This is a genomic window from Ruegeria sp. CK3 (assembly GCF_056536565.1).
Genome location: NZ_JBQFPV010000007.1, coordinates 115343 through 172637, shown reverse-complemented (window position 1 = coordinate 172637; position 57295 = coordinate 115343). Strand labels below are relative to the sequence as shown.

Below are 57295 nucleotides of genomic sequence, written 5' to 3'. Positions count from 1 at the left end.
ATCTCCTCCAGCCGTGTGCCCGCCAGATAGGTATAGGGTGAAATTGTCGCAAAATAGTAGTCAATCTGGGTCATCTGCACTTTCTCCGCTGCGTTGTCTTTGCGGAACGGTAAGGCCATGCTAAGCGGTGTCAACATCACGAATCTGTCACATTGCCAACGCTGCCCGGGGACTTCAGCCGATGCCGACACTCCACGAACCCAAGCTGATTGCTGGGAACGCTAACCTTCCGCTTGCCGAAACCATATCACGCCGCATGAGCCTGTATCGCGGCGTTGATCAGGGTCTAGTCGATGCCCGCGTCGAGCGCTTCAACGACGGTGAGATCTTCGTCGAGGTGTTCGAGAACGTCCGTGGCGAGGATATGTTCATAATCCAGCCGACCTCGAACCCGGCGAATGACAACCTGATGGAACTGCTGATCATCGCCGACGCGCTGCGCCGCTCGTCCGCGCAGCGCATCACCGCCGTGATCCCTTACTTTGGCTACGCCCGTCAGGACCGCCGCACCAAGGCCCGCACACCGATCTCGGCAAAGCTGGTCGCCAACATGCTGACCGGCGCAGGGATCGAGCGGGTTCTGACGATGGACCTTCACGCGGCCCAGATTCAGGGCTTTTTCGACATCCCGGTGGACAACCTCTACGCCTCACCGATTTTTGCCTTGGATGTGAAAAACCAGTTCAAAGACAATATGGACGAGATCATGGTGGTCTCGCCCGACGTTGGCGGCGTGGCCCGCGCGCGCGAACTGGCCAAGCGGATCGAAGCCCCACTGTCGATCGTCGACAAACGCCGCGAAAAGGCCGGTGAAGTGGCCGAGATGACCGTAATCGGCGATGTTAAAGACAAGATCTGCCTGATCGTCGATGACATGTGCGACACTGCCGGCACCCTGTGCAAAGCGGCGCAGGTGCTGCTGGACAACGGCGCGAAAGAGGTCCACTCCTACATCACTCACGGCGTCATGAGCGGACCCGCGGTTGAACGTGTGACGAATTCGGTGATGAAATCTCTGGTTCTGACCGACACGATCCAGCCGACAGATGCGATCCTGAAAGCCAAAAACATCCGCATCGTGCCGACCGCGCCGATCTTTACCCAGGCCATCCTGAACATTTGGAACGGTACCAGCGTCTCGTCCCTGTTCGAGGACAAGACCCTGACCCCGATCTACGAATCCATGTACCAGATGGACTGATCTTACGGGGCGGCTTGCGATAGCCGCCCTTTTCTTTTCAGCGGCGGCGGATTAGGACGCCCCTGCCCTATCTCTACCAACACATAGCGGGACAGCGTTCTCATGACTGACACCAAACGCGTCGTTCTTTCCAGCGACCACGCCGCCATCGACCTGCGCCAAGCCCTTGCAGCGCATATCGCCCAAGCCGGGTGGGAGGTCGTCGATATCGGCCCCACCACGCCTGAAAGCACGCATTACCCTCTGCACGGCAAGGCTGCGGCTGAACGTGTGGCCTCGGGCGATTGCAATCTGGGTATTCTGCTGTGTGGCACAGGCCAGGGGATCATGATGGCTGCCAATAAGGTTCCGGGTATCCGCTGTGGCGTCTGCTCGGATACGTTCTCGGCCCGGATGATCCGCCAGCACAATAACGCCAACATGCTGTCCATCGGTGCGCGCGTCATTGGCGAGGGTCAGGCCCTCGATATCGTTGACGCGTTTCTGACGGCCGAGTTCGAAGGCGGCCGCCATGCGACACGCGTGGACATGATTGAAGACTGATCAAAGCATTGGCCCGCATGATCTGCGGGCCATAGCACCGGCCTTATGAGATGTCCCAATCATCCTCGTGGGCAACCTCGCCAATCGCCGTCCACGACGCGCGGATGCGCGCGATCTTCGTATCGGACCATGTTCGAAACACGGCCGTGAATCCTTCGTCCGTGATCTCTTCGGTCTGAACCTCGGCGCGCAGGGCCGAGGATGTATCCACATCCCACAAAGATACTCCGATCTGGATCACCGGGGCTGATCGGAACGGCTGGCTGAATTTCACCGGGGAACGACGCTCACGCGGACCATTGCCCGTCCACATGTCGCCGCCGTTGGAAAAGTCCGAGAATAGAACAGTCTCGCCTTGGTCAATACCTATGGGATGGGTGCGAAAAATCTTCATGTTTTTATGTCTTTAACTCGTAATTACCGGAACTTATTCCACAGTTATCTCACAATCACGACAAAAAAACGGCCCCGCGAAAGCGAGGCCGTTCAATTATTCTGCAATGAACCTGTTACAGGCTCATATGCGTTCCAAGGGCTTCCATATCGGCCAGCAGCTTGGCGGCTTCGTCGACGATGGACTGATCATCGCCTTCCTTGGCCGCATCATGCGAGGCACGCGCGTCGGCGATCAGGTCATCAAGATGCGACCGGGTAACTTCGGCAACCGGAATGGCCTTTTCGGCCAGAACCGACAGGCCATCACCGTTGATCTGAGCAAACCCACCGGTCACCAGATATTCGCTGGTGCCTTCGGGTGCGTCGACCTTCAGGATGCCCGGGCGCAGCGTGGTGATCGTGGGGGCATGATCGGGCATGGCCGTCATGTCCCCGTCCGCGCCGGGAAGCTGGACCGCGGTGGCCGCGAGCGAAGCAAGGCTCCGCTCGGGGCTGACGAGGTCGAATTGCATCGTGTTTGCCATCAGGGATACTCCTTAGGCGGCTTCTGCGGCCATCTTCTCCGCTTTGGCGATCACTTCGTCGATGCCGCCAACCATCAGGAAGGCCGCTTCGGGCAGGTGATCGTATTCGCCAGCCACAACAGCTTTGAACGATGCTATGGTCACGTCCAGAGGAACCTGAACGCCCGGCGAACCGGTAAAGACTTCGGCAACGTCGAACGGCTGCGACAGGAAGCGCTCGATCTTACGGGCACGGGCAACGGTCAGTTTGTCTTCCTCTGACAGTTCGTCCATGCCGAGGATGGCGATGATGTCCTGCAGCGACTTGTAGCGCTGGAGGATCTGTTGAACGTCGGTCGCAACCGCGTAGTGCTCTTCTCCAACGATGGCCGGGTCCAGCAGACGCGACGACGAGTCGAGCGGGTCAACAGCCGGGTAGATACCCTTTTCCGAGATCGCACGGTTAAGAACGGTGGTCGCATCCAAGTGAGCAAACGAGGTGGCCGGCGCGGGGTCGGTCAAGTCGTCCGCAGGTACGTAGATCGCCTGCACCGAGGTGATCGAGCCCGACTTGGTCGAGGTGATGCGTTCTTGCAGAGCACCCATGTCGGTCGCCAGTGTCGGCTGGTAGCCCACCGCCGAAGGAATACGACCCAGCAGAGCCGAAACCTCGGAGCCCGCTTGCGTGAAGCGGAAGATGTTGTCGACGAAGAACAGAACGTCGGTACCGGACTGGTCGCGGAACTGCTCGGCCAGGGTCAGACCTGTCAGAGCAACACGTGCACGCGCACCCGGAGGTTCGTTCATCTGACCGTAAACCAGCGCAACCTGCGACTCCGACAGGTTGTCAGGCTTAATAACGTTCGATTCGATCATCTCGTGGTAAAGGTCGTTCCCTTCACGGGTCCGTTCACCAACACCCGCGAACACCGAGAAACCCGAGTGCACTTTTGCGATGTTGTTGATCAGTTCCATGATCAGAACGGTTTTACCAACTCCGGCGCCGCCGAACAGGCCGATCTTACCGCCTTTGGCGTAGGGGGCCAGCAGGTCAACAACCTTGATGCCGGTGACCAGGATTTCCGACTCGGTCGACTGTTCGTCGAACTCGGGTGCGGGCTGGTGGATTGCGCGGGCTTCAGTTGCTTCAACCGGGCCTTTTTCGTCGATCGGCTCGCCAACAACGTTCAGGATGCGGCCCAGAGTTGCGTTACCAACCGGAACCGAGATCGGTGCGCCAGTGTCGGTTACAACTTCGCCGCGGACCAGACCTTCGGTCGCGTCCATCGCGATGGTACGGACGGTGTTTTCACCCAGGTGCTGAGCAACTTCCAACACCAGGCGCTTGCCGTTGTTGGTGGTTTCCAGCGCGTTCAGAATTTCAGGCAGTTGATCTTCGAACTGCACGTCGACGACGGCCCCGATGATCTGTGTGACTTTGCCTTTTGCATTCGCCATGTTTCGTCTCCGGTTTTCTTACAGCGCTTCGGCGCCGGAAATAATTTCAATCAGCTCGTTGGTGATCACGGCCTGACGTGAGCGGTTGAACTGGATCGTCAGCTTGTCGATCATCTCACCCGCGTTGCGTGTCGCGTTGTCCATCGCGGACATCCGTGCACCCTGTTCAGACGCTCCGTTTTCGAGCAGAGCCGAGAAGATCGCGGTTGCAACCCCCTTGGGCAGCAGGTCAGCCAGAATGGCCTCTTCGCTGGGCTCGTAGTCGAAGATTGCACCGCTGTCGTCACCTGCCGCTTCGTCTTCGAACGAGGCGGGGATAACCTGCTGTGCCGTCGGGATCTGGGTCACAACGTTGACGAACTTCGAATAGAAGATCGTGGCAACATCGAACTCACCCGCATCGAAGCGAGACAGGACGTCCTTCGCGATGTCTTGCGCATTGGTGTAGCCAATACGTTTGACTTCGCTCAGGTCGACATGACCTACGAACAAATCGCCCAGATCGCGCTTGAGCGCGTCGCGGCCTTTTTTGCCAACGGTCAGAACTTTGACCGTTTTGCCTTTGCCGCGCAGCTCTTCAGCTTTGGCGCGGGCCAGCTTGGCGATGTTCGCGTTGAAGCCGCCACACAGGCCGCGTTCAGCTGTCATCACAACCAGCAGATGGACATCATCACTGCCCGTACCACGGAGCAGTTTAGGGGCGCTGTCGCTGCCCCCGACCGAAGCCGCCAGCCCCGCCATCACGGCATTGAACCGCTCGGCATAGGGGCGCGAGGCTTCAGCAGATTCCTGGGCGCGGCGCAGTTTTGCAGCCGCGACCATCTGCATGGCCTTGGTGATCTTGCGGGTCGATTTGACCGACTCGATCCTGTTTTTAAGGTCCTTCAGACTAGGCATCGGAACCTCCTCTTATGCGAAGGTCGCGGCAAATTCGTCGATCGCTGCCTTGATCTTGTCGGACGCTTCACCTTTGATCTTCGGATCTTCGTCGGTGAGCCATGTCAGCAGGTCAGCGTGCTTACCGCGCAGGTGCGCCAGCAGACCGGCCTCATAGCGGCCAACATCCGATACGTCGATCTTGTCGAGGTAACCGTTGGTACCGGCGAAGATGACGCAGACGATTTCCGCGTTGGTCAGCGGCGAGTACTGCGGCTGTTTCATAAGCTCGGTCAGACGGGCACCACGGTTCAGCAGCTGCTGAGTTGCGGCGTCGAGGTCCGAACCAAACTGCGCAAACGCAGCCATTTCGCGGTACTGAGCCAGTTCCAGTTTCACCGGACCAGCAACCGATTTCATCGCGTTGGTCTGAGCCGAGGAGCCCACACGCGAAACCGACAGACCGGTGTTCACAGCAGGACGGATACCTTGGTAGAACAGCTCGGTTTCCAGGAAGATCTGACCGTCGGTGATCGAGATCACGTTGGTCGGAATAAACGCCGAAACGTCACCACCCTGGGTTTCGATAACCGGAAGAGCGGTCAGCGAGCCTGCACCGAAATCTTCGTTCAGCTTCGCCGAACGCTCCAGCAGACGGGAGTGGAGGTAGAAAACGTCACCCGGATAGGCTTCACGGCCCGGCGGGCGGCGCAGCAGCAGGGACATCTGACGATAGGACACAGCCTGCTTGGACAGGTCATCATAGATGATCAGCGCGTGGCGGCCATTGTCGCGGAAGTATTCCGCCATCGCGGTCGCGGCGTAGGGCGCCAGGAACTGCATCGGTGCCGGGTCAGACGCGGTCGCGGCAACAACGATCGAGTATTCAATCGCGCCGGACTCTTCCAGTTTCTTCACCAGCTGCGCAACGGTCGAGCGCTTCTGACCGACCGCAACGTAAACGCAGTACAGTTTCTTCGACTCGTCGTCGCCTGCTGCGTCGTTGTAAACTTTTTGGTTCAGAATGGTGTCCAGAGCAACGGCAGTTTTACCGGTCTGACGGTCACCAATGATCAACTCACGCTGGCCACGGCCGATCGGGATCATCGCGTCAACTGATTTCAGGCCGGTTGCCATCGGCTCGTGCACCGATTTACGCGGGATGATGCCGGGGGCTTTAACGTCTGCAACGCCACGCTTGGTTGCGTTGATCGGGCCTTTGCCGTCCAGCGGGTTGCCCAGACCGTCTACAACCCGGCCCAGCAGCTCGTCACCGATCGGAACGTCCACGATCGAGTTGGTGCGCTTGACGGTGTCACCTTCTTTGATGTCACGGTCAGAACCGAAGATAACGACACCAACGTTGTCGCTTTCCAGGTTCAGCGCCATGCCCATGATGCCACCGGGGAACTCGACCATCTCACCGGCTTGCACGTTGTCCAGGCCGTATACACGGGCAATCCCGTCACCGACGCTCAGCACGCGGCCGATCTCGGCCACTTCGGCTTCCTGACCAAAATTCTTGATCTGGTCCTTCAGGATTGCAGAAATCTCTGCAGCTTGGATTCCCATTTATCCGACCTCTTTCATTGCATTCTGTAGGGAGTTCAGCTTCGAACGGATCGAGCTATCGATCATTTTCGAGCCCACTTTAACGACAAGACCGCCGATGAGGCTTTCATCCACGGTCGCATTGATAGTCACGGTCTTGCCCACACGCTCGGACAGCGTCTTGGACAGTTTTTCCATTTGCGTCTTGGTCAGCGCCTTGGCCGAGGCGACATCGGCGGTTACTTCGCCGCGCTCTTCGGCGAGCATGTCGCGCAGGACCTGCACCAACTGCGGCACCACAAACAGGCGACGCTTCTGCGCCATCAGACCCAGCGTATTGCGCAGGATGGCGCTCAGGCCCATCTTGTCTGCAACAGCGGCAATGGCACCCTCCTGTTCGGCGCGGGAAACCAGCGGAGATGCGATCAGGTCGCGCAGATCTGCGCTTTCGCCCAGTGCAGCTGCAAGATCATTGATGCCGGATTCCAGACCTGCAAGGTCTTTGTTCTCTTTTGCGATCTCGAAAATCGCGGTGGCATAGCGCTCGGCGATGCCTGTGGAAATCGAAGCTGGTTCGGACACGTCCACCCTTCCGATACTTAGGCCCCGAAAACCGCGCGCGCAGCCAACCCGGGGGCGTGAAGATACCCCGTCCTTAAAGGGCGGGGATCAAAATCACCGGGGATGTATCAGAGGTGCTTCCACCAAGCAATACGCGATAGCGGTAACTGAATTATCCACAAATCTTTAGTTTTCATAAGCTTAACTCAAGTGCGACCGTTTGGACCCCTTGGCGCAGTTGAAAAATGTTACTGATTTGCAGGTTTTTGCGATTCCTGTGACCTTTTTCCCGCATTTTTTCCCGATGACTGCGCGGAATCGTCACGCCGGCTTCAGCAAACCGTCCAGCGCTTTGATCGGACGTTTCACCTTGTCTTTGGTGACCGTACCGCTTGGCGGGCGGATCAGCTTGCTGACCTCAACCATCAGCACGCCTCCGGCCATTACGGTGGGAATGCGCTGGCCGGTTTTTTCGATCAGGCTACCCGATTTTAGCCAAAACCGCCGGAACGAGGGCGGAAGATACAGCGCGGAACAGTGGTTTTCAGGCACGAAATGATGGCTGCGCAGGAGGTTCTCGAGTTGCGTGGCCGAATATGGGTGACCAAATCCGAACGGTGTCCGGTCGGACCGCGACCACAGCCCCGCCCGGTTCGGCACTACAAAAAGCGCTCTGCCCCCCGGCCCCAACACGCGCCAGCATTCCTCAAGCACCTTGCTGGGCTGTTCCGAGGTTTCAAGCCCATGCATCACCACCAGCTTGTCCACGTGGCCCGTCTCAATCGGCCAAAGCGTCTCTTCGGTCAGGACCGAGACATTGGGCATCCCGGCAGGCCAGGGCATCACCCCCTGAGGACCCGGCATCAATCCGACAACCCGCCGCGCGTCGGCGAGGTAGGGCCGCAGAAGAGGGACCGCAAAGCCAAATCCGGCCACCGTCTGGCCCTTCGCCTCGGGCCAGAGGTCGATCAGCCGACCACGAATCGCAGCCTGCGCCGCACGGCCCAGCGTGCTGCGATAGTAGAAATTCCTCAGATCCTGCACATCAAGATGCATTGCGGACACCCGGTCAATCGGCTTAGCTGAGGCGCAGTCTAGCAACGAAAGGGCAAAAGGCCATGCCTCTTGAGATCGTAACCATCCCATGTCTCAGCGATAATTACGCGTTTCTTGCGCATGATGCCGAAAGCGGAGCGACCGCGCTGATCGACGCACCCGAAGCCGGGCCCATCCTGGCCGAGTTGGAGGCGCGCGGCTGGACCCTCAGCCATGTCTTGCTAACTCACCACCACTGGGATCATGTAGACGGACTGCCCGGAATTCTTGAAAAACACCCAGCCAAGGTGATCGGAGCCGCCGCCGATGCACACCGCCTGCCCCAGCTCGACCAACAAGTCAGCGATGGCGATAGCTTTGAGTTTGCGGGCGAGCCAGTTCAGGTGATGGATGTCTCGGGGCACACTTTAGGCCACGTCGCCTATTACATGCCGCAAAGTGCCGCTGTCTTCACTGCGGATAGCCTGATGGCGCTGGGATGCGGGCGCTTATTCGAAGGCACGCCAGAGCAGATGTGGCGTTCGCTTAGCAAACTTGCGGCGCTGCCGGACAACACGCTCGTATGTTCGGGCCACGAGTACACCCAGTCTAACGCCAAATTCGCCGTAACCGTCGACCCAACCAACACGGCGCTACAACAGCGCGTCGTCGATATCGACCGCGCGCGCGCCGCAGGGCAGCCCACGGTGCCCTCGAAACTGGGTCTGGAAAAGGCAACCAACCCGTTCCTTCGCGCCGAAGATCCGGCGATTCTGGCCCATTTGGGCATGGAAGGCGCAGACCCGGTCGCTGTTTTTGCCGAGATCAGGGGTAGAAAAGACAATTTCTGATGCCTATTTGACCATCCTCACGGCCACTCTCACAACAAATGTGACTGTCAAGTGAAAGAAAACCCTTGAAGCCGGGCGTCGATCAACCAAACTCTAATAGTATGAGGACATGGTTGGGATGGGGATCCGGCCGCAAGCCTGCCCCCTTCTGACCCAAGACAGAGGAGCACCCGCGTGCCTTCATTCTCGAGCACTTTGGAACAAGCAATTCACGCAGCTCTGGCAGCGGCGAATGAACGGCGACATGAGTTTGCTACGTTAGAGCATCTACTACTGGCGCTATTGGAAGAGCCTGACGCAATCCGGGTCATGAAAGCCTGCAGCGTCGATCTGGACGAATTGCGCAGCACATTGGTCGAATTCATTGATGAGGATCTTTCGAACCTCGTCACCGATATCGACGGGTCCGAGGCCGTGCCAACGGCAGCATTCCAGCGCGTCATTCAGCGCGCGGCCATTCATGTGCAAAGCTCGGGCCGGACTGAGGTCACAGGTGCCAACGTACTGGTCGCCATCTTCGCCGAACGCGAAAGCAACGCCGCTTATTTCCTGCAGGAACAGGACATGACCCGGTATGACGCGGTCAATTTCATCGCGCACGGCGTCGCGAAAGACCCGGCCTATGGCGAAAGCCGCTCGGTCTCGGGCGCGGATCAGGTCGAGGATGAGGTGCAAGCCACCGCGAGCGACGAAGATCAAAAAGAAAGCGCCTTGGGCAAATATTGCGTCGATCTGAACGCCAAGTCGCGCGCAGGCGATGTGGACCCGCTGATCGGTCGCGCCGATGAGGTCGAGCGCTGCATTCAGGTGCTATGCCGCCGGCGCAAGAATAACCCATTGCTGGTGGGCGACCCGGGTGTAGGCAAGACGGCGATTGCCGAAGGCTTGGCGCATAAGATCGTAGCCGGTGAAGCCCCGGATGTACTGTCGAACACCACCATTTACTCTCTCGACATGGGCGCGCTGCTGGCCGGAACCCGCTATCGCGGCGATTTCGAAGAGCGTCTCAAAGCGGTTGTGACCGAGTTGGAAGATCACCCAGATGCGGTGCTGTTCATCGACGAAATCCACACCGTGATCGGTGCCGGGGCGACCTCGGGCGGGGCCATGGACGCGTCCAACCTGCTGAAGCCAGCGCTTCAGGGGGGCAAGCTGCGCACCATGGGCTCGACCACTTACAAGGAGTTCCGTCAGCATTTCGAAAAAGACCGCGCGCTCAGCCGCCGGTTCCAGAAGATCGACGTGAACGAGCCTTCTGTTGAAGACAGCGTGAAGATCCTGCGCGGTCTGAAGCCCTATTTCGAAGAACATCACGCCATCAAATACACCGCGGATGCGATCAAAACAGCTGTGGAACTGTCGGCGCGCTATATCAACGACCGCAAATTGCCCGACAAGGCGATCGACGTCATCGACGAAGCCGGTGCCGCGCAGCATTTGCTGGCCGAAAGCAAGCGTCGCAAGACAATCGGTGTGAAGGAGATTGAGGCCGTCGTCGCCAAGATCGCCCGTATCCCGCCGAAGAACGTCACCAAGGACGATGCGGTGGTTCTGAAAGACCTCGAAGCCTCGCTCAAGCGGGTGGTCTTCGGGCAGGATGACGCCATTGTGGCCTTGGCCAGCGCAATCAAGCTCGCGCGTGCCGGCCTGCGGGAGCCTGAAAAGCCCATCGGCAACTACCTGTTCGCCGGTCCAACCGGTGTGGGTAAGACCGAGGTGGCGAAACAGCTGGCCGACAATCTGGGCGTGGAACTGTTGCGCTTTGACATGTCGGAATACATGGAGAAACACGCAGTCAGCCGTTTGATCGGTGCGCCTCCGGGCTACGTTGGCTTTGACCAGGGCGGTCTGCTGACCGATGGCGTCGACCAGCATCCTCACTGCGTCTTACTGCTTGATGAGATCGAAAAAGCGCACCCGGATGTGTTCAACATTCTGCTGCAGGTCATGGATCATGGCGAGCTGACCGATCACAACGGCCGCACGGTGAACTTCCGCAACGTGGTCCTGATCATGACCTCGAACGCAGGCGCGCAGGAACAGGCAAAGGCCGCGATCGGCTTTGGCCGCGATCGTCGCGAGGGCGAAGACACCGCCGCGATCGAGCGGACGTTTACGCCGGAATTCCGCAACCGTCTGGACGCGGTGATCTCGTTCGCGCCGCTGCCGAAAGAGGTCATCCTGCAGGTGGTCGAGAAGTTCGTTCTGCAGCTTGAGGTGCAACTGCTGGATCGCGGCGTGACCATCGACCTGACGCCCAAAGCCGCCGCATGGCTGGCCGACAAGGGTTATGACGACAAGATGGGCGCGCGTCCTCTGGGCCGCGTGATCCAAGAACACATCAAGAAGCCTCTGGCCGAAGAGTTGCTGTTTGGCAAACTCGCCAAGGGCGGTGTTGTTCGCGTGTCGGTCAAGAAAGGCGACCTGCACTTGGATATCCTCGGCCCCGATCAGCCGCGCATTCCGGGCAACAAGCCTCCGCTTTTAACGGCGGACTGATCTAAGGTCATTGAAAAAGAAAAACCCGCCAGTGTTTGGCGGGTTTTTTCATGTCCAAAGCTTTACGGTAAATGTCCGGTTCTCACTGCCCGGTCTGGATTCGGCGCGCTGGAGCGGTATGGGTGACGGCCCATTTGCCCCGAACCGCCCAATAACCAGATAGCAGGTCGGACGCATAACGCGGGCCTAGCTGACCTTGAAACAAGGCCGACAGCAAGGCGATGCTCAGATCGCGGGCTTTGCGCAACCTCCCCGCTTTGGCCGGCTTAAAGTACTCGAAATCAATGAACCTGATCTGCTGCCCATCCCAGCACATATCGCGAAAGGCGGGTCGGCCATGGGCAAGATCTGACGCATGAAGCCGCGCTAAGGCCCGGCCTGCGGCGCGACAGGCTGTTTGTTTTTTGAAAAGTTCACAGGAAAGATCCCCACAAAACCGGGTCAGGCTGAGACCCGCATCCTCGACGGCGATGAAATCGGAACCCTCGGCCAAGATGCGCGGCACTGGGACTCCTTTGTTCCACAAATCGCGATGCGACGTCCGGTCCCTTGCAAACGCCGCCTGAGGGCAGCCTTTGACCAGCCAGAGATGGGGTGCAAAGCGCTCAACCCGTTTGAGCCAGAACCTGTCTCCACTTGCGGTTCGGCACAACACCACCCGTCGGTATGATGCTCGTAAAGCCGTTTCAACCGTATTGTACAGGTCTGCTGCCCTTTGGGTCACGCGTCTCTCCTCTCAACCTATGACAGTAATCTAGGTTTGAGGCGCGTGTGTTTCATCGGTAGCAGGCGGCAAATCCGGATGGCAAAGGCGGTTTTTCGCCACGCGCGGGGTTTAGCGCTCGGTCAGTTTCAACTCAATCCGTCGGTTCTGTGCTCGCGCCTCGGGTGTGTCTGCCGGGTTGACAGGCTGGAACTCTCCGAACCCGTTGGCGGCCAAGCGATTGGGTGGAATGCCCAGCGCTTCGACCATATAGCGCACGACGGAGAGCGCTCGCCCCTGGCTCAGTTCCCAATTGTCGCGGTATCGACCCGAGCCAGCCAAGGGCACATTGTCGGTGTGGCCATCCACCCGGATCACCCAGTTCAGACCTTCAGGGATTTCGGCGGCAACTGTGCGGAGGATCTCAGCGACTTTGGCGACCTCCTGCCGGCCTTCCAGCGACAATACTGCAGAACCAGTGGCAAAAAGCACCTCAGAGGAGAACACGAACCGGTCGCCTTCGATCCGCACGCCATCCTGATCGCCCAGAACGTCACGGAGGCGGCCAAAGAATTCCGACCGGTAGCGTTGCAAATCCTCGGCCTGCGCCGTCAGTTCCTCATTCTGTCCTGCCAGCGCTTCGGCCTCAGCCTCTAGGCGTTGACGCTCAGCCTCTTCCAGCAGGCGGCGGCGGCGTTCCTCGGATGCGGCGCGGGCTAGAGCCGCGTTCAGGTCCTGCCCCAAGGATTGAATTTGAATTTCAGCGGCCGTATTGCGGTCCTCGTAGTCGTCCAGCAGCGCCTGCAGCGATCCCAATTGTCCGCGCAATGCTGCGATCTGCTGGTTCAACAAAGCGGCCTCTCGCTGCGCCTTTTCTGACACCGCTTGTTCCGCCGAAAGCGTCTCGCGGGCCACGGCCAGCAAGGCATCGCGCTGTTCGGCCAGGGAACGCTGGGATGCTGCATCTTCTTGTGCCTCGGCCTGCGCTGCCAGAGCGGCCTCCAACTGGGCCTCCAGCTCTTCCGCGTTCAACTCACCAAACTGTCGTTCCAGTTCTGCACGGGCTGCATTCGCGGCGGCCAATAGGGTCAGGGTTTCCTCAGCCTCTTTGCGCTGCGCCTCTAGCGCAAGGGTCATGGCGGTCAGTTCCGCATCGGCGTTCTGAAGGCGATCCCTCAGAGCTTCGGCAGCGGCGGCCTCTGCCAGCCTGCCAGCCTCTTCTGCACTTAGCTGATCTTCGAGTTGAGCAATCTGCGCGGCGCGTTCTTCGCCGCTTTGTTCCAGATCGGCGACCAAAGCCTCCAAAGCCTCACGGCGGGCTGCAGCAAGGCGGGCGGCTTCGGCTTGCGCGTCGATTTCTTCGCGGCTTTGCGCCAAGGCCTGATTCAGACTGTCGCGCTCGCCCAAAAGATCCGCCCGTTGCGTCTCAAGTGCCGCAATCGCGTCTTGCGCCCGCGCCTGGTCAGCCAACAGCGCCGCAACCTGAGCCTCAAATCCGGTAATCTGGCTTTGCGCCTCAGCCAGACTATCTTCCGTTTCGGTCAGTGTGGCATTCAAGGCCCCCAACCGCGCTTGCAGGCGGCTATTCTCACGCTCTTCCAACCCTAAAGCACCAGCCAGTGCGGCAACCTCATCCGCAAGGGTCGTCAGCTCATCCTCCTGACCCGAGATCGTTTCACGCAGCACGAATTGGATGACCATGAAGATAGTCAGCACGAAGGTCAAAACCATCAACAGACCCGTCATCGCATCGACAAAACCGGGCCAGACCGAGCCCTGGAACCGTTGACCGGTGCGGCGGGAGAGGGCCATGGGTTATTCCCCCTCGTGCGTGGTTCGAACCGCGCCGCGTGGCAGGGTCAGAGCCTTCACTAGCAGTTCGATATCCTTGCGGAATTCGTTCATGCTGTCCTGACGACCGGCGGAGATCTCTTCGAGGATGCGCAGCAACTGAACATCCATCGACCGCAGGCGCATCCGGCTTTCTGCATCGATGCCCTCGCCCGCCCCGTGTTCGCGCATGTGATCCAGCAAGGCGTCCTGACCCAAGGCAACACGCTCCAGCGCGGCGGTAACGCCTTCATTATCCGCCTGACGCTGGTTCATTTGTCCGATGACAGTGACCAATTGACCAAGCTTGTTGGACACGTCGGCCCGCTCTTCCTCCTGCGCCGAGAACAGATCCTGTAGCGCGTTCATCTGATCGGACATGGCGTCAAGAACAGGCGCCAGAACCGCGACCTCAGCCCCGCCATCTTCGCCCGAGGCAAATCCGACCCGGGTGATTCCCGACAGCCATTCCTCAAGCTCGCGGTAGAAACGGTTTTGTCCGTGACCGGCGAAGACCTCCAAAAGGCCCACGATCAATGACCCGGCGAGGCCCAGCAAGGATGATCCGAACGCAACACCCATCCCCTGCAGCTGCGCCTCAAGGCCCGTCATCAAACGGTTGAAGACGGCCAGCCCCTCTTCCCCTTCCTGCGGGTTCAGGCTGCGAATGGTGTCGACAATGGCGGGCACCGTGGTGGCCAGACCGAAAAATGTCCCCAAGAGGCCTAGATAGATCAGAACGTTGGTGATGTAGCGCGTGATCTCACGCTCTTCTTCAACCCGTTCCGCAACCGAATCCAGAATGGACCGGGTCGAGGTTGAACTGATCTGCGACCGCGCACCGCGTTCGCGCAGCAGAGAGGCCAATGGCGCAAGCAACTGAGGGGTGCGCGCATCCTCATGCACCACACCGCCCACAAAAGCCTCGATCCAGCGAACCGAGCCGATCAGCTGCGCGACCTGATAGAAACAGGCGAAGACACCGATGATGAACACCAGCAGGATGAAGCCGTTCAGATAGGGATTGGCAAAGAAGACCGGCAGCACATAGGGCAGCGCCAGAAACACCCCGAGGCCCGACAGGCCGATTGCGATCAGCATCAGAAGAATCTGCCGGATCGGTTGCGAGAAATGCGGTCTCGCGCCCTGTTGTGCCTGCGCCATGCGCGTTATTCCTGGTTCTGCCTGCTCTGGCCTGAATCTAGCGAAAAGACGCCGATGACGCCAAGGGTTTATGCGGTGATGCTGCGCACCCGTTGCGACAACCACTCAAGATCGGGATCGTGCAGGCCGATCTCGGCCAGATGCTCGGTGGTGTTATACAGATATTCTGTGTTTGGACCGCGCCCTCCAACGGCATGGGCGATGATCTGAGCCTGCTCTTCCAATGGCATGCCGCCGCAATACTGTACGTGATCGGCATCAATCACATAGGTTACGGCATTTACGACCTCACCATTGTCCAGATGCACGTCCAGCATCTTTTCGACATAGGCCGACGAGATCAGCTCGCGCTCACGCAGTTCGTGAAGGGTGCGGTCCTCATGCCCAGCTTCCACGGCCAGCGCCAAACCTTTGCAATGCGCCTCAGGCTGTTCGTCCAAAGCCAGCACAAGGCCGGGGTGGTCCTCGGTGCCGCGATGGTGGATCGAACTCATGCAGAAAGAGCGCGCATATCCGTGCAGCATCGCAAGCTCGGTGCGTGCCACGGGAAAGCCCGGGTTCCACAGTAGCGATCCATATCCGAAAACCCACATCGTCATTGCTCTGGTCCTTGCCCGTTTGGGCCTATAAACATCAAATCCAAGGCAGGAAAAAGGGCCAATGCTCATGCGCCGTCTGATACGAGTGTTCATTTTTATCGCCATCGCATGGAGCGCCTATTGGTTCATCGCGGGCTATGGTCTGCGCAATGCGATCACCAGCTGGTTCGATGCCCAGCAGGCGCGCGGCTGGCAAGCCGAATTCTCAGGCGTTGAAACGGCGGGCTACCCGACACATCACACCACCCGCTTAAACAACCCGGCGCTGGCCGATCCAGTCAACGGCACCGCATGGAGCGCCGATTGGATCGAGTTTCAAAGCCCAGCAATCTGGCCCGGTCGTCAAACCCTGAGCTTTGCCGATACGCCTCAGCGCCTATCCTATTTCGACCAGACCGCGACGATCGAGGCCAAGGCTTTGCAAGCCGAGTTGGAACTACAACCCGGTGTCGCATTGGTGCTTGAGAAGATGGCACTAACCGCTGGTCCATGGCTGATCAGCGAAGACAATGAGGCGCTGGCAGACGGTGGTACCCTCAGCGTCATCATGGAGCAGACCACTGCGCCCGAAGCCTATGCCATCACGGCGCAAATTGACGGATTTACCCCCGGTGAGGATTTGCGTGCGCTGATGCAATCGGCGACCTCGCTCCCCCAGCGGTTCGAGACGTTGCAGTTGGATATGTTGACCACTTTCGACAAGCCTTGGGACCGAACCGCGCTAGAGGACAGCCGCCCTCAGCCCGTCGCCATCGACCTGAACCTGGCCGAGGTCAAATGGGGCGAGTTGCGCCTGTTTGCAGCCGGTGAGTTGGATGTAGACTCGCAGGGCATCCCAACCGGAGAGATTGCGATCAAGGCCGAGAATTGGCGTGACATGATCGCAATGGCGAATGCCGCCGGTGCCCTGCCCGATCAAGCCGTTGACCCGGTGACCCGCGCGCTCAACTTTCTGGCCGGACTGGGCGGCAACCCGAATGCGCTGGACCTGCAACTAAACTTCCGTGACGGATTCGTGGCTCTGGGGCCGCTCCCTCTTGGCCCGGCCCCACGTCTGATCCTGCGTTAACGGCAATAGGACCCGGTGCGATACCGCGCCGTATCCAGATGAAAATGGTCCCGATGATACCTGTCTGAATTGGGTCCCAACACGGTGCCAAACGGCCCGCAAGCCCCGCGCCAAATCTTCTTGAGTTGCTTTTGCGAGGGGTTCTTGCGCCATCCGTTCAGGACGGTCACGACCTCTCCATCCGCCATGACAAAGCCGGAAATATCGATGGCACGGCCCTTGCCATGCTCGGACACCCGCGCGCCTTTCTGGTTGTTGCGCGTCCGGCAGGCATAGTGCGCGGCAACCTGCAGCTGGACCACAGGACCACGACGTTTGAACGTCGGCTTGACGGTTTTGTCGACCCATTTGTTCAACGCGATGGCTGTGCCGCAATCCATCGTCGAAGCCCGGCTCAGCGTCACTCCCGAGACGGAGGTGATTTGAACCGCATCCTTGACCCCGCAGGCCTTTGTTTTGCTGGAGACACGCCCGACAGGTTTGCCTTGTATCGCGATATCACCGCAGACCGACCCCTTGCGCAGCTTGCGCTTTTTGAACAGCACCTCCTGCTCCAATGATTTGGGTCTGAGGTACGGCATCAAAGAAGTATCAGGCCCCAGCAGCGGTAATTCCGCCGGACGTGCTGCTGCGGCGATCAGCTGAGGCGACTCGGGCCGTGTTTCGGGGCGCAGGTTCGGTATGGTCAGAGGCGTTGCTGCCCGGCTGGAGATCGCGACGATGCCAGCAGTTTCGACTGCTGCGCCGGGGCGCGCAACTGGATACAACGATTGCTCGGGCGCGGCGGCTTGGGTGGACGTGGCCCAAAGCGCGGCAACAACCGCGTATCGCAAAACCTGTTTCATGACCCTGCCTTTCCCCGGCCAAAGTCCGGCGCATCGGTATCCTGACCCGCATCAATAATCCCACGCCGGATCGCGCGGGTGCGGGTGAAATAGTCGAACAGATGCTCTCCGTCCCCGGTGCGGATCGCACGCTGCAGGGCGAAAAGCTCTTCGGTGAAACGGCCTAGAATCTCAAGCGTCGCGTCCTTGTTGGTCAGGAACACGTCGCGCCACATGGTTGGGTCCGAGGCCGCGATGCGGGTGAAATCCCGAAAGCCGGCAGCCGAGTACTTGATGACCTCGCTATCGGTCACACGGCGTAGGTCGTCGGCGACACCGACCATCGTATAGGCAATCAGGTGCGGCGCATGAGAGGTCACGGCCAGAACAAGATCATGGTGATCTGCGTCCATCTCATCGACATTGGCCCCCATGCCCTCCCACAAGGTCCGCAACTGGGCTATGGCCTCGGGGTCCGATCCCTCGACGGGTACCAGCAGACACCAGCGATTGTCATATAGCTCGGCGAACCCGGCCTCAGGCCCCGAATGCTCGGTCCCAGCCAAAGGGTGCGCCGGGATGAAATGAACGCCTTCGGGGATATGAGGCGACACGGCCTCGATCACGCTGCGTTTGACCGAACCGACATCCGTCACAGTTGCCCCCGGCTTAAGCATTGGGGCGATGTCCTGTGCGACCGTGCCCATCGCGCCAACCGGCACACAGAGGACGACCAGATCCGCGCCCTCGACCGCCTCTTGCGCGGTGTCGCAAACCCGGTCACACAAACCGATCCTGCGGGCTGTGTCGCGGGTGGCTTCAGAGCGGGCATAGCCGGTGACTTCGCCAGCCAAACCTGCGCGCTTGATGGCCCAGAACATGGATGAGGCGATCAGACCCAACCCGATCAGCGCAACACGGTCGTAAATCTGGCTCATGCTGCGCCCTCTTTGAATGTGGTGATGGCCGCGACGACACGGCGGCAGGCTTCCTCATCGCCCACGGTGATCCGCAGCGCGTTTGGCAGGTTGTAGCCCGCAACGCGCCGCACAATCAAACCCTGCGATTTTAGGTAGTCATCGCATGCCTCAGCCTCGGCCTGATCGGTAAAGCGCGCGAGGATGAAGTTGGTGAAAGACGGATCGGACGGAACGCCGATCTTGGCCAACTCCTCCGACAACCATACCCTCAGGCGCGCGTTTTCAGCCTGACAGAAGGACAGGAATTCGACATCATTCACAGCTGCTTCGGCCGCAGCCAGCGCGGTCAAAGACAGGTTGAACGGTTGGCGCACCCGATTCAGCACGTCGATGATCGACTGATGCGCATAACCCCAGCCCACGCGCATTCCGCCCAGCCCATAAACCTTTGAGAAGGTCCGGGTCATGATCACGTTCTCATGGGCATCGACCAGAGACGCACCGCCATCGAAACCGTCGACAAACTCGGCATAGGCCCCGTCGATGACCATCAGGCAGCTATTCGGCAGACCCTGCGCCAAACGCTCCAGTTCCTGCTGCGAGATCATGGTTGAGGTCGGATTGCCGGGATTGGTGACAAACACGATCCGCGTCTGCGCTGTTATGGCTGCCAAAATGGCATCCACATCGACCTTGCGGTCGCGCTCGGCCACCATGACCGGCGCGGCACCCGCCATCCGCGCAATGATCGGATACATGGAAAACCCATGTTCAGTGTAGACCACCTCATCCCCCGGCCCTGCGTAGGCCTGAGCGATGAATTGCAACACTTCGTCACTGCCGACACCGCAGATGATCCGCGCCGGATCCAGACCGTGACGTGCGCCGACCGCGTTGCGCAGGCTGGCGTGGTCGGTGCTGGGATAACGATGCAAAGTGGCGGCGCTGTCGCGCACCGCCTCAATCGCTTTGGGGCTGGGGCCAAACGGGTTTTCGTTGGAGCTAAGCTTGATCACATGCTCAACACCCGCCACATGCGACTGTCCGCCTTGATACAGCGCGATGTCCATAATGCCGGGTTGAGGGGTAATCTTGGTCATGAGAGGCTCCGTTTATTGGGCCTCTCATACCTGTCCCAACGCTTTCAGAAAAGCAGCAATTCCATCATGCGGCTTTGAAGCGCGCAGTCGCCGGGTCGGCATTGTAGAACGGTGCGAATTCTTCGGTCCGACGGGACAGGTCGTTGACGCTGTCGATGATGAACTGGACCGTTTCCTCGCGCATCAGATACGAGAAGTTCAGACGCACCCATCCGGGCTTTTTCATCTCTTCACCCGCGGACAGAGCAGCGTGCAATTCCTCTGACGCGGCTCGATCTATGCCCAGAAGCCGATGCGCGTATGGCCCGGCACAGGCGCATCCTCCACGCGCCTGAATGCCGTATATGTCGCTGAGCATCCGCGTGAACAGTTGCTGATGCACCGGTTGCCCTGCGTTGTCGCGCACGAGGAAAGAAAAGATCGGCAGGCGATGTGCGTTTTCCACTCCCAACAGGGTCAGGTTTGGATTGTCCTTCCATCCCTCCAGCGCAATTTGATTGTACTGCGCCTCGCGTCGTGCGATCTCATCTGTTCCGACGACATCCTTGACGATGAAGGCAAGTGCTGCGCGGATATCACCGATCACGTTGGGCGTTCCCGCTTCCTCTCGCGTTGACAGGTTTTCGCTGTAGTCGTGGCGCCAAGGCGAGACGAAACTCACCGTCCCTCCGCCCGGCCAACTTGGACAACGACGCTTTACAACGCTCTGGTTCACGACCAGCACGCCCGACGCCCCTGGTCCGCCCGGAAACTTGTGCGGAGACACCACGATCGCATCTTTGCGCGCATCCGCAGGCCCCATGTCCATCGGCAAGTAAGGCCCACCCCCGGCGTAGTCCCAAACGGCCAGAGCGCCTTGTGACTTGAGCAAACGCGTCACCGGATCGGGATCGGTGATGATCCCCGTCACATTGGACGCAGCTGAAAATGACCCGATCACCAGATCCGCATCGGCGTAAGTGTTCAGCGCCTCCTGCAGCGCGCGCAGATCAACGCCCCCTTCCGCCGCTTCCGGAATCTCAACCACCAGAGCCTTGCTCTCGCGCCATGGCAAGATGTTCGAGTGATGCTCATAAGGACCGATTAGGACAACCGGTTGATCAGCTTCCGCCACCCCGAGCAGACTGACCAACCGGTTGAGCCCCGCCGTGGCACCGGACCCGGTAAAGATCACCGCGTCTTCTCCCCTCGCGCCAACAAGGCGGGCTATCTCGTCGCGCGCTTCGCGACGCAGACGGGTCATGTAGGATCCACAGAAGGAGGCCTCGGTGTGGCTGTTGGCATAAAATGGCAACACGTGATTGGCCACAAAGTCTTCGACCTGTCGCAACGCGCGACCCGAAGCAACGTAATCCGCATAGACAAGCGGCACGTCCCCCTGCAGACCCGGGATCAGAACATTCTCTCCGATCAGCCCGTCGCGCAGGTGGGAATTGTGAGTGGTGGAACAGAGATCCGCACGAAATTTGGACAGGGTCATAGCATTGGCTCCTTACTGTAAGTCCAATGTGATCCATACGAAGTGTGGAAACATTATCGTTCTTTGCGTAGAAATCATAAATTTTGTGTCATATGATTATGTATGAGCCAAAATTTAGATCAAATAGACACTCACATCCTGAGAGAGCTTCAAAAAGACGCCACCCTTTCGCAGCGCGAGCTGGCCGATCGGGTCGGGCTGTCCCAGAACGCGTGTTGGCGCAGGTTGAAAGCGCTGAACGAAAACGGGGTTCTGATCGGGTCAACTGCGCGCATCGCGCGCGAGACTTTGGGGTTGAACCTCGTTGTCTTCGTCATGCTGCGCACCCGACATCATTCAGCCGAATGGCTGCAGGCGTTTCGCCGCCATGTTCTGACTATCCCCGAGGTTGTGGATTTCCATCGGATCGGCGGTGACTATGACTATCAACTGAAAGTCGTGACCCAGGATATGGCCTCATATGACAAGGTCTACCAACGCCTGATCGAGAAGGTCGAGCTGGACAGCGTGACCTCATATTTTGCGATGGAAGCGATCGCCGAAGGGCGACCACTTCCAATTTGAACTCAGGCCAAACCAAGCATCGCTTTCATGCCGCCGATAAAAGTTGCGTCGTCCAGAGCCTTGCGGTTGTCCAGGTATTCAACGGCATCTTCGCCGGCACGATAGCGCAATGTGTCAGTGTCGTCCGTCACCGCTGTCAAAATGACATCGGCGACAACACTTGGCGGAGACGTTTGCGCTGCCATTTCCTCCGAGCCCCACGTGCTGAATAAAGCCTGCACGACAGGTTGATACTCGGCCATGCTCTCGTCATTGACGAAATCAAACGAGCGGCCGCCAAAATCGGTGGCAATCAGACCAGGCTCGACAATCTTGACCTTGATACCAGCCGCAGCAAGCTCGTAGTGCAGCGACTCTGATAGGCCTTCAACCGCGAATTTTGTGCCATGGTAGAGCGTTCCGAGGGGGAAGGTGATTTGCCCACCTATGGAAGAGATATTGACGATACAGCCCGAACCATTTGCTCGCATATGCGGCAGAACGGCTTTTGTCACAGCCAACAGACCAATCACATTGGTATCGAATTGCCGCCGGATACGCTCCATCGGGAAAGCTTCGAGCGGGCCGTACGCGCCGTATCCCGCGTTGTTCAAAAGAACGTCAATCTGACCAAAGCGTTCAATCCCCTCGGCAACGGCGGTTGCAATTGAACCCTCGTCGGTGACGTCAAGACGTGTGACCAGAACATTCTCGAGTTGCGTCAACTCGGCTTCCTTGCTGGGGTTGCGCATTGTGGCAATGACGTTCCAGCCCTGCCTATGAAACAGTTCGGCCGTAACTCTGCCAATACCAGATGAAGCGCCAGTTATGAGGATAGTCTGTGTCATGGTCATTCTCCGCAATTGTTAGCCTGACCACTAGATAGGTTAGAAAACTGCGATACGCCTGCCGAATTCTCCTCAATATCTGCCTAATTCTCTGGCCGTCAGGATTCTGGCTAGCACTGACCTCTTGCGCAAAATATGCTGAATGAGGCAGTGGGGATACCATGACACAACATGATTTAGTTGAAAAAATCTGCGAAGCTGTGGGCGGACAGGCAGAAGATGCTGCTTTCTACCCCACTGCACTGGACGGTTTTGGCCTGCTTCATGATGTCAAAACGAAATCAATCGAAGCACAGGTGTATGAACCGATTGTCTGCCTAGTTCTACAGGGGAAGAAAGAAACACGTATCGGCGATCGCCTTGTTCACTTCGGAGCAGGCGACTCTCTGATCGTCAGCCATTCCCTTCCGGTTTTGGCCGCCGTCACCGAAGCAAGTCGGGAAAAGCCCTATGTCGGCCTCGTATTCTCGTTGGACTTGTCCATGTTACGCGGTCTCTACGACTCCGTCGGCTCAGAACCTGCTGAAATTGAAACAGTCCAAAGCCTTGCTGCATCAAAAGCCTCGCCCGATCTGATCGACGCTATGGCCCGCCTGTTTCACGCCAGTCAAAACCCTACGGATGCAAAAATTCTCGCACCGATGATAAGCCGTGAAATCCACTACCGACTCCTGCAAGCAGATCACGGTGGCATGCTGCGGCAAATGCTGTGGCGCGACAGTGCCGCCAGCCGCATCGCGCGCGCAATAGACATCATCCGCGCGGATTTTCGAACAACCCTGCCCGTCTGCGATCTGGCACAAAGCGCTGGCATGAGTGTTTCTGCCTTTCACGCCCATTTTAAGGCGGTGACAGCCACCTCACCACTACAGTACCAAAAAGACCTCAGGCTGCTGGAAGCCCGCAGGCTATTGTCGCACGGTTCGCTCAGTGTGTCGCAAGCAGCTTTTGAGGTTGGCTATGAAAGCCCGACCCAGTTTAGTCGGGAATACTCGCGCAAATTCGGAGTGCCACCTCGTCAGGACATCGGGTCAGAATGCATAGCTTAGAAACTAAAAAGGCCGCGCTGAAAGCGCGGCCTTTGTAATTTCGGGTGCTCGCGAAGATTAGTTCTTCGCGTAGAATTCGACAACCAGGTTCGGTTCCATCATGACCGGGTAAGGCACATCGCTCAGGCCCGGTGCGCGTACGAAGGTCGCGGTCATTTTGGAGTGGTCGGCGTCAATGTAGTCAGGAACATCACGCTCGGCCAGAGCAACAGCTTCCAGAACAACGGCCAGTTGCTTGGACTTGTCACGCACTTCGATCACGTCGCCTTCTTTGACACGGTAGGACGGGATGTTGACCCGCTTGCCGTTCACTTTGACGTGGCCGTGGTTCACGAACTGACGTGCAGCAAAAACGGTCGGTACGAACTTGGCGCGGTAGACAACGGCGTCCAGACGGCGCTCCAGCAGACCGATCAGGTTTTCACCGGTGTCGCCTTTTACACGCTCAGCTTCGGCGTAGATGCGTCGGAACTGCTTCTCGGTCAGGTCGCCATAGTAGCCTTTCAGCTTCTGCTTGGCGCGCAGCTGCAGACCGAAGTCCGACAGTTTGCCCTTGCGGCGCTGGCCGTGCTGGCCGGGGCCATATTCACGACGGTTGACCGGGGATTTCGGACGACCCCAGATGTTTTCACCCATCCGGCGGTCGATTTTGTACTTGGCAGACGTGCGTTTGGTCACGGCTGATCTCCTTTAAAGTGGCATTTCGGCTTGATCCGAAAACCGGTTCCTACTTTGCGGGCCGAAATAGCGTCTCCGCTCGGACCGGGCAGTTCCAGTTCAGACCAGGCGTGGTGCCGGGTTATAAAGGGCGTTGTCCTCTTGAGGTTTCCCCCATGACAGGCATCCCCTTGCGGGGGCCACCAACACCAATGAAGCCGCGCTTATATCCGCAGAACTGTCAGAGTCAACACGTCCCAACTGCCCTGCTCAAATTTCTTGGAGGGTTTTTAGGCCAACGGGTTCGACGCCAGCTAGGTAACCAAACCTATGAAAAGAAACCCGGCGCGGATTTTCCCGGAAAGGCCACCACCTTTGCGGTCGGCTGCGGTACGCTCTGCAGGTCGGCACCGGCATGCGTTACTTCGCTGATCCAGAAATCCTGATCCCGAGGCGGACAGCCAGTGTTGAACACCAGCGTCGGCCATTGTTCGTCATCGGTGATAACCAAGTCTGCCGAAAAGCGTTGCGCCCCATTGGTCAATGTGACCGTACCGCAATACTCTCCCGAGACCTCTTGCGGGGCCAAGAACGCGTCGCGGGTGCGCACAGCAGTCGCACCCATATGTCCCAGTTGTTCAAGATTTTGCTCTGCCACTTCGCCCAACACCAGAGCCTGACCTCGCCAGGACCAAGCGGACCCGACCGCCAAAAAGGCCAAAGGCGCCGCCTCAAGCCCGTCAAGCTCGGTTTGATTCCATGAAATGGCTACACGACCGTTATATCCGGCTCTCATATACCTGCTCGCACTTATCAACACCCCACCCAGTACTCAATCCGCTTTATCAGGGGAGATTCCGGCGGAAAAGAGACAGAATTTGAGCAATCACGTGAATGTTGCCGAATAGAATCAACTATCCGTGAGCAAACCTGTGCCACCCAAACTTTCCGAAGCGCGTATAGAGGCGGCAAGTATCTGAGATCAATACTAATATTTTAAAATTGGAACCGCAGGTGGCCGTAGCCGCCCCGCAGTTTCAGCCTGAGACTTCCCGTTTACACCTCAACTTCGACCTTGCCGATCGGGTTTGAACAGCACGCCAGAATGTAGCCTGCCGCTATGTCATCCTCGGAGATACCGCCGTTGTGGACCATGTGAACCTCACCCGAGGACTTTTTGACCTTGCAGGTGCCGCAAACGCCAAACGTACAGCCTGAGGCAATGTTCAACCCGACCGCGCGTGCAGCGGCCAGAACCGTATCCGTCTCGGCAACTTTGGCGGTGACACACGAGGTCGCAAACACGATTTCAGCGGCGCTGTCATCGTCGGGTATGACATCATCCAGATCAGGCTGATCTGCTTCGGTCTCAACCGGGGCTCCAAAGCTTTCCTGATGATAGTTCTCCATGTCAAAGCCCAGACCCGACAGAGCGTCCCGGACTGCTTGCATGAACGGCTCAGGACCGCAGCAATAGACCTCACGGTCCAGATAGTCTGGGGCCATCAGGCCCAGCATCAGCTGGTTGAACTGACCCTGGTAGCCGGTCCAGGGGCTGTAGCGATCCGCTTCCTCTACAACGAACTTCAGATCCAGACCCGGCGTCCGGCTTGCCATCTGTTCCAACCGTTGGCGGAAGATGATCTCGGACGGACGTTTGGCGCAGTTTATAAAGACGACATCCAGATCGCGACCTTCGTCCCACATGCAGGTCGTCATCGACATCATCGGAGTGACGCCCGACCCCGCCGAGATGAACAGATACTTGGGCGCTGTGCTTTCAGCATTGGTGAACAGACCGGCTGGGCCAATCGCCCGCATCCGCATACCCGGCTGCAGATTGTCCAGCATCCAGCGCGTGCCGATGCTGTCCGGTTGCGCCTTGGCCGTGATCGTAATGGACCGTGGACGCGATGGGGATGACGAGATCGTATAGGTCCGATGCACAACGCCTCTCGGCTGCCCCGGCGCCGGGATCTCGAGCGTCAGGAATTGACCGGGATGGTAGGCAAACAAGGCCCCGGAAGGAGCGCGGAAAGTAAAGCTGGCAGTGTTTGGCGTCTCGGGCACGACCGAGACGCATTCCAGCGTCTCACTATCTTGCCAGATCGAGGCAACAGCGTTCAGATCTTTCATCTCCGTCACTCCGCCGCCATCGTGTCAGGTGCAAGGTGGCGCGCCAGGGCACTGCAATACCAATCGGTGAATTGCAGAACACCGGATTCCTGGATCCCCGAATACGGTCCCGGCACATAGGCGGGGCTGTTGATGCCCATCTGGTTGTCTTCCACCACGCGGCGATCTTCGTCATTGGTGGCCATCCAGACCTCGGTCAGGCGCTTGACATCATAGTCGACCCCTTCGACCGCATCCTTGTTGACCAGCCACTTCGTGGTGACTTCGGTCTCGGTCGGGCTGACCGGCGTGATCCGGAAAACAATCGAATGATCGGCCAGGAAGTGGTTCCACGTGCTGGGATAGTGGAACTTCAGCAACGTCCCCGCATCCGCAAAGGGCGAACGGCCAAGAAAGCGACGCACCGCGGATTTACCGTCCAGAGTGTAGCTTTCCGCCCCTTCCTTCAGCGGCATGCGCGCCAGGCGGTATTGCCCGTCATCATGCAGATAGAACTGCGACGGCATTCCCGCAGCCTCGCAACGGTCGAAGTGAGTTTGCATGAAGGCCGGGGTTTCACCCCCTTCGATACCGGTTACCGAGGGATCATCAGGGAAGGTCCGGCACAGCGAAGGGTGATTGCCACCGCAGTGATAGCACTCACGGTTGTTTTCCCAAACCAACTTCCAGTTACCCTTTTCGATGATCGTGCTTTCAAAGGCGACCTTGGCGTTGCTTAGATCATGCGGCTCCAGATAGGGCCGTGCTCTATTGGCGAAAGTGTCGAAATCGGGCGCTTCATCCGCAAGACAGATATAGACCAGCCCGGCCAGTTCACGGCAGTGAACGGTTTTCAGCCCGTGTTGTTTGGGGTCGAAATCAGGCCCCATATCACGCGCCCACAGCAATGAGCCGTCAAGCTCATAGGTCCACTGGTGATAGGGGCAGACCAGTTTGGGCGAGTTCCCCTTGGCCGCTTTGCAGATGATTGACCCGCGATGGCGGCAGGTATTGTGGAAGGCCCGGATCTGGTTGTCCGCGCCGCGCACAATGATCACGCGGTATGCGCCTACAGTGTAGGTCACATAGTCGCCTGTTTTCACCAGTTCACATGCCGGAATGGCAAATAGCCAGTTGCGGTAGTGGATGGCCTCAAGATCCGCCTGAAAGACATCTGGATCGGTATAGAACGCCTGCTCAAGGGCATAGGCCGGGTTTCGACGCGCCAACAGGCTTTGAACGTTGCTCACTTCTGGCTCTCCTGCCGCGCCCTGCGGCTCAGCTTGGGCAGATGACATAAGAGGCCAGTCCGGAGCCGTGCGAGGATCACGTCCGAAACTTGTGCCCCCACCGCCACCCGCAGTTTGACATATATGCAAGGCTGGTTTCCGGACTTGAAAGGGGCTTACGCCCGGTTTCGACACCTTCCCGGGATCCTCCTCCCAGTGGTCACCTGTCGAACCTGACCTTTCTTACCGTTGCGGGGGCAGCGCCGGAATTGCACCGGCTTCCCAATTCTCTGCCGCCTGAGAATCAGACAGCAGCACCTCACATGCGCAACCTACTCGGGGAAGGATTCGCGGCTGAAAGCCTTGCGACATTTCCAGAAACAAAACAGACATGGCCAGCAAAAATGGAGACCTGAAACAGGGCTGCGGTTTGAGGCAAGAACAAAAAACTAAATTCACTCGTGTTGTGATGTGTCCCAGAGATGCGCGTGCATGAAGGGCGCAATCGCAAGTGTTTTTCCCCCCAGTTTTTCAACCGATCCTGCAGTGAGCTCAAGCGTCATCCATGCCTCGGGGATCGTCAGAAGGTCAGGATATGGTATCTCTTTGTCAGTCGGGACAAACCCGAACAAGGGGTAGAAAGTCGGCACGCCCAACACGAAGACAGCGTCTGTTCCAATGGACCTCAAGTGCATGATGCCGGTCTCCATCATCTCTCTGCCAACTCCTAGGCCTTGATACTCGGGGGAGACACCGCAGGGCGCAAGAAGATAGCATTTAACGTCCGGGTGACCCTGGAAGACAAACGGGGTGAACATGACATTGCCCGCGATCTGCCCCTTGCGCCTTACGCTGATTGAAATCGTTTCCGGATGCTCAAGGAGATCTTCGGCGAGTTGAGCGATTTCTTCACCTTCCGCTTCGCCAAAAGCCAGCCTATGCACATTCAAGATAGCATCGGTTTCTGAACGGCTCATGATCCATCCCTATCCTTAGCTAAACAGCTTGCACGCGTCATACGGCGCGAGATTACCCAAACGACGCCCCAGAGGTCGCATTGGGCAAGCTTCGGCAAGACGAACCGCTCAGGTCAATATGTTTCTTCGTACAATCGGCAGCGTGCGTCTGTGTCCAGATGTTCGGTTGTCGCGATCTCGGATTGCTTGTGAGCTTGGTACACCTCGGCAAAGCCTGCGGGGAACCAGCCGGTCACAACCGGGTTGGAAACGAACCGGTCGAGCGCAACTTCCAAAGTCTGAGGCAAGCGCACCAGCCCCCTTTGGTTCAGTTCTGCGACGTCCAACAGCGAAAGATCCTCTTCGGTTGGAACGGGCGCGGGTAGCCCCTCTTCGATCCCCTGCGTCCCGGCCATGACAACCGCCGCAAGCGCCAGATGAGGCGAAGCTGCAGCATCCGCCGCACGGTATTCGATGTTGAACTGCCCGGCGATCGAGGCTGGGTCTTTTGCGGTCACCGGGCAAATCCGAAAGGAAGCCTCGCGGTCGCGAAAACCCAGATTGTTGAAAGCCGCAGACCATCGATGCGGTGTCAGGCGTTCATACGAGATCACCGAAGGCGCTGTCAGAGCCAGGATCGCATCCAGATATTTCAACACTCCGGCGGCGAAGGCACTTGTCAGGTCCGACATGCCGCAGGGCCCGTCATCGGCGTAGGTCAGCGGCGCGCCATGATCATCCACAAAGCTCATATGGATATGGACCCCATTCCCAACGCTCGCGACATCTCGAATAGGGGTATAGGTAGCCCGCTCGCCATAGGCCTGCGCAGTCGCATACGTCAGTTCGCGCACCATTATGGCTGCGTCCGCTGCGCGAACACCCAGCTCGGGGCCGATGACGACCTCATATTGGTTTGGCCCATATTCCTTCATGATCGAATCCGGCTTCAGACCGACCTGAGAAATCGCGTTGATCAAGGTCTCGCACAGATCACGCTGCAGGCCAAAACCCCGATGGCCATAGGCTTCGTTGGCCTGAGTTGGCGGATCTTTCAGCTGGAACTCATGCTCGAACGCAGCCAGCAAATTTGCTCCTGAGACCTTGTGCAGCCGCTCCAGCGCCGCCCTCAACAAACTGCGCGTGCAGAAGTCCCAAGGGTCTCCGTCCAGAGTGACGATATCGCCCATAAGAAAGTGCAGGCCGGAGTCTTCGCCGAACTCGACCTTTGCCTCGGCCGTGGCGTCCGGGATCAGAAGAAGATCGCCCAGCGCGCCAAAAGGGCTTTCGGCAATTCCGTCAAAGCAGTTGATCTGGACATTCGTAGGTGTCCACCCGACGCCGCGCTGCAACCGCTTGTTCAGTTGATCCGTCGGAAACGCCTTGCCCCGCAATTTACCGGCAAGGTCAGAGGTGGCGACGAACATCAGGGGGGTTTTGGGCATCATGGGTTGGGGTCCTGGTTGTGGGATCGCATGGCATCCCAGGCTTCGATGCGGGACTTCGTCTGGTCCCAGTTGTCTTCGGCAATACGCGTCACCAGCGCCTCTGTGACGGCAAGGGCCGCTGTGTACGTATCCCAGAGCGTGCCGCTTTCGATCGGAACTGGCAAGATTTCTGCCGCATGGCGGGATATGGGAGACAACCATTTGTCTGTCATGAGAACAACGCGAACCCCTCGATCCTGCGCGGCAGTAGCGGCCAATCGCGCCAGCGCAGGTTGGTAGCGGCGAAAATCGACCAGAAACAGGATATCCGCAGGCTTCATCCGCAGCAGGTATTCCGGCCAGACCTCGTTGTTGGCCGGAAGATGATACACGCCGCTGCGGGTTTGGCGCAGGTGAAAGGACAAATGTTGCGCGATGGTATCACTGATCCGACCGCCCAAAATATAGACATCGCTTTTTGGCTGGCTCAGTACCGAGCATATGCGCTGAAACTGCGCCTCGGTGATACCTTCTGCCGACAGCGCCATCTGGGACGAGGCGCGCGCGATGAAATCACGTAAGAACCCTCCATCAACACTGCGCCCCTCGCCGTGCAGATCAGTGGGTGAACGTTGGCCTTCTTTCAACTCGGACAACAAGGCGCGCTGGAATTCCTGATAGCCCCCCAGTCCGATCTTGGTGACAAACCGAGAGATCGACGGGGCTGAGACCTCGGCGCGCCGTGCGAGTTCCTGAATCGTGACCAGACCCGCATAGGGGTAGTCGCTGAGCAAGGCAGCGGCCAGCTTGCGCTCGCTCGCGGTCATGTTTTCGGCCTTCGCTTCAATCCTCTGCCTAACAAGCAAGCGGCACCTCCTGATCTGAATGGATCGCATGGAATAAAAATTTCAGTCAATCCATTTTTTATTGACTCTGAAAAAACTTGTTCTCTAACTTGGGCCACATGAACACATCAGCCGCGACCCAAGAACTGCTGGTCGCCGGGGATCCCGCCCCGGTGGAATGGGTGAATCGTGACAGTGATGCAAAGATCGCGCTGCTCTGCGAACACGCCGGGCGCGCGATCCCGCAAAAGCTGGGCGATCTGGGTGTCTCGGAAGAGGTGCAGGCCAGCCATCGCGGTTGGGACATTGGGGCCGAGGCCGTGGCTCGACAATTGGCTGACCGGCTACGGGCCCCTTTGATCTTGCAGCGCTATTCCCGGCTTGTGATTGATTGCAACCGCCCAATCGAAGCCCCGGATTCAATTCCGCCAAACAGCTTTGGAGAGCAGATCCCAGCCAATCTGAACTTGACCGCTGCGGATCGCACAGCGCGTCAGCGCGAGATCATGGCCCCACTGAACGGTGCCATTGAATATATGCTGGACCGTGCGCCGCGCGTGCTTGCGGTGTCGATCCACTCCTTCGCTGCACAGATCGATGGTGAGGCGCGACCTTGGCACGCTGGATTTCTGACGCGTGTTGACCCGGCCACGGGAAAAGCCGCCATCGACCACATCTCGGCCATTCGTCCCGATCTGCACATGGCGTTGAACCAGCCCTATCAGATCGACAGTGAAAGCGACTGGTTCATACCGCGTTTCGCGGAACCGCGCGGACTGGCGCATTCGCTGGTCGAGATCCGCAATGACCTGATCCGCGATACAAAAGGCGTCGAGGATTGGGCGCAGCTTCTCGCCGAGGCCTTTACCCGGATATTGGAGACCAAGACGTGAATTTGACCCGCAATGTTCCCCTTGTCCCATCGCAATCCGCGCTGTTGTTCATTGATGTGCAGAACTATTCGGCACACCGGGAAGGAGCCGAATTCAAGGACATGCCTGAAGCCGAATTCAATGAGAAGTATGGCTGGTATTTCGATCAACTGTACACCCGCGTGATCCCGAACATGCAGGCCATACAAGCCGCCTGTCGCAGCGCCGGCGTCGAAGTCATGTATACCAATATCGAAAGCCTGACACTCGACGGGCGTGACCGGTCGCTGGATTATAAGATCACGGGTTTTCATGTTCCCAAGGGCAGCTGGGATGGAAAGGTCATTGACCAGATCGCACCCCAAGGGGATGAGATCGTGCTGCCAAAGACGTCCTCTTCGGTGTTTGTGTCCACGCATGTTGACTACATCCTGCGCAACCTTGGCGTTCGTCAGGTCGTTTTGTCTGGTCTTTTGACGGATCAATGCGTCGAAAGCGCCATCCGCGATGCATGTGATCTGGGCTACCTTGTTACTCAGGTCGAAGATGCCTGCCTGACCCATACGCAGGATCGGCACGACAATTCTCTGCGCGCGATCAAAGGCTATTGCCGACAGGTCACCACAAAAGAACTGGTCGAGGAATTGGCCGGTGCTTGATCTGAAGTGCATCACCAAGACCTTTGGCGGGGTCCACGCCGTTGAGGATGTGACCATGTCCGTCGCACCGGGCGAGGTGCGCGGCCTGATCGGTCCCAATGGCGCCGGCAAGACGACGCTGGTCAATCTGATCTCTGGCCTGCTGACCCACTCGGCGGGCAGCTTGTCGCTGGATGGCGAGCCGCTGGACAACTTGCGCGCCCACGAACGCGCGGCTCGCGGTGTGGCGCGGACGTTTCAGAACCTGCGGGTCTTTCCAAGCCTCAGCGTCGCGCAAAACATCGACGTCGCCCGCTATTCCGGCCGCGGCGCCGAAATCGTCGACGCCGCGATCCCCGAGTTCGGCCTGTCGGACAAGCTCAACCAAAACGCCGGGTCATTGGCATATGGGCAGCTTCGGCGGTTGGAGATCGTTCGCGCGCTGGCCCTGAACCCGCGTGTCCTGATGCTGGACGAACCCGCCGCAGGAATGAACGAACAGGAAACGGAAGCTCTGGGTCGGTCGCTGACATGGGTGCGGACACATTCGGACTGCGCGATTTTGGTGATCGATCACGATCTGAAATTCATCATGTCGCTCTGCGACACGATCACCGTTTTGAACATGGGCGCCATCATTGCCGAAGGCGCACCCGAAGAAATAACCAAGAACCAAGAGGTTATCGACGCTTATCTTGGCGAAACCGATGAACGTGCCGCGTGACGCAGGCGGCTTTCAACAGGAGAACAAGTATGAAGAAGTTGACCCTTACGACCCTGACCGCCATGAGCCTCGCCCTACCCGCGGTCGCCGAAGATACGATCAAGATCGGACTGGGCGTGCCGATGACTGGTGATCTGGCCATCTATTCCGAATACCTGGGCGCGCGCTGTATGGCAGATATGATCAACGCAGACGGCGGTGCTGGTGGCAAGCAGATCGAAGTCCTGGTGCAGGATTCTGCAGGCGATACGCAGGCCGCGATCTCACTGGCGCAGAAGTTTCTGGACGAAGGCGTTGTGATGCTGGGGACCACGCCGTTCTCGGACACGATGATCCCGGTGGCGCAAATCGCCCAGCCTTACGGCGTTTCCATCTTCCAGCCGCAATCCACACAGGTCGAGATGCACGCGGGCATCGTGGACAACTTCTTTACCGGCGTCTCGCCTGATCCATTCACGGCAACGGCTGCTGCCAACCACGCGCTCAGCGAAGGGGTCAAGAACGTGGTTCTGCTGACCTCGGACGAAGGCGGGTCGTGGTCCGCGCGTACCCCGCTGTGGTTCGGTCAAGTGATCGAGGAAGGCGGCGGCAAGGTGCTGGCCAAGATGAATTTCAGCTTTGGCACATCGGACTGGTCGCCTCAGATCGCCGACATGAAAGCACTGGGTGAAGAGATCGACGCCGTTTATATTTCGTCGATCATGCCCGATATCGGTGTGCTGGTCCGACAGCTGCGCAGCGCCGGTATCGACGCTTGGGTGGTTGGCTCGGATGGGTTTGACGATCCATCGCTGGATGCCGTCGCGGCTGACGATCCCGCAATCCTCGACAAGGTGTTCTTTGCCACGCTGGCCCCCAGCCATGACGAAAGCGCCGTAGTCCAGTTTATGGCGGACTGCAAGGAGTTGGGTCACGACGTACCCGGCCTGTTCCCAGCCACCGGTGCCGACACAGTCAAGGCCGTTGCCTGGGCGGTCGAAACCTCGGGCAGCAGCGACCCGGCGGTGATTGCGGAAACGATCCGCACTGCGGACTCGATCCCTGTACTCACAGTCGACAGCATTTCGTTCAAGGACACGAAAACCTATGCCCAGCGCACGATCCCTGTGATTGGCTATAAAGATGGCGAGCGGGTTCTGATCTCGAACGAAATTCCCGAAAACACACCGAAAGACTGGAACTGAGCCAAAAGACGGGGGCGGTTCCAGCCCCCGTTTCAAATCCCATGCTGAATGTTGAAAACCTGATAGTTTCTCACGGTCCGATCGAGGCCGTGCACGGCATCTCTTTCGCCGTGGAGAAGGGCCGCTGTGTGTCCTTGCTTGGGCCCAATGGCGCGGGCAAGACCTCGACCATCTCAGCGCTGATGGGGGTGGTTAGGTCTTCGGGCCGGATCACTTTTGACGGGGCCGATATCTCGGCCCTGCCTGTGGAGGCACGCGTGCAGGCGGGTATGTCCGTGGCGCCCGAAGGACGGCGGATATTCTCGAATCTGAGCGTCGAGGAAAATCTGGTGCTCGGCGGAGCAACGCGTTCTGACCGCGCGGCCAAAGACGCCGACATCGCCCACTGGCTTGAGACCTTTCCAATCCTTGGCGAACGCAAAGACCAGCCAGCCGGTACATTGTCGGGCGGAGAACAGCAGATGCTGGCCATTTCCCGCGCCTTGATGACGCGCCCCAAGATCCTGCTGCTGGATGAACCCAGCCTGGGTCTGGCCCCCAAGATCGTGAGCCAAATATTCCAGATGATCGAACAATTGAAAGCGCAGGGAATGACGATCCTTCTGGTCGAACAGAACGCAACGCAAGCGCTGCGCCTGTCGGACTACGCCTACCTTCTGAACAACGGGCGGATCGTGGCCGAGGGCACCAAGGAAACACTGGGCCAAAGCAGCGCGCTTATGGCGGAACTGACGGGGATCGCCTGACATGGAATACGTGGCCCAGCAGATGATGAACGCGCTCGCCTTTGGCGCGGAATATGCGCTGATTGCACTCGGTCTGGCGATTGTCTTTTCGATCATGGGGCTGGTGAACTTTGCCCATGGTGAGGTGATCGCAGTTGGCGGCTACACGATGGTGGCCTTTGCCGCACTGGCGCTGAACAACCCCTTTATCGTCATAGGCGGAGCGATCGCGGCTGCGATCCTGATGTCCCTTCTGCTTGAACGCGTGGCGTTCCGACCCGTGCGATACGCGGACCCGACAACCGGTCTGCTGACCGCCTTTGGTGTCTCAATCATTCTGCAAAACGTGTTTCTGCTTGCGGTCTCACCACGCCCCGTGGCCGTGACATCGTTGTACTTCCTCGACTGGCCCGTGCAGCTTTTGGGCGTTCAGGTATCTTCACTTCAGGTGTTCGAGGCGGTGACGACGGTGCTGGTGATCGTCGGACTGATGCTGTTTCTCAAACGCACTACACTGGGTCTGGCCATGCGCGCCGCCTCGCTGGATTTTGAGATGGTCCGCATGGTCGGCGTCAAATCCAACAGAGTGTTTGCAGTGGCTTTCATGGTGTCGGGCCTGCTGGCCGGGCTGGCCTGTATCTTCATCATGGCGCGGCGTGGATCGGTCGATCCGCATCTGGGGTTCAACCCGGTCCTCAAGGCCTTTGTGGCCTGCGTCGTTGGAGGGTTTGGCAGCCTGCCCGGAGCCGTGCTGGGCGGCTTTCTTCTTGGCGCCATAGAGGTCGCCATGCTGGTCCTTCTGCCGCAGGAATATGGCGGCATGAAAGACGCTTTTGTCTTTGGAATAATCGCCCTCGTTCTGGTCTGGAGGCCGGATGGCATCCTGTCGCCGCCGACCGAGAAGGGGGACAAGATATGATCCTGAACCCCAGTCAGAAACGCGGGTTGGTGGGTGCTGCGATCCTGGCCGCCGTATTGATCGCGATTGGGCTGATCGTGACCTATTTCGGCTCTCGCTATCAGCTTCGGCTGGTATACAGCGCCTACGTGAACTTATTGGTCGTTCTGGCCATGCAGGTGTTCATGGGCAATGCGCGCCTGACCAACCTCAGCCACAGTGCCTTCATGGGAATCGGCGCCTATGTCGCCGCGATCTGCGTTACGCCAGTGACGGTCAAATCCATCTCTCTGCCGGATGCGCCTTGGGGGTTGAATGCCTTCTCGCTGGACCCGGTCAGTTCGGCGCTGCTTGCCATTGTGATCACCGCCGTTCTGGCCCTAATCGTCGGACTGTTTGTCGTGCGCCTGACAGGGTCTGGAGTGACCATCTTTTCCCTTGCCGTCCTGGTCATCGTGCACTCGGTATTCCTGTACCGCACCGACATTTTCAAAGGAAACCAAGCGTTTTTCGGCATTCCGCAGGTGTTTTCATTGACGTCTATCGTGATCTTGTCCGTATTTGTTGTGTTCATCGTACGCCTGTTTCGCGAAAGCCGCTGGGGCATCCAGCTGCGTGCTTGCGCCGATGATGAGGTCGGAGCCGCCGCAATGGGCGTGAATATTCGCCGGTTACGCCTGATTGCCTGGGTCCTGTCGGCCATCCTGCTTGCGGTCGCCGGGATTGCTTACGCCTATTTCCTTGGCACCATCAGCGCACGGCCCTTCTATTTCAATCACGTCTTTCTGACACTCGCCATGCTAATCCTTGGGGGAATGAGAACGGTCACAGGTGCGGTTCTGGGCACGCTTCTGATCTCGTTCGGGTTGGAATGCGTGCGCTGGCTGGAAACCGGCCCGGTCCTGCTGGGCGTTGACCTTCCCGAAGTGCTCGGCTTGTCGGGTATTGCACTCGGAACGGTCATCGTACTGACTATGGCCCTGCGCCCCGGAGGGATCATGGGTGATCAAGAAATCGAAGACCTGGTTCTGAAAAAACAGGAGTAAGTCATGGGTTGCAACCACACTATCCACAAACACAACCACCATTTCGGCTGGGACAACTCCATCGAACCCGTCCTGAGCGTCGACCCCGGCGAGACCGTTGAGGTCGAAACCATCGACAGTTCGGGCGGGCAGTTGAACGCTTCCTCGACCCTGGCCGATCTGGGCAAGCTGTCTTTCGACGCGGTCAATCCGGTCACAGGGCCGATCCACATCAACGGGGCCGAGCTCGGCGATACCGTTGCCGTGACCTTTCTGGATTTCAAACCATCGGGCTGGGGTTGGACCGCCAACATCCCCGGTTTTGGCCTGCTGACCGATCAGTTTCCCGACGCGGCGCTTCATATCTGGAACTATGATTCCACCGCGATGACCCCTGCTCTGTTCGGCCCGGGCGGGAAGGTACCGCTCAAGCCGTTCGTCGGCACAATCGGCCTGGCGCTGGCCGAGCCGGGCTTGCACTCCGTCGTCCCTCCGCGCCGTGTGGGCGGCAATCTGGACATCCGCGACAATTGCGTGGGCACAACGCTTTACCTCCCGGTCGAAGTGGCTGGTGGGATGTTGTCACTGGGGGACACCCATGCCGCACAAGGCGATGGTGAGATTTGCGGTACGGCCATCGAAAGCCCTATGGACGTGGCCATCAAAATCGACCTTCTCAAAGGCGAAAACCTGCCCTATCCCCGGTTTGAAACCAACGGCCCCGTCACACGCCATTTCGATACCTCCGGCTACAAGGCGACGACAGGCATAGGCGAGGATCTCATGCAGGCCGCCCGCGATGCGGTGGCGGGCATGGTCGACTGGATCTCGGCCACGACGGGGATGTCAGCGCTTGATGCCTACATGCTCTGCTCGGTCTGCGGCGATCTGCGTATCAGTGAAATCGTGGATATCCCGAACTGGACGGTCTCATTCTACTTTCCGAAGACCGTTCTGGACTGAAGAATACGGCAACTCCTGAGTACCGGAGCTATTCCGTCGATGTCGGAAGCAGTCAGTCGTTCAAAATAGGTCAGAACATATGCGATCTTTTCGGTGGGTGACCTTCGGCTTCGATTGTTTTGCCATCGTGACGACCAGCACTTAGCGCTTCACCAGCGGTTCAACTGCCCGTTTTGTAGTGCGCCATAAACATGGCGATGCAATCGTCCATGACGCCCTTGGTGGTCGGGTTCTCGCCCAGGAAAAACTCCGGCCAGAAGAAGAAGTTTTTGACAAGCCCCAAGAGCTGGTTGGTCGCGAAGACCGGATCGGCTTTTCGGATTACGCCAGCGTCCATGGCTTCGCCGATCAACTGCGTCATCGGGTAGTCGTGTGTTTCCGTCTCCGTGAAGAATCTCCGAGAGCGATCCAGGTCGCGGATCAGCTCTGAAAGGACCATGCGGTTTAGACCAATAGCTGTCTCTTCCGTTATGACCGCAATGTATCGCCACAGAGCGTCTTTCAGCTGCTCCACGAAGTCACGGCTTGGGTCATAGGCAACCGGCTGCATACTACGGTTCTGCTCCAACATGATTTCTGAGATTGCTTCAAAGAGGGCCTCTTTGCTTTCGAAGTGGTTGTAGAGCGTGCGACTCGAAACATTTGCTTTTTGGGCGATTGAGGTCGTCCTGGCCCCCAGAAATCCTTGTTCCCGAAACTCATCGATGGCTGCATCGATGATATCTTTTCTTTTCTTTTCAGTACGTTTCACGGATTTCGCCTCAAAAAGTAAAAAAGTGTGTTTACAAAATTCACCTCCTCAACATAAGTAAACAAAGCGATTTACTTTAGCAAGGTGCAATCCTGCTCGACCTCGAAAGGACCCATACCATGACCTCCGAAACTTTCATCGCTGGCAAAAACGCAGTGACCTTTAAATCTTTTGGCGTGGATTTGGCCGGTGATCTCTACATGCCCGAAGGTTTTGATGAGACCAAGACCTACAAGGCCATCGTGGGAGCCAGCCCGTTCCCGCAGGTCAAGGATCAAATACCAGCGACCTACGGCCCTGAAATGGCGGCACGTGGCTTCATCTATTTCGGCTTCGACTATCTGGGCATGGGCGATAGCCCCGCGCTGCCCGGCGAATTCAAACAATCGCGCTACAACTTCCGCCTGATTGAAAACACCTGGGACGCGGTTTCATACCTAGGTACGCTACCCTTCGTCGAAGAAATCTATGGCCTGGGCGTCTGTCAGGGCGGTCAAACCATCGCATCGGCAGCGGTGACAGACCGCCGTATCAAGAAAATCGCTATGGTGTCGGGCATGATGGCCTCGGACGCGTTCCAGTGGACCGACCGCGAAATGGCCAATCAGATGATCGACGCAGCAAATGCCTCGATGCAGAAGCAATATGAAACCGGCGAGCCAGACTACGTTGCACCGTTCGGCTTGAACGACGAAATGTCTCGTGAAGAGTTCACGGAAGCGGCCGCCTACCCAGACATGGCTGGCGAAACCTATGACTATTACGGCCGTGATGGTGCTAAGGGGCCGGTTGCAGTTCCCAACTATACCAACATGCACATTGCTGATCAGCCCATGCAGTCTTTGTTCTCAATTTGTGAAGCCTATGCGGACAAAATTGTGCAGCCCTCGCTGACCATCTACGGTACAAATGCCTCCACAGCGATCTGCTCGACCGCATTTGTCGAGAAACTGACCAATGACCACAAAGAGCTGGCGTTTGATGAATTCAGCCACTTAGACTTTTACTACAAGCCCGAGGCCGTGAAAGCGTCGACCGATGCAGTGGCAGAGTTCTTCAACAAATGACGCGATGAAGTGCTTCGTTTGATGTGGTCCACCGTTCTGTTTGAGAAACGGTGGACCGCGAATGTCGAAAAAGAGACACAAGCAAAAGGAAATATTTCAGAAGCTGCGCCAAGTTGATGTTCTTGTTCGTCAGGGAATGACACTTGCAGATGCGATCTGGGCAGCTAGCCAATCTTCTATTGTTGTTACAAACCTCGCGAGATTTCGGTTTGTTCTTCCCAATTCGCACAAAAAAAGGTCTCGGCGATCAAAGACCCGGCGCCATTTCTTCCCCACAAACCCAAGAGTTTCGGATTGTGGGAGCAAATGACCTTACGTATGGGCAACAATATTGGCGAGATGGGTTCTTAATGCCTTCCAGTTCATAGTGGGTTACGCCCCCTCACCTCAGCCACATTTCGAGTGACCGCAGCTTCTGCACGTCATGCAGCCTTCTATCATCACCATGTCATACTGCCCACATGACGGGCATGCTTTGCCCCGTGGTGCATCCATGTTGACGACCTGCGCCTGCGGGTCGGACTTTAGCCCCATCCCCTCTCCCTCGAGAAAGCCTATGTTGACCATGTGCTGCTCGATCACCCCGCCAATCGCTGCTAGGATCGAGGGGATATACTTGCCCTTCACCCATGCACCACCGCGCGGATCGAACACAGCCTTGAGCTCTTCGACCACGAACGACACATCCCCACCCCGCCGGAAAACGGCCGAGATCATGCGGGTCAGCGCCAGCGTCCAGGCGTAATGCTCCATGTTCTTCGAGTTGATGAACACCTCGAACGGACGGCGGCGGCCTCCGATGACAATATCGTTGATCGTCAGATAGATCGCATGCTCACTGTCGGGCCATTTCAACTTGTAGGTCGACCCCTCTAGCGACTGCGGGCGGTCCAGCGGCTCAGACATGTAAACGACGTCACCGCCATTGACCTCATGCGGTGCAGCCGCGCTTTCACCCGGCGCCGTGTCTGCACTTTCCGATACGGTCAGAACCGAGCCGGTTACGTCATTGGGGCGATAAGTCGTGCAGCCTTTGCAGCCCTGATCCCATGCCTGCATGTAGACATCCTTGAAGGCGTCGAAACTGATGTCCTCGGGACAGTTAATCGTTTTCGAAATCGAACTGTCGATCCATTTCTGCGCCGCAGCCTGCATTTTCACGTGATCGGACGGAGACAGCGTCTGCGCATTCACGAAAAACTCAGGCAGATCCTTGTCGCCAAATTTGTCGCGCCACATCTGCACGGCATAGTCCACCACCTCTTCTTCGGTGCGCGAGCCATCCTTCTGCAACACCTTACGCGTGTAGGCATAGGCAAAGACCGGCTCGATCCCCGACGAAACGTTCCCAGCATAGAGAGAGATCGTGCCCGTGGGAGCGATCGAGGTCAGCAACGCGTTGCGGATCCCGTGCCTGCGGATTTCATCGCGCACGTCTTCATCCATCTGCTGCATCGTGCCGCTGGCCAGGAACTTCTCGGCATCGAACAAGGGAAACGCCCCCTTCTCCTTCGCCAGTTGCACCGAGGCCAGATAAGCGGCGCGGGCAATCGCGTGCAACCAGCGCTCGGTTTGACGCGCCGCCTCGTCAGAGCCATAGCGCAGGCCCAACATCAAAAGCGCATCCGCCAGACCTGTCACACCCAGCCCGATGCGGCGCTTGGCCTGCGCCTCGGCCTCCTGTTCGGGCAGAGGAAACTTCGACGCGTCCACCACATTGTCCATCATGCGCACAGCAGTAGCGACCAGCTCTTTCAGTGCGTCCTCGTCCAGATGCGCCGCGTCTTCGAAAGGCTCGGCCACCAACCGGGCAAGATTTATCGAGCCTAACAGGCACGCGCCATAAGGAGGCAGAGGTTGCTCGCCACAAGGGTTGGTGGCGGCAATCGTCTCGACATAGCTCAAGTTGTTGGCCGCATTGATGCGGTCGATGAAGATCACGCCCGGCTCGGCATAGTCAAAGGTCGCCTGCATGATCTTGTTCCACAGGTCCCGCGCCTGAACGGTGTGATAGACCTTGCCACCGAACACCAGCTCCCAAGGTCCGTCGGCCTTGACGGCCTCCATGAACGGGTCAGTCACCAGCACCGACATGTTGAACATACGTAGACGGGCCGGATCGGATTTGGCCGTGATGAACTGTTCAATATCGGGATGATCGCAGCGCATCGTCGCCATCATCGCCCCCCGGCGCGAGCCTGCGGACATGATCGTGCGGCACATTGCGTCCCAGACATCCATGAACGACAACGGCCCCGATGCATCCGCTGCCACCCCTTTCACATCCGCACCCCGCGGACGGATGGTTGAGAAATCATAGCCGATCCCCCCACCCTGCTGCATGGTCAGCGCGGCCTCTCTCAGCATATCGAAGATGCCGCCCATGCTATCGGGCACGGTGCCCATGACGAAGCAGTTAAACAGGGTCACCTGTCGCGCGGTCCCAGCGCCTGCGGTTATGCGGCCGGCAGGCAGGTATTTGAAATCCTCCAGCGCGGCGTAGAACTTTTCTTCCCAAGGGGCGGGGTCTTTCTCGACCCGCGCCAGATCGCGCGCGATACGTCGCCAGCTGTCCTCGACCGTCTGGTCGATAGCCGTGCCATCCGCCTGTTTAAAGCGGTATTTCATGTCCCAGATCTGCTCGGCGATGGGGGCGGCAAAGCGGCTCATTGGTGATTCCTATTCAGCTGCGAGGCATACAAGATAGACCAAATTAGTCACCTAGCGCTACTATGACTTGATGCAATAGGCTGTTAACCCTACCTTCTTAACCAATTCCTTTGGGGCGACTCTGTGGGTAAACTGTGGATAAATTCGTAAACCTCGTCAAACTTTCGGTCGGGTCAGAGAGCGTCGACACGCTGATGGCGTGGCAGGACAGCCGCAAGCCGCTTTACGCGGATGGTTGCCCGCGCCACGTGACGCGCATGTGGCCAAAGCGCGAGGCCGAGATCCTGAACGGAGGTTCTATCTATTGGGTGATCAAAGGCGTGATCCAATGCCGCCAGCGCATCCTGCGCCTTGATGAGGTACGCGGTGAGGACGGCATCCGCCGCTGCGCCATTGTTCTCGACCCCGAGGTACATCGCACCCAGAACGCGTTGAAACGCCCCTTTCAAGGCTGGCGTTATCTGAAACCCGAAGACACCCCAGCCGATCTTCCAAAATCGCGTGAGCAGGACGACGCCCTGCCAGACGATCTGAACCGCGCTCTGGCCGAAATCGGCATATTGTAGTCAGCGCAGGCGATCCAACAGCTCGGACAAAACCGCTTTGTCGCCAGCATCGTAGCTCGCCACACGGCTGCGCCACAGGGTCGCTTGCGATTGCAGGATGAGACCGTCCGACAGGATCTTGAGGTGGTTGGCCCGCAGTGTTTCACCGGTCGAGGTGATATCGGCAACGGCTTCGGCCGTTTCGTTCATCACGGTGCCTTCAGTCGCGCCCTGGCTGTCAACCAGAGCATAGTCGGCCACCCCGGCATCGGTCAGAAACTCACGAACCAGACGGTGGTACTTGGTCGCAATCCGCAGCCGGTGACCATGTGTTCTGCGGAACGCAGCGGCGGCTGCATCCAGATCGTCCAGCGTATCCACATCCACCCAACAAGCAGGCGTGGCGATGATCAGATCCGCCTTGCCAAAGCCAAGCGCGGCAACCTCTTCAACTTGCTGTTCCCAGCGCGGCAGCTTTTCCTGCACAAGGTCAACACCCGTGACCCCCAGGTGAATACGACCCGCGGCCAGCTCACGCGGGATTTCACCCGCTGACAGCAGGATCAACGAGACATCATCGATCCCCTCAACCTTGCCCGCATATTCCCGGTCCGATCCACTGCGCGACAAGGAAATGCCGCGCTTTTCAAACCACGAGAAGGTCTTTTCCATCAACCGGCCCTTCGAGGGCACGCCCAGTTTCAGGCTCATTGTGCGTCCTCCTCGATCTCGAGCATCAGGTCGGGGCGGATGACTCCGCCAACGGCCGGAATTTCTTCGCCATTGCCAAGCTGCCGGGTCAGCGCATCATAGCGCCCGCCGGTCGCGATCGGAGGCAGATCGGGGCGGCCTTCGGCGTAGAAGCCAAAGACGAACCCGTCGTAATACTCCATCGAGGTCCGGCCATATGCAGCCTCGAAATCCAACCGTTCAACATCCACACCTCGCGCCTGCATCGCTGCGATCCGGGCTTCAAGCCGATCAAGCGCTTGCGTGATCTGCGGCAGGTCGACAGCAACGTCGCGCAGCTGTTCCAACGCAAATGGCATGGTCTCACGCACATTCAAAAGCGTCTCCAACCCGGCCAGTTCGTTGTCTGAGATGGCCGGCGTGTCGCGGTCTTCGCGCAGGGCTTCGATCCGCGCCTCGATCTCGGAGGCGCGGCGCTTGCCGATCATCGGAATGTCGTTGTCCAGCGGGTCTGCGGCGTTCAGCAACGCATCTCGCCCTTCGGGGCCGGGTTTACGGCCGGCGAACCGATCCAGAAGAATGCGGAACCGGCGGGGGCGCCACAGATGCCGCATCAGGGCGGTCTTGCGACGCTCGGTCGTGCGAAGGCCCTCGACGGCTGCGGTCAGAATTCCGATATCCCCGGTCGCGGCCCGCAGAGGCAGACCCCGCAGCTGCAACGCAAACAGCGAGAACACCTCGGCATCTGCGCCGGATGGATCGTCGCGATCAAAAACCTCATAGCCCACTTGGATATATTCATTCGAGCGGTCCGGGTCATGTTCCTGACGGCGAAAAACCTCTCCGGAATAGGTATAGCGCGCGGGTTCTGCGCCGTCGCTCATGTGCATCTGTACCACGGGTAGAGTGAAGTCGGGGCGCAGCATCTGCTCGCCCCGCAGAGCGTCCGACGTGACATAAGCACGTCCGCGGATGTCTTCACCATAGAGATCCAGCAATGTCTCGGCCGGTTGCAACAGAGGCGTATCGACCACCTGCGCGCCTGCGGCCTCGAACCGGACACGCATCATCGCGGCGCGGGCCTGTATCTGGGAACGGTTGGCCATGGCTCAGTCCTGACTGTCCAGAATTTCGCGCACTTTTGCGACCAGATCACCGCGCGGCACTTCGAACTGGCTGGGGCGTTCCTTCCATTCCTCGAGTGTGGCGCTTTCGGCAATTTTCGCACCAAGGATCAGGTCTTTGATCTGAACGATGCCATTCGCCTTTTCGTCACCGCCTTCGATAACAGCAATGGGAGAGTTCCGCTTGTCCGCATATTTCAGCTGATTGCCGAAGTTCTTCGGATTGCCCAGGTAGACCTCGGCCCGGATACCCGCATTGCGCAGTTCCGCCACCATCGCCTGATAGTCGGCCATACGGTCGCGGTCCATGACGGTGACGACGACAGGGCCTGTCGCCTGCGCGCTGAGACGACCCTTTTCGCGCAAAGCGGCCAGCAGGCGGTCAACACCGATCGACACACCCGTCGCAGGCACTTCCTGCCCGGTAAAGCGCTTGACCAGATCGTCATAGCGCCCGCCACCCGAGACCGACCCGAACTGCCGTTTGCGGCCTTTCTCGTCGAAAATCTCAAAGGTCAGCTCGGCCTCATAAACCGGGCCGGTGTAGTACCCGAGACCACGCACGACCGAGGGGTCAATTTCGATCCGGTCCGCGCCGTATCCGCCTGCATCCAGCAGGGAACCGATTTGTTCCAATTCGGCAATCCCATCCGCGCCGATCTTGCTGTCGCCCACGGCGGCGCGCAGGTTGGCCAGCGTTCCGGCAGTGTCAGCAGCCTTGGAGGTCAGGAAGGCAATCACCGGCTCGGCCTGATCATCGCTCAGCCCCACGCCGTCGATAAACGCGCCTGAGGCATCCAGACGGCCCTTGGTCAGCAGCTCGCGCACACCGGCCTCACCCACCTTGTCGAACTTGTCGATGGTGCGCAGGACGTTGTCGCGGGCAGCGGCGTCTTCGCCAAGGCCCATCGCCTCAAGCACGCCGTTGAGAACCTTGCGGTTGTTGACCCGCACCAGATAGTCGCCGCGCGGGATGCCAACGGTCTCCAGCGTATCCGACAGCATCGCGCAGATCTCGGCATCAGCCGCCATCGACGCGGTGCCGACAGTGTCCGCATCGCACTGATAGAATTGACGATACCGCCCCGGCCCCGGCTTTTCGTTACGCCAGACCGGACCCATCGCGTAGCGGCGATAGGGCGTCGGCAGGTCGTTGCGGTGCTGCGCGTAGACTCGGGCCAAAGGCGCGGTCAGGTCATAGCGCAGGGCCATCCAGTCACCGTTTCCGCCCTCGTCAAATTCCTGCCACGCAAAGACGCCTTCGTTCGGGCGGTCCACGTCGGGCAGGAACTTGCCCAGCGCCTCGACGGTCTCGACCGCGCTGCTTTCCAAAGCGTCGAACCCGTACCGATGATACACGCCCGCAATCGTCCGCAGCATCTCGGTGCGCTGCGTGACTTCCTCGCCGAAATAGTCACGGAACCCTTTCGGCGTTACGGCCTTGGGGCGGGGCTGTTTCTTGGGCTTGGCCATCGGGGGCGTCCTTCACGGGTATTGTTCCGCGCGCGGTCTATCCCATGGCCCGCATCGGGGCAAGGCGCGCTTTCGCTGGTCTTGGCTTTGCAGGCCCGCTATGACCGTCCCTGAAGGAGACCCCAATGCAGCATCTGGAAGAACAGATCGCCCATCTGACCCGCACAGTCGAAGAGCTGAACACCGTCGTCACAAGCCAGCAATCCGAGATCGACCGCCTGACCCGCCGCGTCGAAATGCTGCTGCAGCGCGAGGCCGAACGGGCGCAAGAAGGCTCGGGCGGGGTTGTGTTCGGAGACGAGCGCCCGCCGCACTACTAAGACCGATTTCGATGTTGCTGCCTGCTTTTCCGGTTCTTGCTGGTCACGTCCAAGACTAATCACAGGGTTACCTTTCGAAATCTTGTTGGTAGGCTAATATTTTAATATCAGTTCACTGGCAGGAGACGTTCATTGGCCAACAAACTTGCTCTTGTCACAGGCGCCGCGCGTGGCATCGGGCTGGCGACAACAAAACTGTTTCTGCAAAACGGCTGGAACGTTGCGATGATCGATCGTGACTCTGAGGCGCTTTCTCTTACCGCAAAGGATCTAGACGGTGCGGTTGCGTTCGTCGCGGACGTTTCAGATCAAAATCAGGTTATTAGCGTGGTCAAGGCCGTTCTCACCGAGTTCAATCGCATTGATGCTGTGGTGAACAACGCGGGTGTCGCAGATTTCGGGCCAATTGAGGAACACGATTTCGCAGTGTGGCGTCGGGTTATGGAAACCAACCTTGATGGCGTGTTTCTGGTATCCCAGGCGACTATACCGGCCCTACGCGAAAGCCGTGGTGCTATCGTCAACATCGCATCGATTTCGGGATTAAGGGCGAGTACACTTCGCATAGCATACGGAACGTCGAAGGCGGGTGTCATCCATCTGACCAAGCAACAAGCCGCCGAACTAGGAGAATTCGGTATACGCGCCAATTGCGTGTGTCCAGGCCCGGTCCGGACCAAGCTCGCGATGGCAGTCCACTCGCCCGAAATCATCGCCGCATATCATGACGCTATTCCACTAAACCGATACGGTTCGGAGGATGAGATCGCGCAGGTGATCTATTTCCTTTGTTCGGACAAAGCCAGCTACGTAACGGGTCAGGTGATCGCGTCCGACGGCGGGTTCGAAAGCACTGGCGTGGGCTTGCCGGCGCTACGATCGAGCAACTGAGATTCACCCACGATTTGTCCGCGTCGGGACGCAAAACAGGATGCTAAGGTTTACAAACCCAGCGACGATTTCACGGCGTTATCGACAACCCCGCCCAGAAGGGCGTTTTTATCCGCAGCACAGCCCTCAGACAGAGCGGCGATGAACGCTTCGCGCAGTTTCGCTTTGTCTTCATCTGTGGCCGCGTGGTCCTCGATATTGATCTGACGATTGTAGAGAGACAGAGCCGTCATCTTGCCCACGACCTCAACAACAAAGGCCTCATCCCCGTCCGCCTCTTCGGCGATTGAGGCACAGGTGTAGTGCATGACAGGCAGGGCATCTTCGACCATCTGCTGGGCGGCTTCGTCGGCCAAAGCAAAGACCGGAGCCACCAAAAGTGATGCCAAGACAACAGGCTTGAGAGTTTTCATCCGCATCGCAATCACTTCCAGTTATGTCCGATAATCGCACCGGCCACACCGCCGATTGCCGCGCCCTTGCCGTCACCGATCAGGGCCCCAACTCCGGCGCCGATCAACGCACCTTCGATTGTCTGCTTCTTCTTTTTGTCGTCCGCAAAAGCCGCAGTCGCCACGGAAAGCGAGATCGCCCCCGCCAATACCAACGCTTTGGAGCCCATAGCTGAAAGTGCCAAACCCTAACCCTCCTGTTTCATCTGTCACAGAATGTGCAGTTACAGCCTAGCCGGGGGACATCGCTGTGGCAATAAAGCCGGGATCAGACCTCTTCCACTGACAGAACGCCATCCAGCGACTTGATCGCGCCTTTGATCTGCGGGTTGATCGGGAAGTCCTGCCCCAAATCCATCTCGACATCGCCCGGCAAGCCCGGGTCCATCAGGCACAGCTGGATCGGCCCCTTGGCAGCCCCTTTCGCAGCGCTGGCGGCATCTGCCAGCACGGTTGCCACCGTGGGCAACACCTGCGGCTGATCGACGAATATACGCAGGCCGGTCGCGCCCGCCTCGGCCACAACCGAATCCACCGGGCCTACCGAACGACCCAGGAGTTTCAGCTGATCGGCCTCCATCGTCGCCTCGGCAGTCAGAACCACCTGCGCACCGGTCTCGAGATACTCGCGCGATTTCTCCAGCGTTTCTGAGAACAGCGTGACCTCATACGCGCCCGTTGGGTCCGAGAGTTGCGCAAAGGCGAAACGGTTGCCGCGGGCAGACTTCCTTTCCTGCCGGCCGGCAACAACCCCGGCCATCTTCGCGATCAGAGGGCCAGAGTGCGCCTTTTCCGTCACCTCATCCAGGGTCAGCACCTGTTTGCGTTTCAGCGCAGGCATGTAGTCATCCAGCGGATGGCCCGACAGGTAGAACCCGATGGCTTTGAACTCTTCGCTGAGCCGTTCTGCGGGCAGCCAATCCGGCGTCGGCGACAGTCGCGGTTCGGGTAGGTCGTCCCCGGCCTCACCAAACAATGACACCTGATTTGAGTTCTTCTGTTCGTGGATCGCCGCCGAATACTGGACAAGCGAATCAAGGCTTTCGAACACACGGCGGCGGTTCTTGTCCAGTTCATCAAAGGCCCCGGCCCTTGCCAGCATTTCCAACGGGCGCTTGCCGACCTTTTTCAGATCAACGCGACGAGCAAAGTCGAAGAGGTTGACGAAGGGTTTGTCGCTCTCTTGATCCTGCGCGCCTCCGGCACGACGCCCATCAACCACAAGGCTCATCGCCTCGACGCCCACGTTTTTCAACGCGCCCAGCGCATAGACAAGATGCCCATTGTCCACATCAAATGTGGCCTGAGAGCGGTTTACACAAGGCGGGATGTAAGGCAGGTCCAACCCCTTGCGGACCTCTTCGAAATAGACAGCCAGCTTGTCCGTCAGGTGGATATCGCAGTTCATGACGCCTGCCATGAACTCAACAGGGTGGTTCGCCTTCAGCCAGCCGGTTTGATAGCTGACCACCGCATAAGCCGCCGCGTGGGATTTGTTGAAACCGTAGTTGGCGAATTTCTCCAGCAGGTCGAACACCTCGGAGGCTTTTTTGGCATCCACGCCATTTTCCGCCGCGCCCTTCTCGAATTTCGGGCGCTCGGCATCCATCGCCTCTTTGATCTTCTTACCCATCGCGCGGCGCAGCAGGTCGGCACCGCCTAGGCTGTACCCAGCCATGACCTGCGCGATCTGCATCACCTGTTCCTGATAGACGATGATGCCTTGGGTTTCTTCAAGGATATGGTCGATCAGAGGATGCACGGATTCGATTTTCCGCAACCCGTTTTTGACCTCACAATAGGTCGGGATGTTCTCCATCGGGCCGGGTCGATACAGCGCCACGAGGGCCACGATATCCTCGATACAGGTAGGTTTCATGCGCTTGAGCGCGTCCATCATGCCCGAGGATTCCACCTGGAACACCGCCACCGTCTTGGCAGCCGAATAGAGCTTGTATGTCGCCTCATCATCCAGCGGGATGGCGTTGATCTGGTTCTCGGCCCCTTCAGCCGGTTCATAGAGTTCTGTCCCGTCGGCCGCGACATGCAAAGGCCGCCCGGATTTGAAGATCAAATCCATCGCGTTCTGGATCACGGTCAGCGTTTTCAAACCGAGAAAGTCGAACTTCACCAGCCCGGCCTGCTCTACCCATTTCATGTTGAACTGGGTCGCAGGCATATCGGAGCGCGGATCCTGATAAAGCGGCACCAGCGCGTCCAACGGCCGGTCGCCAATCACAACCCCCGCCGCGTGGGTCGAGGCGTTTCGCAACAGCCCTTCGACTTGCTGGCCGTAATTCAGCAACCGCTCCACAACCTCTTCATTCCGCGCCTCCTCGCGCAAGCGCGGTTCGTCCTTCAGGGCCTTTTCGATCGAAACCGGTTTGACGCCCTCGACCGGGATCATCTTGGACAGCCGGTCGACTTGCCCATAAGGCATCTGCAAAACCCGCCCGATGTCACGCACGGCAGCCTTGGACAGCAACGCACCAAAGGTGATGATCTGCCCCACCTTGTAACGCCCATATTTCTGCTGAACGTAGCGGATCACTTCTTCCCGGCGATCCATACAGAAGTCGATATCGAAGTCGGGCATTGAGACCCGCTCAGGGTTCAGAAACCGTTCGAACAGCAAGCTGTAGCGCAACGGGTCAAGGTCGGTGATCGTTAAGGCATAAGCCACCAGAGATCCCGCACCGGACCCCCGCCCCGGCCCAACCGGAATGTCATGATCCTTGGACCATTGGATAAAGTCAGCAACGATCAGGAAGTAGCCGGGGAACCCCATGCCTTCGATGATCCCAAGCTCAAAATCCAGGCGTTCCTGATACTCCTCCGGCGTCACCGCATGAGGGATCACGGCCAGACGTTTCTGCAGACCCTCATTCGCAATTCGGCGCAGTTCGGCCACTTCATCATCGGCAAACTTGGGCAGAATGGGATCACGGCGATAGGCCATAAAGGCGCAACGGCGCGCGATCTCGACCGTGTTCTCGATGGCCTCGGGCAAATCCGCGAACAGAGTCACCATTTCATGCTGCGACTTGAAATAATGCTGCGCGGTCAGACGGCGGCGACCGGCTTGCTGATCGACATAGGCCCCCTCGGCGATACAGATCAGCGCATCATGGGCCTCATACATATCCGAGGTTGGAAAGTAGACATCATTGGTGGCGACTAGAGGCAGGTTCTTGGCATAGGCCATCTCGACATGACCGCGCTCGGTCAGGCGCTCGGCCTCAGGCTGGCCGTCCTCGCCCGGATGGCGTTGCAGTTCGATATACAAACGATCCGGGAACATCCCCGCCAACCGGTCGACCAGAGCCTCAGCTGCAGGGCGCTGACCTTGCTGCAGCAACATTCCCACTGGGCCTTCTGGTCCACCAGTCAAACAGATCAGACCCTCCGACCGATCCGCCAGCTCCTCCAACGTGACCTGCGGCAACTGCCCGCCTTTGTCCACATAGAGGCAGGAGCTCAGCTTCATGAGGTTCTCATACCCAACCTCGGACTGCGCCAGCAGCACCAGAGGCGCAGGCGCTTTCGGCTTCTCACCGGGTTGCGGTTGCACATAGGTGAGATCAACCTGACACCCCATGATCGGCTGAATCCCGGCCCCGCTGGCGGTGATTGAAAACTCCAGTGCCGAGAACATCGAGTTGGTGTCGGTCACCGCAACGGCGGGCATCTCGGCCTTCTCGCAAAGACCGGGCAGCTTTTTCAGCCGCACAGCGCCTTCCAGCAGGGAATATTCAGTGTGAACGCGAAGGTGAATGAATCGAGGGGTACTGCTCATACCCCGCAAGCTATCCCAGTCAGCAGCGACGAAAAAGCGGGAACCGACTCTGTGGACTGCTTAAAAAATCAGCAGAGATTATTCTGATTTTTTAGAAGGTGCTTCGGGCCAGACTCGGCATCGCTTCAAAAATGGTCTTTATTTACAAGTGCCTGACTTCTAAACAACTGCAACATTCACAGGCCGTGCGGGTCCAATGGTGCATCATATAGGCAGTTTTTCTTGCCAGATAAGGTGCGCTGTTTCTAACATCTGACGGCAAGCACTTCGCCCGCCACTCTTTCTACGTCGCATCGAAGGAGGGCCCAACGGGCGCAACCGGGTAAGGCGACGGGTTTCACGAATGGACATCACGTTTCTTCTGAACGGAGAGACAGTGCAGCTGTCGGATGTCAGTCCGACGGTCACCCTGCTGGACTGGCTGCGTGAGGAGCGTGGCCTGACCGGCACGAAAGAAGGCTGCAACGAAGGCGATTGCGGCGCCTGCACCGTGATGGTCACCGACGAGGGCAGCGCCAAGGCATTGAACGCCTGCATCCTGTTCCTGCCGCAACTCCATGGCAAAGCCGTCCGAACGGTCGAGGGCGCAAGCGGCCCAAACGATGAGCCTCATCCGGTCCAGAGCGCAATGGTCGATCTGCACGGCTCGCAATGCGGCTTCTGCACCCCCGGCTTCGTGATGTCGATGGTTGCCAGTCACGCAAATGGCGCAACCGACCACGACACCCAACTGGCCGGCAATCTGTGCCGCTGCACTGGCTACGCCCCGATCATCCGCGCCGCGAAAGCCGCCGAACCACATCCCGTCCCGCAATGGATCACTGACGACCAGTCCTTCTCTTGTTCAAAAATACCTCGGGGGGAGGCCGCAGGCCGGGGGGCAGAACCGACCTTCCTCCCCAGGTCATCCGACGAATTGGCGGAAGTCTATACCCAGTACCCCAACGCGACACTCATCGCCGGTGCAACCGATGTCGGCCTTTGGGTCACCAAGCAATTGCGTGAGCTTGACCCGGTGTTCTTCCTCAACGGCTGCGAAGACCTAAAACAGATCACAATCACCGACGACGAAATCCGCTTCGGGGCAATGGTCGACATGAACCGGATGGGCGATGCTCTCGTCCACCTCCATCCCTCCTACGCCGAAATGATCCGCCGCTATGCCAGCGTTCAGGTGCGCCACGCAGCCACCGTCGGCGGCAACATCGCTAATGGCTCACCCATCGGGGACAACCCACCTGCCCTGATCGCTTTGGGTGCAACTCTACACCTTCGCAAAGGCGACGCCCGCAGGTCCCTTCCTTTGGAAGAGTTCTTCATCGACTACGGCAAACAAGACCGCGCGCCGGGTGAATTTGTCGAGGCCGTCAGTTTCCCGCGTCAGGCGGATCGACTGAAGGCATACAAACTCAGCAAACGGTTCGATCAGGATATCTCGGCCGTTTGCGGGTGTTTCAATATCACCGTCTCAGAGGGAACCGTCACTAAAGCGCGCATCGCGTTTGGTGGTATGGCTGGTACTCCGAAACGGGCAACACATGTCGAGGCCGCACTGATCGGCAAACCCTGGACGCGCGAGGTGATTGACGCCGCGCTGCCCAGCTTTGCCGAGGATTATTCACCACTCACGGACATGCGCGCCTCGGCAACCTATCGGCTGGAGACGGCCAAAGCGATGCTGGAACGGTATTTTCTGGAAGATCAGGGCGAAGTGACCGACGTGCTGAAGGTGACGGCATGAGCGTGACCAAACCCCTCCCCCACGACGCGGCCCCGCTGCATGTGGCAGGCGCCGCACGCTATGTGGATGACATCCCGACGCCAAAGGGCACCCTGCATCTGGCCTTTGGTCTGAGCCCGATTGCCAAAGGTACGATCAGTGCGATGGACCTGTCGGCAGTGAAAGCTGCGGATGGCGTGGTGCAGGTGATGACGGCCGAAGACCTTCCTTTTGCCAACGATGTCTCGCCCTCGATCCATGATGAGCCACTGCTGTCGGATGGCACGGTTCATTATGTCGGACAGCCCGTGTTTCTGGTCGTCGCCACCAGCCATCTCGCAGCCAGAAAGGCCGCGCGGTTGGGCAAGATCGACTATGCCGAAGACACCCCGATCCTGACCATCGAAGACGCTATGGCCGCCGACAGTCGTTTCGAGGATGGCCCCCGCATCTACGCCAAGGGGGACGCGGATGCCGCCATCAACAGTGCCCCCCATATCATCGAAGGAAGCTTCGAGCTCGGCGGGCAGGAACATTTCTACCTCGAAGGTCAGGCGGCCCTTGCCGTGCCGAATGAAGGCGCGGATATGCTGGTCCACAGTTCCACCCAGCATCCAACCGAGATCCAGCACAAGGTGGCGGATGCGCTGGGCGTTCCCATGCACGCGGTCCGGGTTGAGACACGCCGTATGGGCGGAGGGTTCGGCGGCAAGGAAAGCCAGGGCAACGCTCTGGCCGTGGCTTGTGCCATAGCGGCCCGCGCGACCGGCAAGGCGTGCAAAATGCGATATGACCGCGACGATGACATGATCATCACCGGCAAACGCCATGCCTTCCGCATTTCCTACAAGGCAGGATTCGATGAGAACGGCCATATTCAGGGTGTCTCTTTCCTACACCACGCGATCTGCGGCTGGGCACAGGACCTGTCTCTGCCCGTCGCGGACCGAGCGATGCTGCATTCGGACAACGCCTACCTGCTGCCCAATGCGCGGATCGAGAGCCACCGGTTGAAGACCAACACCCAATCCGCCACCGCCTATCGCGGGTTCGGGGGCCCTCAGGGTATGGTCGGGATCGAACGCGTGATGGACCACGCCGCGCATGCGCTGGGGTTGGACCCCGTCGAGCTGCGCCGTCGGAACTTCTATGAACCCGCCCACAAGGTTACTGAGGTTGAAACGGCGAAGAAACCATTGGGACACCCCGATCCGCATGAAGACCTGACCAGCCGGGGGGCAGTTGAGATGGGCGAGGCGCCCGTGCGCCCTCTGCCCGCAGGCGGCAACACCACGCCCTACGGCATGGAGGTCAGCGATTTCGAACTGCACGGCATGACCGAAGCTCTGCTGAGATCCAGCGACTATGCCGCGCGTAAGGCTGCCATCGAAAAATGGAACGCCGAGAACAGTGTGATCAAGAAGGGCATCGCCTTCTCTCCGGTCAAGTTCGGGATTTCCTTTACGCTGACCCACCTCAATCAGGCAGGTGCGTTGGTGCATGTGTATCAGGACGGCTCGGTCCACCTGAACCATGGCGGCACCGAGATGGGGCAAGGCCTGTTCCAGAAAGTCGCTCAGGTCGCGGCGTCGCGCTTTGGCATTCCGCTGGAGATGGTCAAGATCACCGCAACCGACACGGCCAAAGTACCGAACACCTCGGCCACGGCGGCGTCTTCGGGCAGTGACCTGAACGGTATGGCGGTCAAAGCCGCCTGCGACACGATCCGCGACCGCATGGCCGACTATCTGGCCGAGCGTCATCAGGCGGACCCGTCGACAGTTACCTTCTCGGACGGTCACGTCTCGGTCGGTGCGGAACGCTACACCTTCTCTGAGGCCGCAGCACTGGCCTATCAGGGGCGCATCAGCCTGTCGGCCACCGGCTTCTACAAAACACCCAAGATCGAATGGGATCGGATCGCAGGCCGGGGCCGTCCGTTCTTTTACTTCGCCTATGGCGCATCCGTCACCGAGGTGGCCGTGGACACACTGACCGGCGAAAACCGCATTCTGCGCACCGATATCCTGCATGATGCAGGCGCATCATTGAACCCGGCGCTCGATATCGGGCAGGTCGAAGGCGGCTATGTGCAAGGCGCGGGCTGGCTGACGACAGAGGAATTGGTCTGGGACGGCAAGGGCAACCTGCGCACACACGCGCCCTCGACCTACAAGATTCCAGCCTGCTCGGACCGGCCCGATATCTTCAATGTCGCGCTTTGGGATGGCGAGAACCGCGAGGATACGATCTATCGCTCGAAGGCGGTGGGTGAACCGCCCTTCATGCTGGGAATTTCAGCCTGGTTGGCCCTGTCGAATGCGGTCGCAGCTTGTGGCGACAGCTATCCGGCGTTGGATGCACCCGCCACGGCTGAGGAAGTCTGGCGCGGCGTTCAGCGGATGAAGGGAGGCATCTGATGGGATTTGATCTGGAGGCTTTGAGGGAGGCGGTCAAAACCCACGGGAAAGTCACCCGCGTGGTCATCGCCGCGATCAAGGGCTCGTCCCCGCGAGAGGTTGGCGCTTCAATGCTGGTCTGGCCGGATGGCCAAAGCGGAACGATCGGCGGCGGTACGTTGGAGTTTCACGCCGCAGAAGCTGCGCGGTCCCAATCCGCCCCTGCCCGCCTGACCCATCACGCTCTTGGCCCGGAGATGGGGCAGTGTTGTGGCGGTGCAGTTTCACTGTTCAGCGAGGTCTTTGATCAAAAGGCGCTTGAAGCGCTCGACGACACGGTCATCGCGCGCTCCGCTTCTGAAGACGAATTGCCTCTGTCCGTGAAACGGTTGCTGGCAACTGCACGTGGACAGGGGATTGCCCCCGAACCGCAGATGATCGACGGCTGGATGGTGGAACCCGTTCACAAGCCAACCCGAAACCTGTGGATCTGGGGTGCGGGACATGTAGGTCGAGCACTGGTGGATGTTCTGTCCCCCCTGCCCGACATCGCGATCACTTGGGTCGACACGGGACCCGAGCGCTTCCCGGCCTTGGTCCCAGCAGGTGTCACCACCGTTCCAGCGGCCAAACCGGCCGAGCTGGTTCGCCATGCACCGCCCGACGCCGAGCATCTTGTGCTTACTTATTCACACAATCTGGATTTAGAGCTGTGCAACCGGCTGCTTTTGCATGATTTCCGCTTTGCGGGGCTGATCGGCTCGGCTACGAAATGGGCACGATTCCGGTCGCGGCTGGCAGCTCTTGGGCATTCGCCTGAACAGATCAGCCGGATCACCTGTCCAATCGGCGATCCCGCTCTGGGCAAACACCCGCAAATGATCGCCGTTGGCGTCGCCGCGCAGCTTCTGCGCCCGGCCCGACAGACTGAGTTGAAGAAGGACCTGAGCGCGTGACCACTCCACTCTTAAGCCTGCAAGGGCTGACCAAAGCCTATCCCGGCGTCGTGGCCAATGATCAGGTGTCGTTCGACATCGGCGAAGGCGAAGTTCACGCACTGCTGGGAGAAAACGGCGCAGGGAAATCCACGCTGGTCAAGATGATCTACGGGCTGGTGAAGCCCGACAGCGGCACCATGTTGCTGCGCGGCCAACCCTTCGCCCCAGCGGAACCCCGCGCGGCTCGGGCGGATGGGATTGCGATGGTGTTCCAGCACTTCTCGCTGTTCGACGCGCTGAACGTGGCTGAGAATATTGCGCTGGGGATGGAGAACCCACCGCCCATGGGCGATCTGGCCTCGCGTATCCGCGAAGTGTCCGAGACCTACGGCTTACCTTTGGACCCGTACCGCACGGTCGGCGATCTGTCCGCGGGGGAGCGTCAGCGGGTCGAGATCATCCGCTGCCTGCTGCAAGACCCCAAGCTGCTGATCATGGACGAACCAACCAGCGTGCTGACCCCGCAAGAGGTCGAAATCCTGTTCGAGACGCTGAACAAATTGCGGTCTGAGGGCACCTCGATCCTCTATATCTCGCA

55 protein-coding genes and 1 riboswitch (2 of these 56 cut by a window edge) are annotated in these 57295 nt (G+C 58.7%); of the genes, 23 read left to right on the top strand and 32 right to left on the bottom strand.

Translation table 11 applies throughout. From position 1 onward, the window contains the following. Positions 1–74 carry the beginning of a DsbA family protein gene (locus ACR0C3_RS11840; RefSeq protein WP_480758601.1) on the bottom strand. Its footprint begins 529 nt before the window's first position, so 74 of the gene's 603 nt are visible here — the first part of the coding sequence; the start codon lies at positions 72–74; its stop codon lies beyond the left edge, outside the window. Between the two features lie 107 nt (positions 75–181). Here ACR0C3_RS11840 and ACR0C3_RS11835 point away from each other — a divergent pair, with 107 nt between their 5' ends. Both ACR0C3_RS11835 and rpiB read left to right on the top strand, forming a co-directional pair. After that, positions 182–1201, top strand: coding sequence for a ribose-phosphate pyrophosphokinase (locus ACR0C3_RS11835; RefSeq protein WP_170637503.1), 1020 nt, complete (start codon positions 182–184; stop codon positions 1199–1201). Between the two features lie 102 nt (positions 1202–1303). Beyond that, positions 1304–1744 (top strand): ribose 5-phosphate isomerase B, encoded by a 441-nt coding sequence (rpiB, locus tag ACR0C3_RS11830; RefSeq protein ID WP_480758599.1) that lies wholly within the window; start codon positions 1304–1306, stop codon positions 1742–1744. A 43-nt stretch (positions 1745–1787) separates the two neighbouring features. Here rpiB and ACR0C3_RS11825 read toward each other — a convergent pair whose 3' ends face one another. The 7 genes from ACR0C3_RS11825 to ACR0C3_RS11795 form a co-directional block, all read right to left on the bottom strand. Next, the gene (locus ACR0C3_RS11825; protein ID WP_480758598.1) at positions 1788–2138 is read right to left on the bottom strand and encodes an H-type lectin domain-containing protein; all 351 of its coding nucleotides are present in this window, start codon (positions 2136–2138) and stop codon (positions 1788–1790) included. A gap of 115 nt (positions 2139–2253) precedes the next feature. Continuing rightward, positions 2254–2664, bottom strand: a complete 411-nt coding sequence (locus ACR0C3_RS11820; protein WP_170374624.1) for a F0F1 ATP synthase subunit epsilon — start codon at positions 2662–2664, stop codon at positions 2254–2256. Positions 2665–2676: 12 nt separating this feature from the next. Continuing rightward, a complete protein-coding gene (gene atpD / locus ACR0C3_RS11815) occupies positions 2677–4101 on the bottom strand; it encodes a F0F1 ATP synthase subunit beta (RefSeq protein ID WP_170460468.1) in 1425 nt (474 codons plus the stop codon). A gap of 18 nt (positions 4102–4119) precedes the next feature. After that, positions 4120–4998 (bottom strand): F0F1 ATP synthase subunit gamma, encoded by an 879-nt coding sequence (locus ACR0C3_RS11810; protein ID WP_170374620.1) that lies wholly within the window; start codon positions 4996–4998, stop codon positions 4120–4122. A gap of 12 nt (positions 4999–5010) precedes the next feature. Then, entirely contained in the window at positions 5011–6549 is a 1539-nt protein-coding gene (atpA, locus tag ACR0C3_RS11805) for a F0F1 ATP synthase subunit alpha (protein WP_170374618.1), read from the bottom strand. Beyond that, the gene (locus ACR0C3_RS11800; protein ID WP_480758597.1) at positions 6550–7110 is read right to left on the bottom strand and encodes a F0F1 ATP synthase subunit delta; all 561 of its coding nucleotides are present in this window, start codon (positions 7108–7110) and stop codon (positions 6550–6552) included. It abuts the gene before it with no gap. Positions 7111–7410: 300 nt separating this feature from the next. Beyond that, positions 7411–8145: a methyltransferase domain-containing protein gene (locus tag ACR0C3_RS11795; RefSeq protein WP_170680344.1), complete on the bottom strand. Its 735-nt coding sequence runs from the start codon at positions 8143–8145 to the stop codon at positions 7411–7413. 62 nt (positions 8146–8207) lie between these two features. Between ACR0C3_RS11795 and gloB the strand changes: the two genes are divergently transcribed. Beyond that, entirely contained in the window at positions 8208–8975 is a 768-nt protein-coding gene (gene gloB / locus ACR0C3_RS11790) for a hydroxyacylglutathione hydrolase (RefSeq protein ID WP_480758596.1), read from the top strand. Between the two features lie 174 nt (positions 8976–9149). Beyond that, on the top strand, positions 9150–11474 hold the full coding sequence (gene clpA, locus ACR0C3_RS11785; protein WP_480758595.1) for an ATP-dependent Clp protease ATP-binding subunit ClpA: 2325 nt from the start codon (positions 9150–9152) through the stop codon (positions 11472–11474). An 82-nt stretch (positions 11475–11556) separates the two neighbouring features. Here the strand turns inward: clpA and ACR0C3_RS11780 are convergent, their stop codons facing one another. From ACR0C3_RS11780 to ACR0C3_RS11765, 4 genes are all read right to left on the bottom strand, one after another. Beyond that, positions 11557–11979: a BUD32 family EKC/KEOPS complex subunit gene (locus ACR0C3_RS11780; protein ID WP_480758593.1), complete on the bottom strand. Its 423-nt coding sequence runs from the start codon at positions 11977–11979 to the stop codon at positions 11557–11559. Positions 11980–12309: 330 nt separating this feature from the next. After that, positions 12310–13989, bottom strand: a complete 1680-nt coding sequence (locus tag ACR0C3_RS11775) for a peptidoglycan -binding protein (protein WP_480758591.1) — start codon at positions 13987–13989, stop codon at positions 12310–12312. Between the two features lie 3 nt (positions 13990–13992). Continuing rightward, complete coding sequence (locus tag ACR0C3_RS11770) at positions 13993–15171, bottom strand: biopolymer transporter ExbB (RefSeq protein ID WP_170664719.1); 1179 nt, start codon at positions 15169–15171, stop codon at positions 13993–13995. 68 nt (positions 15172–15239) lie between these two features. Continuing rightward, positions 15240–15770, bottom strand: coding sequence for a gamma-glutamylcyclotransferase (locus ACR0C3_RS11765; protein WP_170701916.1), 531 nt, complete (start codon positions 15768–15770; stop codon positions 15240–15242). Positions 15771–15831: 61 nt separating this feature from the next. On the opposite strand from ACR0C3_RS11765, the gene ACR0C3_RS11760 reads away from it, so the two are divergent. Further along, a complete protein-coding gene (locus tag ACR0C3_RS11760) occupies positions 15832–16839 on the top strand; it encodes a DUF2125 domain-containing protein (RefSeq protein WP_480564234.1) in 1008 nt (335 codons plus the stop codon). Here the strand turns inward: ACR0C3_RS11760 and ACR0C3_RS11755 are convergent. The 4 genes from ACR0C3_RS11755 to ACR0C3_RS11740 form a co-directional block, all read right to left on the bottom strand. Beyond that, positions 16836–17684 carry an extensin-like domain-containing protein gene (locus ACR0C3_RS11755; RefSeq protein ID WP_480758590.1) on the bottom strand — a complete coding sequence of 283 codons (849 nt, stop codon included), beginning with the start codon at positions 17682–17684 and terminating at the stop codon, positions 16836–16838. The two genes, ACR0C3_RS11760 and ACR0C3_RS11755, sit on opposite strands and share 4 nt — an antisense overlap. Then, positions 17681–18601, bottom strand: coding sequence for a prephenate/arogenate dehydrogenase family protein (locus tag ACR0C3_RS11750; protein WP_480758589.1), 921 nt, complete (start codon positions 18599–18601; stop codon positions 17681–17683). Before ACR0C3_RS11750 ends, ACR0C3_RS11755 begins: the two co-directional genes overlap by 4 nt. Further along, the gene (gene hisC, locus ACR0C3_RS11745; protein WP_480758587.1) at positions 18598–19683 is read right to left on the bottom strand and encodes a histidinol-phosphate transaminase; all 1086 of its coding nucleotides are present in this window, start codon (positions 19681–19683) and stop codon (positions 18598–18600) included. Before hisC ends, ACR0C3_RS11750 begins: the two co-directional genes overlap by 4 nt. A gap of 64 nt (positions 19684–19747) precedes the next feature. Then, on the bottom strand, positions 19748–21163 hold the full coding sequence (locus tag ACR0C3_RS11740) for an aminotransferase class V-fold PLP-dependent enzyme (RefSeq protein ID WP_480758586.1): 1416 nt from the start codon (positions 21161–21163) through the stop codon (positions 19748–19750). Positions 21164–21265: 102 nt separating this feature from the next. Between ACR0C3_RS11740 and ACR0C3_RS11735 the strand changes: the two genes are divergently transcribed. After that, positions 21266–21727 (top strand): Lrp/AsnC family transcriptional regulator, encoded by a 462-nt coding sequence (locus ACR0C3_RS11735; protein ID WP_170374590.1) that lies wholly within the window; start codon positions 21266–21268, stop codon positions 21725–21727. Positions 21728–21729: 2 nt separating this feature from the next. Here ACR0C3_RS11735 and ACR0C3_RS11730 read toward each other — a convergent pair whose 3' ends face one another. Beyond that, a complete protein-coding gene (locus tag ACR0C3_RS11730; protein ID WP_480758584.1) occupies positions 21730–22554 on the bottom strand; it encodes an SDR family oxidoreductase in 825 nt (274 codons plus the stop codon). Between the two features lie 161 nt (positions 22555–22715). On the opposite strand from ACR0C3_RS11730, the gene ACR0C3_RS11725 reads away from it, so the two are divergent. Continuing rightward, on the top strand, positions 22716–23603 hold the full coding sequence (locus tag ACR0C3_RS11725) for an AraC family transcriptional regulator (protein WP_480758583.1): 888 nt from the start codon (positions 22716–22718) through the stop codon (positions 23601–23603). A 57-nt stretch (positions 23604–23660) separates the two neighbouring features. Here ACR0C3_RS11725 and rpsD read toward each other — a convergent pair whose 3' ends face one another. The 7 genes from rpsD to ACR0C3_RS11690 all read right to left on the bottom strand — a co-directional run bounded on the left by rpsD (position 23661) and on the right by ACR0C3_RS11690 (position 30883). Beyond that, a complete protein-coding gene (rpsD, locus tag ACR0C3_RS11720; RefSeq protein ID WP_170374584.1) occupies positions 23661–24281 on the bottom strand; it encodes a 30S ribosomal protein S4 in 621 nt (206 codons plus the stop codon). 307 nt (positions 24282–24588) lie between these two features. Beyond that, a complete protein-coding gene (locus tag ACR0C3_RS11715; RefSeq protein ID WP_480758582.1) occupies positions 24589–25056 on the bottom strand; it encodes a hypothetical protein in 468 nt (155 codons plus the stop codon). Positions 25057–25316: 260 nt separating this feature from the next. Next, the gene (locus ACR0C3_RS11710) at positions 25317–26396 is read right to left on the bottom strand and encodes an FAD-binding oxidoreductase (protein ID WP_480758581.1); all 1080 of its coding nucleotides are present in this window, start codon (positions 26394–26396) and stop codon (positions 25317–25319) included. Positions 26397–26401: 5 nt separating this feature from the next. Continuing rightward, a complete protein-coding gene (locus tag ACR0C3_RS11705) occupies positions 26402–27673 on the bottom strand; it encodes an aromatic ring-hydroxylating oxygenase subunit alpha (protein ID WP_480758580.1) in 1272 nt (423 codons plus the stop codon). Between the two features lie 64 nt (positions 27674–27737). Then, positions 27738–27941, bottom strand: a riboswitch (cobalamin riboswitch). A 118-nt stretch (positions 27942–28059) separates the two neighbouring features. Beyond that, entirely contained in the window at positions 28060–28581 is a 522-nt protein-coding gene (locus ACR0C3_RS11700) for a GNAT family N-acetyltransferase (RefSeq protein ID WP_480758578.1), read from the bottom strand. Between the two features lie 113 nt (positions 28582–28694). Further along, positions 28695–30005 carry a type I glutamate--ammonia ligase gene (locus ACR0C3_RS11695; RefSeq protein ID WP_480758577.1) on the bottom strand — a complete coding sequence of 437 codons (1311 nt, stop codon included), beginning with the start codon at positions 30003–30005 and terminating at the stop codon, positions 28695–28697. Further along, on the bottom strand, positions 30005–30883 hold the full coding sequence (locus ACR0C3_RS11690) for a MurR/RpiR family transcriptional regulator (protein WP_371811947.1): 879 nt from the start codon (positions 30881–30883) through the stop codon (positions 30005–30007). The genes ACR0C3_RS11695 and ACR0C3_RS11690 overlap by 1 nt, the downstream gene beginning before the upstream one ends. 68 nt (positions 30884–30951) lie before the next feature. On the opposite strand from ACR0C3_RS11690, the gene ACR0C3_RS11685 reads away from it, so the two are divergent. Genes ACR0C3_RS11685 through ACR0C3_RS11650 form a run of 8 tightly spaced genes read left to right on the top strand, consistent with a single transcriptional unit; the run spans position 30952 to position 37861 of the window. After that, positions 30952–31725: an N-formylglutamate amidohydrolase gene (locus ACR0C3_RS11685; protein WP_480758575.1), complete on the top strand. Its 774-nt coding sequence runs from the start codon at positions 30952–30954 to the stop codon at positions 31723–31725. Continuing rightward, positions 31722–32363 (top strand): cysteine hydrolase family protein, encoded by a 642-nt coding sequence (locus ACR0C3_RS11680; RefSeq protein WP_480758574.1) that lies wholly within the window; start codon positions 31722–31724, stop codon positions 32361–32363. The genes ACR0C3_RS11685 and ACR0C3_RS11680 overlap by 4 nt, the downstream gene beginning before the upstream one ends. Further along, positions 32356–33066 carry an ABC transporter ATP-binding protein gene (locus ACR0C3_RS11675; RefSeq protein WP_480758572.1) on the top strand — a complete coding sequence of 237 codons (711 nt, stop codon included), beginning with the start codon at positions 32356–32358 and terminating at the stop codon, positions 33064–33066. The genes ACR0C3_RS11680 and ACR0C3_RS11675 overlap by 8 nt, the downstream gene beginning before the upstream one ends. A 29-nt stretch (positions 33067–33095) precedes the next feature. After that, positions 33096–34250 carry an ABC transporter substrate-binding protein gene (locus tag ACR0C3_RS11670; RefSeq protein WP_480758571.1) on the top strand — a complete coding sequence of 385 codons (1155 nt, stop codon included), beginning with the start codon at positions 33096–33098 and terminating at the stop codon, positions 34248–34250. A gap of 41 nt (positions 34251–34291) precedes the next feature. Next, positions 34292–34996, top strand: coding sequence for an ABC transporter ATP-binding protein (locus ACR0C3_RS11665; RefSeq protein WP_480758570.1), 705 nt, complete (start codon positions 34292–34294; stop codon positions 34994–34996). A gap of 1 nt (position 34997) precedes the next feature. Then, positions 34998–35894 (top strand): branched-chain amino acid ABC transporter permease, encoded by an 897-nt coding sequence (locus ACR0C3_RS11660; protein WP_170492416.1) that lies wholly within the window; start codon positions 34998–35000, stop codon positions 35892–35894. After that, on the top strand, positions 35891–36919 hold the full coding sequence (locus ACR0C3_RS11655; protein WP_480758569.1) for a branched-chain amino acid ABC transporter permease: 1029 nt from the start codon (positions 35891–35893) through the stop codon (positions 36917–36919). Before ACR0C3_RS11660 ends, ACR0C3_RS11655 begins: the two co-directional genes overlap by 4 nt. Positions 36920–36922: 3 nt before the next feature. Continuing rightward, the gene (locus tag ACR0C3_RS11650; protein WP_480758568.1) at positions 36923–37861 is read left to right on the top strand and encodes an acetamidase/formamidase family protein; all 939 of its coding nucleotides are present in this window, start codon (positions 36923–36925) and stop codon (positions 37859–37861) included. 160 nt (positions 37862–38021) lie between these two features. Here ACR0C3_RS11650 and ACR0C3_RS11645 read toward each other — a convergent pair whose 3' ends face one another. Next, entirely contained in the window at positions 38022–38612 is a 591-nt protein-coding gene (locus ACR0C3_RS11645; protein WP_480758567.1) for a TetR/AcrR family transcriptional regulator, read from the bottom strand. Between the two features lie 119 nt (positions 38613–38731). Between ACR0C3_RS11645 and ACR0C3_RS11640 the strand changes: the two genes are divergently transcribed. Beyond that, complete coding sequence (locus ACR0C3_RS11640) at positions 38732–39679, top strand: alpha/beta hydrolase (protein ID WP_480758566.1); 948 nt, start codon at positions 38732–38734, stop codon at positions 39677–39679. Positions 39680–40066: 387 nt separating this feature from the next. Here ACR0C3_RS11640 and ACR0C3_RS11635 read toward each other — a convergent pair whose 3' ends face one another. After that, entirely contained in the window at positions 40067–42349 is a 2283-nt protein-coding gene (locus ACR0C3_RS11635; protein ID WP_480758565.1) for an adenosylcobalamin-dependent ribonucleoside-diphosphate reductase, read from the bottom strand. A gap of 134 nt (positions 42350–42483) precedes the next feature. Here ACR0C3_RS11635 and ACR0C3_RS11630 point away from each other — a divergent pair, with 134 nt between their 5' ends. Next, positions 42484–42915, top strand: coding sequence for a DUF1489 domain-containing protein (locus ACR0C3_RS11630; RefSeq protein WP_170374510.1), 432 nt, complete (start codon positions 42484–42486; stop codon positions 42913–42915). Here the strand turns inward: ACR0C3_RS11630 and hisG are convergent, their stop codons facing one another. From hisG to hisS, 3 genes are read right to left on the bottom strand one after another with little or no spacing between them, the layout of a single operon-like run. After that, positions 42916–43605, bottom strand: coding sequence for an ATP phosphoribosyltransferase (hisG, locus tag ACR0C3_RS11625; RefSeq protein WP_480758563.1), 690 nt, complete (start codon positions 43603–43605; stop codon positions 42916–42918). It abuts the gene before it with no gap. Next, a complete protein-coding gene (locus ACR0C3_RS11620; protein WP_480758562.1) occupies positions 43602–44690 on the bottom strand; it encodes an ATP phosphoribosyltransferase regulatory subunit in 1089 nt (362 codons plus the stop codon). The genes hisG and ACR0C3_RS11620 overlap by 4 nt, the downstream gene beginning before the upstream one ends. A 3-nt stretch (positions 44691–44693) precedes the next feature. Beyond that, on the bottom strand, positions 44694–46181 hold the full coding sequence (gene hisS / locus ACR0C3_RS11615) for a histidine--tRNA ligase (protein WP_480758561.1): 1488 nt from the start codon (positions 46179–46181) through the stop codon (positions 44694–44696). Positions 46182–46306: 125 nt separating this feature from the next. On the opposite strand from hisS, the gene ACR0C3_RS11610 reads away from it, so the two are divergent. Together ACR0C3_RS11610 and ACR0C3_RS11605 are read left to right on the top strand one after the other, a co-directional pair. Next, positions 46307–46501 (top strand): SlyX family protein, encoded by a 195-nt coding sequence (locus ACR0C3_RS11610; RefSeq protein WP_170384915.1) that lies wholly within the window; start codon positions 46307–46309, stop codon positions 46499–46501. Positions 46502–46633: 132 nt separating this feature from the next. Beyond that, positions 46634–47392, top strand: coding sequence for an SDR family oxidoreductase (locus tag ACR0C3_RS11605; RefSeq protein WP_170374496.1), 759 nt, complete (start codon positions 46634–46636; stop codon positions 47390–47392). A gap of 50 nt (positions 47393–47442) precedes the next feature. On the opposite strand, the gene ACR0C3_RS11600 is transcribed toward ACR0C3_RS11605, so the two are convergent. The 3 genes from ACR0C3_RS11600 to dnaE form a co-directional block, all read right to left on the bottom strand. After that, entirely contained in the window at positions 47443–47805 is a 363-nt protein-coding gene (locus ACR0C3_RS11600) for a hypothetical protein (RefSeq protein WP_480758560.1), read from the bottom strand. A gap of 11 nt (positions 47806–47816) precedes the next feature. Continuing rightward, positions 47817–48029 (bottom strand): YMGG-like glycine zipper-containing protein, encoded by a 213-nt coding sequence (locus ACR0C3_RS11595; protein ID WP_419738497.1) that lies wholly within the window; start codon positions 48027–48029, stop codon positions 47817–47819. An 83-nt stretch (positions 48030–48112) separates the two neighbouring features. Then, on the bottom strand, positions 48113–51640 hold the full coding sequence (dnaE, locus tag ACR0C3_RS11590) for a DNA polymerase III subunit alpha (protein ID WP_480758559.1): 3528 nt from the start codon (positions 51638–51640) through the stop codon (positions 48113–48115). Between the two features lie 343 nt (positions 51641–51983). On the opposite strand from dnaE, the gene xdhA reads away from it, so the two are divergent. The 4 genes in view from xdhA to ACR0C3_RS11570 are tightly spaced (each overlapping or abutting the next) and all read left to right on the top strand, a layout consistent with a single transcriptional unit that may run on beyond the window. Then, positions 51984–53381 (top strand): xanthine dehydrogenase small subunit, encoded by a 1398-nt coding sequence (xdhA, locus tag ACR0C3_RS11585; protein WP_480758558.1) that lies wholly within the window; start codon positions 51984–51986, stop codon positions 53379–53381. After that, positions 53378–55780 (top strand): xanthine dehydrogenase molybdopterin binding subunit, encoded by a 2403-nt coding sequence (gene xdhB / locus ACR0C3_RS11580; RefSeq protein WP_480758557.1) that lies wholly within the window; start codon positions 53378–53380, stop codon positions 55778–55780. Before xdhA ends, xdhB begins: the two co-directional genes overlap by 4 nt. After that, positions 55780–56715, top strand: coding sequence for a xanthine dehydrogenase accessory protein XdhC (gene xdhC, locus ACR0C3_RS11575; RefSeq protein ID WP_480758555.1), 936 nt, complete (start codon positions 55780–55782; stop codon positions 56713–56715). Before xdhB ends, xdhC begins: the two co-directional genes overlap by 1 nt. Beyond that, a protein-coding gene (locus tag ACR0C3_RS11570; protein WP_480758554.1) for an ABC transporter ATP-binding protein crosses the window boundary here: on the top strand, positions 56712–57295 show its 5' portion. It continues 934 nt past the right edge of the window; only the first 584 of its 1518 coding nucleotides appear in the window; it begins with the start codon at positions 56712–56714; its stop codon lies beyond the right edge, outside the window. Before xdhC ends, ACR0C3_RS11570 begins: the two co-directional genes overlap by 4 nt.

Coding starts and splice junctions, on each gene's coding strand:
- xdhB (WP_480758557.1), top strand. CDS start 53,378: ATGAGCGTGACCAAACCCCTCCCCCACGACGCGGCCCCGCTGCATGTG.
- ACR0C3_RS11660 (WP_170492416.1), top strand. CDS start 34,998: ATGGAATACGTGGCCCAGCAGATGATGAACGCGCTCGCCTTTGGCGCG.
- ACR0C3_RS11765 (WP_170701916.1), bottom strand. CDS start 15,770: ATGACGATGTGGGTTTTCGGATATGGATCGCTACTGTGGAACCCGGGC.
- ACR0C3_RS11690 (WP_371811947.1), bottom strand. CDS start 30,883: ATGCGATCCATTCAGATCAGGAGGTGCCGCTTGCTTGTTAGGCAGAGG.
- ACR0C3_RS11770 (WP_170664719.1), bottom strand. CDS start 15,171: ATGGCGCAGGCACAACAGGGCGCGAGACCGCATTTCTCGCAACCGATC.
- rpiB (WP_480758599.1), top strand. CDS start 1,304: ATGACTGACACCAAACGCGTCGTTCTTTCCAGCGACCACGCCGCCATC.
- ACR0C3_RS11755 (WP_480758590.1), bottom strand. CDS start 17,684: ATGAAACAGGTTTTGCGATACGCGGTTGTTGCCGCGCTTTGGGCCACG.
- ACR0C3_RS11700 (WP_480758578.1), bottom strand. CDS start 28,581: ATGAGCCGTTCAGAAACCGATGCTATCTTGAATGTGCATAGGCTGGCT.
- atpD (WP_170460468.1), bottom strand. CDS start 4,101: ATGGCGAATGCAAAAGGCAAAGTCACACAGATCATCGGGGCCGTCGTC.
- ACR0C3_RS11735 (WP_170374590.1), top strand. CDS start 21,266: ATGAGCCAAAATTTAGATCAAATAGACACTCACATCCTGAGAGAGCTT.
- xdhA (WP_480758558.1), top strand. CDS start 51,984: ATGGACATCACGTTTCTTCTGAACGGAGAGACAGTGCAGCTGTCGGAT.
- ACR0C3_RS11665 (WP_480758570.1), top strand. CDS start 34,292: ATGCTGAATGTTGAAAACCTGATAGTTTCTCACGGTCCGATCGAGGCC.
- ACR0C3_RS11705 (WP_480758580.1), bottom strand. CDS start 27,673: ATGTCATCTGCCCAAGCTGAGCCGCAGGGCGCGGCAGGAGAGCCAGAA.
- hisG (WP_480758563.1), bottom strand. CDS start 43,605: ATGAGCCTGAAACTGGGCGTGCCCTCGAAGGGCCGGTTGATGGAAAAG.
- atpA (WP_170374618.1), bottom strand. CDS start 6,549: ATGGGAATCCAAGCTGCAGAGATTTCTGCAATCCTGAAGGACCAGATC.
- ACR0C3_RS11760 (WP_480564234.1), top strand. CDS start 15,832: ATGCTCATGCGCCGTCTGATACGAGTGTTCATTTTTATCGCCATCGCA.
- ACR0C3_RS11620 (WP_480758562.1), bottom strand. CDS start 44,690: ATGGCCAACCGTTCCCAGATACAGGCCCGCGCCGCGATGATGCGTGTC.
- ACR0C3_RS11685 (WP_480758575.1), top strand. CDS start 30,952: ATGAACACATCAGCCGCGACCCAAGAACTGCTGGTCGCCGGGGATCCC.
- dnaE (WP_480758559.1), bottom strand. CDS start 51,640: ATGAGCAGTACCCCTCGATTCATTCACCTTCGCGTTCACACTGAATAT.
- ACR0C3_RS11670 (WP_480758571.1), top strand. CDS start 33,096: ATGAAGAAGTTGACCCTTACGACCCTGACCGCCATGAGCCTCGCCCTA.
- ACR0C3_RS11775 (WP_480758591.1), bottom strand. CDS start 13,989: ATGGCCCTCTCCCGCCGCACCGGTCAACGGTTCCAGGGCTCGGTCTGG.
- ACR0C3_RS11730 (WP_480758584.1), bottom strand. CDS start 22,554: ATGACACAGACTATCCTCATAACTGGCGCTTCATCTGGTATTGGCAGA.
- gloB (WP_480758596.1), top strand. CDS start 8,208: ATGCCTCTTGAGATCGTAACCATCCCATGTCTCAGCGATAATTACGCG.
- ACR0C3_RS11600 (WP_480758560.1), bottom strand. CDS start 47,805: ATGAAAACTCTCAAGCCTGTTGTCTTGGCATCACTTTTGGTGGCTCCG.
- ACR0C3_RS11835 (WP_170637503.1), top strand. CDS start 182: ATGCCGACACTCCACGAACCCAAGCTGATTGCTGGGAACGCTAACCTT.
- ACR0C3_RS11715 (WP_480758582.1), bottom strand. CDS start 25,056: ATGAGAGCCGGATATAACGGTCGTGTAGCCATTTCATGGAATCAAACC.
- ACR0C3_RS11795 (WP_170680344.1), bottom strand. CDS start 8,145: ATGCATCTTGATGTGCAGGATCTGAGGAATTTCTACTATCGCAGCACG.
- ACR0C3_RS11750 (WP_480758589.1), bottom strand. CDS start 18,601: ATGAGCCAGATTTACGACCGTGTTGCGCTGATCGGGTTGGGTCTGATC.
- ACR0C3_RS11695 (WP_480758577.1), bottom strand. CDS start 30,005: ATGCCCAAAACCCCCCTGATGTTCGTCGCCACCTCTGACCTTGCCGGT.
- ACR0C3_RS11655 (WP_480758569.1), top strand. CDS start 35,891: ATGATCCTGAACCCCAGTCAGAAACGCGGGTTGGTGGGTGCTGCGATC.
- ACR0C3_RS11820 (WP_170374624.1), bottom strand. CDS start 2,664: ATGGCAAACACGATGCAATTCGACCTCGTCAGCCCCGAGCGGAGCCTT.
- ACR0C3_RS11810 (WP_170374620.1), bottom strand. CDS start 4,998: ATGCCTAGTCTGAAGGACCTTAAAAACAGGATCGAGTCGGTCAAATCG.
- ACR0C3_RS11650 (WP_480758568.1), top strand. CDS start 36,923: ATGGGTTGCAACCACACTATCCACAAACACAACCACCATTTCGGCTGG.
- ACR0C3_RS11710 (WP_480758581.1), bottom strand. CDS start 26,396: ATGAAAGATCTGAACGCTGTTGCCTCGATCTGGCAAGATAGTGAGACG.
- ACR0C3_RS11740 (WP_480758586.1), bottom strand. CDS start 21,163: ATGACCCTGTCCAAATTTCGTGCGGATCTCTGTTCCACCACTCACAAT.
- ACR0C3_RS11825 (WP_480758598.1), bottom strand. CDS start 2,138: ATGAAGATTTTTCGCACCCATCCCATAGGTATTGACCAAGGCGAGACT.
- ACR0C3_RS11640 (WP_480758566.1), top strand. CDS start 38,732: ATGACCTCCGAAACTTTCATCGCTGGCAAAAACGCAGTGACCTTTAAA.
- xdhC (WP_480758555.1), top strand. CDS start 55,780: ATGGGATTTGATCTGGAGGCTTTGAGGGAGGCGGTCAAAACCCACGGG.
- ACR0C3_RS11725 (WP_480758583.1), top strand. CDS start 22,716: ATGACACAACATGATTTAGTTGAAAAAATCTGCGAAGCTGTGGGCGGA.
- ACR0C3_RS11635 (WP_480758565.1), bottom strand. CDS start 42,349: ATGAGCCGCTTTGCCGCCCCCATCGCCGAGCAGATCTGGGACATGAAA.
- hisC (WP_480758587.1), bottom strand. CDS start 19,683: ATGACCAAGATTACCCCTCAACCCGGCATTATGGACATCGCGCTGTAT.
- hisS (WP_480758561.1), bottom strand. CDS start 46,181: ATGGCCAAGCCCAAGAAACAGCCCCGCCCCAAGGCCGTAACGCCGAAA.
- ACR0C3_RS11610 (WP_170384915.1), top strand. CDS start 46,307: ATGCAGCATCTGGAAGAACAGATCGCCCATCTGACCCGCACAGTCGAA.